49 protein-coding genes and 1 pseudogene (2 of these 50 running past the window's edge) are annotated in these 57671 nt (G+C 39.9%); 20 read left to right on the forward strand and 30 right to left on the reverse strand.

Annotated features, from left to right (window positions below; translation table 11 throughout):
- From L3V38_RS07270 to L3V38_RS07280, 3 genes are all read right to left on the reverse strand, one after another.
- Window positions 1-264: the 5' portion of a VOC family protein gene (locus L3V38_RS07270; protein WP_062568013.1), read on the reverse strand. 117 nt of this gene lie to the left of the window's left edge; 264 of the gene's 381 nt are visible here — the first part of the coding sequence; the start codon lies at window positions 262-264; the stop codon falls past the left edge of the window.
- A 331-nt stretch (window positions 265-595) separates the two neighbouring features.
- Window positions 596-1030, reverse strand: coding sequence for a GNAT family N-acetyltransferase (locus tag L3V38_RS07275; protein WP_237118919.1), 435 nt, complete (start codon window positions 1028-1030; stop codon window positions 596-598).
- Window positions 1031-1156: 126 nt separating this feature from the next.
- The gene (locus L3V38_RS07280; protein ID WP_237118920.1) at window positions 1157-3115 is read right to left on the reverse strand and encodes a methyl-accepting chemotaxis protein; all 1959 of its coding nucleotides are present in this window, start codon (window positions 3113-3115) and stop codon (window positions 1157-1159) included.
- A gap of 401 nt (window positions 3116-3516) precedes the next feature.
- Between L3V38_RS07280 and L3V38_RS07285 the strand changes: the two genes are divergently transcribed.
- Window positions 3517-3984 carry a YHS domain-containing (seleno)protein gene (locus tag L3V38_RS07285; RefSeq protein WP_130152197.1) on the forward strand — a complete coding sequence of 156 codons (468 nt, stop codon included), beginning with the start codon at window positions 3517-3519 and terminating at the stop codon, window positions 3982-3984.
- A gap of 7 nt (window positions 3985-3991) precedes the next feature.
- Here the strand turns inward: L3V38_RS07285 and L3V38_RS07290 are convergent, their stop codons facing one another.
- Entirely contained in the window at window positions 3992-4909 is a 918-nt protein-coding gene (locus tag L3V38_RS07290) for an AraC family transcriptional regulator (protein WP_237118921.1), read from the reverse strand.
- A gap of 81 nt (window positions 4910-4990) precedes the next feature.
- On the opposite strand from L3V38_RS07290, the gene grxC reads away from it, so the two are divergent.
- Complete coding sequence (grxC, locus tag L3V38_RS07295) at window positions 4991-5230, forward strand: glutaredoxin 3 (RefSeq protein ID WP_062568018.1); 240 nt, start codon at window positions 4991-4993, stop codon at window positions 5228-5230.
- A gap of 46 nt (window positions 5231-5276) precedes the next feature.
- On the opposite strand, the gene L3V38_RS07300 is transcribed toward grxC, so the two are convergent.
- Both L3V38_RS07300 and L3V38_RS07305 read right to left on the reverse strand, forming a co-directional pair.
- Complete coding sequence (locus L3V38_RS07300) at window positions 5277-5708, reverse strand: FMN-binding negative transcriptional regulator (RefSeq protein WP_237118922.1); 432 nt, start codon at window positions 5706-5708, stop codon at window positions 5277-5279.
- A gap of 179 nt (window positions 5709-5887) precedes the next feature.
- Complete coding sequence (locus L3V38_RS07305; protein WP_237118923.1) at window positions 5888-6160, reverse strand: FMN-binding negative transcriptional regulator; 273 nt, start codon at window positions 6158-6160, stop codon at window positions 5888-5890.
- Between the two features lie 315 nt (window positions 6161-6475).
- On the opposite strand from L3V38_RS07305, the gene L3V38_RS07310 reads away from it, so the two are divergent.
- The 6 genes from L3V38_RS07310 to fhuF all read left to right on the forward strand — a co-directional run bounded on the left by L3V38_RS07310 (window position 6476) and on the right by fhuF (window position 14949).
- Window positions 6476-8035 carry an aspartate aminotransferase family protein gene (locus tag L3V38_RS07310; RefSeq protein WP_237118924.1) on the forward strand — a complete coding sequence of 520 codons (1560 nt, stop codon included), beginning with the start codon at window positions 6476-6478 and terminating at the stop codon, window positions 8033-8035.
- Between the two features lie 10 nt (window positions 8036-8045).
- Entirely contained in the window at window positions 8046-9383 is a 1338-nt protein-coding gene (locus L3V38_RS07315; protein WP_237118925.1) for a SidA/IucD/PvdA family monooxygenase, read from the forward strand.
- On the forward strand, window positions 9380-9985 hold the full coding sequence (locus L3V38_RS07320; protein ID WP_237118926.1) for a GNAT family N-acetyltransferase: 606 nt from the start codon (window positions 9380-9382) through the stop codon (window positions 9983-9985). The genes L3V38_RS07315 and L3V38_RS07320 overlap by 4 nt, the downstream gene beginning before the upstream one ends.
- Before the next feature lie 2 nt (window positions 9986-9987).
- On the forward strand, window positions 9988-11850 hold the full coding sequence (locus tag L3V38_RS07325) for an IucA/IucC family siderophore biosynthesis protein (RefSeq protein ID WP_237118927.1): 1863 nt from the start codon (window positions 9988-9990) through the stop codon (window positions 11848-11850).
- A gap of 45 nt (window positions 11851-11895) precedes the next feature.
- Window positions 11896-14043, forward strand: coding sequence for a TonB-dependent siderophore receptor (locus L3V38_RS07330; RefSeq protein ID WP_237118928.1), 2148 nt, complete (start codon window positions 11896-11898; stop codon window positions 14041-14043).
- A gap of 123 nt (window positions 14044-14166) precedes the next feature.
- On the forward strand, window positions 14167-14949 hold the full coding sequence (fhuF, locus tag L3V38_RS07335) for a siderophore-iron reductase FhuF (RefSeq protein WP_237118929.1): 783 nt from the start codon (window positions 14167-14169) through the stop codon (window positions 14947-14949).
- 70 nt (window positions 14950-15019) lie between these two features.
- On the opposite strand, the gene asd is transcribed toward fhuF, so the two are convergent.
- The gene (gene asd / locus L3V38_RS07340) at window positions 15020-16156 is read right to left on the reverse strand and encodes an aspartate-semialdehyde dehydrogenase (protein WP_237118930.1); all 1137 of its coding nucleotides are present in this window, start codon (window positions 16154-16156) and stop codon (window positions 15020-15022) included.
- A gap of 328 nt (window positions 16157-16484) precedes the next feature.
- On the opposite strand from asd, the gene L3V38_RS07345 reads away from it, so the two are divergent.
- Window positions 16485-16892 (forward strand): hypothetical protein, encoded by a 408-nt coding sequence (locus tag L3V38_RS07345; protein WP_130152207.1) that lies wholly within the window; start codon window positions 16485-16487, stop codon window positions 16890-16892.
- 284 nt (window positions 16893-17176) lie between these two features.
- Here L3V38_RS07345 and L3V38_RS07350 read toward each other — a convergent pair whose 3' ends face one another.
- The 10 genes from L3V38_RS07350 to L3V38_RS07395 all read right to left on the reverse strand — a co-directional run bounded on the left by L3V38_RS07350 (window position 17177) and on the right by L3V38_RS07395 (window position 28979).
- The gene (locus L3V38_RS07350; RefSeq protein WP_062568028.1) at window positions 17177-19879 is read right to left on the reverse strand and encodes a TonB-dependent receptor; all 2703 of its coding nucleotides are present in this window, start codon (window positions 19877-19879) and stop codon (window positions 17177-17179) included.
- 96 nt (window positions 19880-19975) lie between these two features.
- Window positions 19976-21580: a hypothetical protein gene (locus tag L3V38_RS07355; protein WP_062568029.1), complete on the reverse strand. Its 1605-nt coding sequence runs from the start codon at window positions 21578-21580 to the stop codon at window positions 19976-19978.
- A 232-nt stretch (window positions 21581-21812) separates the two neighbouring features.
- Complete coding sequence (locus L3V38_RS07360; RefSeq protein ID WP_237118931.1) at window positions 21813-23120, reverse strand: tetratricopeptide repeat protein; 1308 nt, start codon at window positions 23118-23120, stop codon at window positions 21813-21815.
- Between the two features lie 17 nt (window positions 23121-23137).
- Window positions 23138-23743, reverse strand: coding sequence for an energy transducer TonB (locus L3V38_RS07365; RefSeq protein ID WP_062568031.1), 606 nt, complete (start codon window positions 23741-23743; stop codon window positions 23138-23140).
- A 12-nt stretch (window positions 23744-23755) separates the two neighbouring features.
- Entirely contained in the window at window positions 23756-24169 is a 414-nt protein-coding gene (locus L3V38_RS07370) for a biopolymer transporter ExbD (protein ID WP_036971869.1), read from the reverse strand.
- Between the two features lie 45 nt (window positions 24170-24214).
- Window positions 24215-24742, reverse strand: coding sequence for a MotA/TolQ/ExbB proton channel family protein (locus tag L3V38_RS07375; protein ID WP_054552070.1), 528 nt, complete (start codon window positions 24740-24742; stop codon window positions 24215-24217).
- Between the two features lie 3 nt (window positions 24743-24745).
- Complete coding sequence (locus tag L3V38_RS07380) at window positions 24746-26113, reverse strand: MotA/TolQ/ExbB proton channel family protein (protein WP_237118932.1); 1368 nt, start codon at window positions 26111-26113, stop codon at window positions 24746-24748.
- A gap of 10 nt (window positions 26114-26123) precedes the next feature.
- Window positions 26124-26876 carry a DUF3450 domain-containing protein gene (locus L3V38_RS07385; RefSeq protein ID WP_237118933.1) on the reverse strand — a complete coding sequence of 251 codons (753 nt, stop codon included), beginning with the start codon at window positions 26874-26876 and terminating at the stop codon, window positions 26124-26126.
- A gap of 372 nt (window positions 26877-27248) precedes the next feature.
- A complete protein-coding gene (locus L3V38_RS07390) occupies window positions 27249-28406 on the reverse strand; it encodes a lipase family protein (protein ID WP_237118934.1) in 1158 nt (385 codons plus the stop codon).
- Between the two features lie 30 nt (window positions 28407-28436).
- Window positions 28437-28979, reverse strand: coding sequence for a DUF6795 domain-containing protein (locus L3V38_RS07395; protein WP_130152213.1), 543 nt, complete (start codon window positions 28977-28979; stop codon window positions 28437-28439).
- Window positions 28980-29329: 350 nt separating this feature from the next.
- Between L3V38_RS07395 and L3V38_RS07400 the strand changes: the two genes are divergently transcribed.
- Window positions 29330-29689, forward strand: a complete 360-nt coding sequence (locus L3V38_RS07400) for a hypothetical protein (RefSeq protein ID WP_237118935.1) — start codon at window positions 29330-29332, stop codon at window positions 29687-29689.
- Window positions 29690-29699: 10 nt separating this feature from the next.
- On the opposite strand, the gene L3V38_RS07405 is transcribed toward L3V38_RS07400, so the two are convergent.
- From L3V38_RS07405 to L3V38_RS07420, 4 genes are all read right to left on the reverse strand, one after another.
- Window positions 29700-30320, reverse strand: coding sequence for a DsbA family protein (locus L3V38_RS07405; RefSeq protein ID WP_237118936.1), 621 nt, complete (start codon window positions 30318-30320; stop codon window positions 29700-29702).
- Window positions 30321-31400: a GGDEF domain-containing protein gene (locus tag L3V38_RS07410; protein ID WP_237118937.1), complete on the reverse strand. Its 1080-nt coding sequence runs from the start codon at window positions 31398-31400 to the stop codon at window positions 30321-30323.
- A 22-nt stretch (window positions 31401-31422) separates the two neighbouring features.
- The gene (locus L3V38_RS07415) at window positions 31423-33312 is read right to left on the reverse strand and encodes a methyl-accepting chemotaxis protein (protein WP_237118938.1); all 1890 of its coding nucleotides are present in this window, start codon (window positions 33310-33312) and stop codon (window positions 31423-31425) included.
- Window positions 33313-33657: 345 nt separating this feature from the next.
- A complete protein-coding gene (locus tag L3V38_RS07420; RefSeq protein WP_237118939.1) occupies window positions 33658-34929 on the reverse strand; it encodes a sugar MFS transporter in 1272 nt (423 codons plus the stop codon).
- Window positions 34930-35076: 147 nt separating this feature from the next.
- Between L3V38_RS07420 and L3V38_RS07425 the strand changes: the two genes are divergently transcribed.
- Both L3V38_RS07425 and L3V38_RS07430 read left to right on the forward strand, forming a co-directional pair.
- Window positions 35077-36294: an AGE family epimerase/isomerase gene (locus L3V38_RS07425; RefSeq protein WP_237119327.1), complete on the forward strand. Its 1218-nt coding sequence runs from the start codon at window positions 35077-35079 to the stop codon at window positions 36292-36294.
- A complete protein-coding gene (locus L3V38_RS07430) occupies window positions 36291-37244 on the forward strand; it encodes a carbohydrate kinase (protein ID WP_237118940.1) in 954 nt (317 codons plus the stop codon). The genes L3V38_RS07425 and L3V38_RS07430 overlap by 4 nt, the downstream gene beginning before the upstream one ends.
- 61 nt (window positions 37245-37305) lie before the next feature.
- On the opposite strand, the gene L3V38_RS07435 is transcribed toward L3V38_RS07430, so the two are convergent.
- A complete protein-coding gene (locus tag L3V38_RS07435) occupies window positions 37306-37905 on the reverse strand; it encodes a hypothetical protein (protein WP_237118941.1) in 600 nt (199 codons plus the stop codon).
- A 392-nt stretch (window positions 37906-38297) separates the two neighbouring features.
- On the reverse strand, window positions 38298-39983 hold the full coding sequence (locus L3V38_RS07440) for a M1 family metallopeptidase (RefSeq protein WP_237118942.1): 1686 nt from the start codon (window positions 39981-39983) through the stop codon (window positions 38298-38300).
- Window positions 39984-40188: 205 nt separating this feature from the next.
- Here L3V38_RS07440 and L3V38_RS07445 point away from each other — a divergent pair, with 205 nt between their 5' ends.
- The 3 genes and pseudogenes from L3V38_RS07445 to L3V38_RS07455 all read left to right on the forward strand — a co-directional run bounded on the left by L3V38_RS07445 (window position 40189) and on the right by L3V38_RS07455 (window position 42571).
- Entirely contained in the window at window positions 40189-41925 is a 1737-nt protein-coding gene (locus L3V38_RS07445; protein ID WP_237118943.1) for a hypothetical protein, read from the forward strand.
- Window positions 41926-42140: 215 nt separating this feature from the next.
- A complete protein-coding gene (locus L3V38_RS07450) occupies window positions 42141-42395 on the forward strand; it encodes a type II toxin-antitoxin system prevent-host-death family antitoxin (protein WP_237118944.1) in 255 nt (84 codons plus the stop codon).
- Window positions 42388-42571 (forward strand): annotated as a pseudogene (locus L3V38_RS07455) (type II toxin-antitoxin system YoeB family toxin). Before L3V38_RS07450 ends, L3V38_RS07455 begins: the two are co-directional and overlap by 8 nt.
- A gap of 30 nt (window positions 42572-42601) precedes the next feature.
- Here L3V38_RS07455 and L3V38_RS07460 read toward each other — a convergent pair.
- The 3 genes from L3V38_RS07460 to L3V38_RS07470 all read right to left on the reverse strand — a co-directional run bounded on the left by L3V38_RS07460 (window position 42602) and on the right by L3V38_RS07470 (window position 45525).
- Window positions 42602-43138 (reverse strand): RNA methyltransferase, encoded by a 537-nt coding sequence (locus tag L3V38_RS07460; protein WP_237118945.1) that lies wholly within the window; start codon window positions 43136-43138, stop codon window positions 42602-42604.
- Window positions 43138-43635, reverse strand: coding sequence for a YcgN family cysteine cluster protein (locus L3V38_RS07465; protein ID WP_237118946.1), 498 nt, complete (start codon window positions 43633-43635; stop codon window positions 43138-43140). Before L3V38_RS07465 ends, L3V38_RS07460 begins: the two co-directional genes overlap by 1 nt.
- Before the next feature lie 66 nt (window positions 43636-43701).
- Complete coding sequence (locus L3V38_RS07470) at window positions 43702-45525, reverse strand: DUF885 domain-containing protein (protein ID WP_237118947.1); 1824 nt, start codon at window positions 45523-45525, stop codon at window positions 43702-43704.
- A 147-nt stretch (window positions 45526-45672) separates the two neighbouring features.
- Between L3V38_RS07470 and L3V38_RS07475 the strand changes: the two genes are divergently transcribed.
- Window positions 45673-46941: an amidohydrolase family protein gene (locus tag L3V38_RS07475; RefSeq protein WP_062568049.1), complete on the forward strand. Its 1269-nt coding sequence runs from the start codon at window positions 45673-45675 to the stop codon at window positions 46939-46941.
- Window positions 46942-47137: 196 nt separating this feature from the next.
- Window positions 47138-49549: a TonB-dependent receptor gene (locus tag L3V38_RS07480; RefSeq protein ID WP_237119328.1), complete on the forward strand. Its 2412-nt coding sequence runs from the start codon at window positions 47138-47140 to the stop codon at window positions 49547-49549.
- A gap of 305 nt (window positions 49550-49854) precedes the next feature.
- On the opposite strand, the gene L3V38_RS07485 is transcribed toward L3V38_RS07480, so the two are convergent.
- Window positions 49855-52713, reverse strand: coding sequence for an ATP-binding protein (locus L3V38_RS07485; protein ID WP_237118948.1), 2859 nt, complete (start codon window positions 52711-52713; stop codon window positions 49855-49857).
- A 469-nt stretch (window positions 52714-53182) separates the two neighbouring features.
- Window positions 53183-54193 (reverse strand): alcohol dehydrogenase AdhP, encoded by a 1011-nt coding sequence (gene adhP, locus L3V38_RS07490; protein ID WP_237118949.1) that lies wholly within the window; start codon window positions 54191-54193, stop codon window positions 53183-53185.
- Between the two features lie 258 nt (window positions 54194-54451).
- On the opposite strand from adhP, the gene L3V38_RS07495 reads away from it, so the two are divergent.
- The gene (locus tag L3V38_RS07495; protein ID WP_062568054.1) at window positions 54452-55006 is read left to right on the forward strand and encodes a MarR family transcriptional regulator; all 555 of its coding nucleotides are present in this window, start codon (window positions 54452-54454) and stop codon (window positions 55004-55006) included.
- A gap of 267 nt (window positions 55007-55273) precedes the next feature.
- On the opposite strand, the gene L3V38_RS07500 is transcribed toward L3V38_RS07495, so the two are convergent.
- Window positions 55274-56299, reverse strand: coding sequence for a lytic murein transglycosylase (locus tag L3V38_RS07500; protein WP_130152228.1), 1026 nt, complete (start codon window positions 56297-56299; stop codon window positions 55274-55276).
- A complete protein-coding gene (locus L3V38_RS07505) occupies window positions 56292-56573 on the reverse strand; it encodes a YcgL domain-containing protein (RefSeq protein ID WP_062568056.1) in 282 nt (93 codons plus the stop codon). The genes L3V38_RS07500 and L3V38_RS07505 overlap by 8 nt, the downstream gene beginning before the upstream one ends.
- Window positions 56574-56728: 155 nt before the next feature.
- Here L3V38_RS07505 and minC point away from each other — a divergent pair, with 155 nt between their 5' ends.
- Window positions 56729-57433: a septum site-determining protein MinC gene (minC, locus tag L3V38_RS07510; RefSeq protein ID WP_062568057.1), complete on the forward strand. Its 705-nt coding sequence runs from the start codon at window positions 56729-56731 to the stop codon at window positions 57431-57433.
- Between the two features lie 5 nt (window positions 57434-57438).
- Window positions 57439-57671, forward strand: the 5' portion of a protein-coding gene (minD, locus tag L3V38_RS07515) for a septum site-determining protein MinD (RefSeq protein ID WP_062568058.1). The gene runs 577 nt beyond the window's last position; the window shows 233 of its 810 coding nt (coding positions 1-233); it begins with the start codon at window positions 57439-57441; the stop codon falls past the right edge of the window.

Consider the following 57671-nt stretch of genomic DNA (forward strand, 5'->3'; position numbering starts at 1 on the left):
AGCGGTTGGTGGCTGTTCAAAATTAATGCCCTTTTCAACAAGTCTCTCGTACAGCTTATCGAGCTGCTCATGTTCAAAATAAATTACCGCATAATTACTATAATCTTCAGTTTCTAATGACAGCGAAAATGTGGCATCACCATCTGGACATTGAAAGCGTGCGTAATGCGGGGTATCTACAATCTGAATCATTCCCAATGTTAAGTAAAAAGCCACCGCTTCATTCATATCCGTTACTGGTAAGGTTACCTGATTGAGGTTCATTCGCTATTCCAATGTAATGCAATATTCTTTTCATCAGCATATCGCGTAAACCAATTAAGCAAAAGATAAGCTGTAACAAATTATTGAGTTACGGGGTTAAAGTTAGCGAGTTACTGGGGGAAAGTTTGTAGAATGCACTTTAACACCGAACATGTGAACTTCTCGGCTAAAGCCGTTCCTACGGGTTCCCATCGTAGGCGTGAAACTTGTTTCGCGCGCTTGAAGGTCGTGCTTTTTAGCACATTAAAAGTAAAGTTAGCGAGCAACAAGGGAAAAGTTTGCAAGAGGTGTTTTTTCGCCGAATAACCGCGGTACACAACTAAAGCAATTCCTACCGGAGTATCATGTGCAATATTGGAAATGGTTTGCCCATATCATCTAAAGGCGAGCGTGAGGCGACTTTAAACCCCATATGCTGGTAAAAACCAACTGCAAGTGGGTTTTGCTCATTAACATCAACTTTGTTGGCAGCAAATTGATCAACCGCATAGTTAAGAAGCGCTTTACCAACCCCTTTACCTCTTGCTGCATCTAAAATGAACAACATTTCTATTTTGCATTCATGTACGCCAATGAAGCCCAAAATTGCCTTATGCTCATCCTTAATACACTTTAAAGTAACATGAGGAAAAGCTTGCTCAATGATGATCGGCTTAAAAAAGGCTATGTCATCTTCTGTTATAAAATCATGTGTTGCTCGGACTGAATTTTCCCATACATCAAGTAGCTCTGGGTAATCTTCAGCGTTAGCACTATCTATTTTCATTGTTTGCCATTTTATAGGAGCTATCCAGCCTTATGCTTCTCAGATGAAATAACAAAAGGATTCGTTAGTCGTTTTAGTTAATTACTCCATTAAAGCATGTGAAGGTCTTTGAAACAAATGAGTATTTTACACCTTAAACTTACCCACTAAATCAGTAAGTAAATGTGATAACTGATTCAGCCGCTCACCATTATCACGCGCATTTTGAGCAATCTCACTCACATCATCGGCCGCATTTTTAATTTCAATAACATTACGATTAATGTCTTCAGCTACATGTTGCTGCTCTTCTGCTGCCGTCGCTATTTGAGTATTTAAATCACTGATATTAACGATTGATGCGGTTATTTCGCTAAATTGATGTTGTGCTGAATGGGCTAACTCAACTGTTTTATTTGTGCGGTTTAAACTGGTTGTCATTTCTTTTGACACTTGGTCAGACATCTTCCGTAATGTGTCTAACTGGCTTGCTATTTCTTCCGTTGACTCTGAGGTTCTTTGTGACAGTGCGCGAACTTCATCAGCAACCACCGCAAAACCGCGACCATGTTCCCCTGCTCTGGCGGCTTCAATTGCAGCATTTAATGCAAGCAAATTAGTTTGTTCTGCGATGCCTCTAATCACGCTCAATATCGACATAATATTTTCACTTTCAGCGTCCAGCTGATTAATATCTTGAGTAGCTTTGGTTATGACCTCGGAGAGCGATACAACACTCTCTACCGTTTCTGAAATCACACTTTGACCAAGCTCTGAGGCATGCTGTGTTTGTGTTGCAAGCTCAGCAGCATTTGCACAGCTCGCCGAGACTTCATTAGCGGTAGCCGCCATTTCATTAATAGCCGTTGCAGCCATTTCTAAAGCTTGTTGCTGCTGTGAAGTAGAACCTGATAACTGCCCTGCTTGTGCTGATGTTTGCGCTGATGTGTCGCTTACATTATGCGCACATTCATTTATCTGTGTGACTAACTCTGAAATCAAATTCAAAAATAAATTAAAGCTATTGGCCAGCTTCCCAGTTTCATCACGCGTTTTAATAATTAACCGCTTGGTTAAATCTCCGCCGCCTTGTGATATTTCTGTCAACCCATCACTCACTTCGACAATAGGTGCAGAAATGAGTTTTGAAATATAGCTGGCTAACAAAATAAACACGGCGATTAAAATTGCACTAATGATCACAATGGTAATTGTCATCGTGTTTGCAGCTTTCATTACTTCAGACTTTTCAACTAAGCCAATAAATTTCCAGCCAAGTTTTTGAGAGGTATAAATATTCGCCACATAATCAGTGTTTTCGAGGTTAATTTCAAATTGACCGCTGCTGTTATTTGCTAGCTGTTTATATTTACCTTCATTAACCTCTGCTAATTGCTTAAAGCGATAATCTGCATGTTTAACATCCACCAGCACGTTACCACTGTCTTCAATGAGCATAAGATAACCGGTCTCACCTAATTTAATATTAGCTATAATATCTGTTAGACCTTGCAGAGATACATCCATGCCCTGAACACCAATAATCTGACTATTTTGTTTAATTGCTTTCACCGTTGATACAATCACCATATCATCAGCAGCCCAATAATAAGCATTCGTTCTTACTGTGCTTCCGTCAGCGGCTTTCGCTGCTTCGTACCATGGCCGTTTTCTAGGATCATAATTAGCGGTTACTTCGCCTTCTGGCCATTGAATATATCCACCTTGCTCATTCCCCATGTAAATATAAGCAAGGCCTGGATGCGTATCGCCAAAGTGATCAAATAATGTATAGGCAGCCTGCTCTGTATCACTGCCAGACATATGCGCAAGTTTAACTGCATTGGGTGATTGCATATGTGTTTTAACGTCTTGTTTAGCTTCTAAAATAGCGGGGTGTGAAGCTAGGTAGTCTACATTTTTTTCAATCTCTGAAAAAAACATATTAATACCGTTATCTACTTGCTTTGCTTCTCGTTCACTTAATTGGGCAAAACCATCTAATGCCTGTTGCCTTGTTTGTGTGATGACTAAAACGGCGATGATTATTAATGGTAAAACTATTGCGGATGCAAATGACAGCTTTAACTTCTTAGAAATATTCATGATTTAAATCCAATGTATGACTCACAAGAATATAGTGAGTATCTTTATATTCAGCAAGTTATTAGATTTAGATTTCAATAAAATGAAAAAGTACTGTGTGAATTATGTAGGGTGTCGTTGAACTTGAATATGACAGTTAGTTGACACTGAAATGAACTGTACTAAATTTACCTATAGTATTTAACATAATTATAACAATCATGTTAAGTGCCATCCAACCAATATTGGCAGCATTCGCAGGATGCTAATGTGCTGCCTATTCTACTTTAACTGTCAAAGCTTGCTTTCTCTTCAAATTGTAATCAGGACTTTCGGACATATTTTCAGTAATGCCAGATATATTTAGTTCGTTGATTATTCACTACTATGTTTCCTAAGTTAAACATAATTGGAGAATAACTATGAAACTTTACCACGCATTTAAAGGGATCGCTGCTGTCGCTCTTTTAGGTCTATCGTCTTTATCTTACGCTGGAAATGACACCGAAACAGATGAGAATGGGGTAATTTTAGCGGGTCATGATGTTATTGCTTATTTTAAGCAAAATAAACCTGTATTAGGGAATGCTAAATATACAGCGGTATACAATGATGCGATTTACCGTTTTCAGTCTGCTAAAAATAGAGATATGTTTAATTCAAACCCAGAGAAATACGCGCCTCAATACGGTGGTTTTTGTGCTTATGGCGTAACCTTTGGTAAAAAGTTTGATATTGATGGCAAAGCATTTGAAATCAAAGACGGAAAACTCTATGTAAATAAAAATATGGATGTTTATAAAGCATGGGCTGAAAACATTCCTAAACATATTAAAGAAGCAAATGATCATTGGCCAGACGTTGAAAATGTAAGTGCTGATGACCTTTAATTTATAGTTAGTGACCAACCATCGCACTTCTAACAGCACCTGGGGCTTCGCCTTGGTGCTGTTTAAACGCTTTTCTAAAAGCGGCTTCTGTCTCGTAACCACTTAATTGTGCAATTTCTGCAATACTAATATCACTACAGATCAGCAATTTACGGGCTTCTATTAAACGCCATTTAAGCAAATACTTCATTGGACTTAAGCCAACTAGTTTTGTGAACTTATCTGCAAAGTTAGAACGACTCATTGAAGCTTTACTGGCAAGTGACGCTAAATTCCACGCATATTCTGGTTGTTGATGAATTGCATTAAGTGCTTTACCTATACGATTATCAAACAACGCCACCAACATACCATTATTTAACTTACCAGTTTCAACTTGCTCTCTAAGTATTTCTATAAACACCAAATTAGCGAGTTGATCGACTATGGTATAGCAGCCTGTGCGCCTTTGCTGTAACTCCACAATCATCATATCAATTAGTTGCATTATTCTTGAATTACACGATGAACTTGTAGCGGGAATGTGTAAAAACTCAGGTAAAGCATCTAAAAGTGGATTAACTAGGGTGTGATTAAACTGAAAAAAACCACAAACCATATTCGCTGTTTCACCCGCCCCTTTTGCAGGCTGATTAACTAATTTTTTTGCTGGTTTAATCGGTGAGCTCGATATTATGTGTTGATGGTCTCTTGGGAAAACAACAAGATCTTTTTCATTCAATACGATAGTTTCATTCTCAAAATGCAGCCATGCTTGCCCTTTACCAATTAAATGAAATGGAATCCGGCGAGAGCCCGATGTATCAACAGCCCACGAGCCACAAAAATCACCATTAACGTATACTTCGGCCCTCAAGGACATTCGCTCAAGTAACACACTAAGCGGATCAGGATCATTTAAATAAATATTTGGACTTTCAGACATAATTTTAGCTACTTGCAACATAGAGAAAAAAATAACACAGCTTAAACTAGCCACATCGGTTAAATCACTTAGGACTAACTCATGGCTAAGATCAAAATGTACCACAAAGACTATTGCCCATACTGTCGAGCGGCAAAGCAACTGTTTAAAAAGTTAGGTTGGCAATACACAGCAATAGAAATCTCAGATAACGACCGACTTTTTCAGGAAATGGTTTCACTAAGTGGTCGTAGAACTGTCCCACAAATATTTATTAATGATGAACATATTGGTGGTTTTGATGATTTTCAGCACTATGTTAAACAGCTAAGCCATAGCTAAATTAGCTTTAGCAATAGGAGAAGATACACGCTACAGCAAGTAAAACTTAGCTATTGATATCTTTTCCTATACCTACCTCAGTTTTCAACATATATGATAATAAGCTTTGCGCATCAGGATGCTTATCTTTTTTTAACCCTGCTACAACACCTTGTTGATCAGCTACTGATTTATGCTGGCCTAACTTTTCTTTTGCCTGAATTGAGTCAAGTTTGATTTTAATACCAACAATCCCCCGTAGTAGCTTCGCTTGATAATCATCTGGCAGCAAATTAGTGTCGTTTAAAATACTCGGTTCGTATTGGCTAATTAACTCATCTAAGCAAGCTAAGGTATTGTCATCATCGAGGTATTCAACCTTGCCTTTTGTATGAACTGCGGCGTAGTTCCACGTCGATACAGCAGGCTTTTCTGCATACCAAGTGGGTGATATATTATACCCAAACCACCTCAAGATACAGAATTCAGCGTTTCTCATGGGCTTAATGTCAAGGCGTTACTTTGTAAGAATGGCACTCCCTTTTAAGAAGTAACAACGCAGAGAGTAAGTTCTTGAGAAACGCCCTAAGGGTTGGTTTAAAAGCGATTTATTCGGCGTTATTGACTTTAACAAGGGAAAAACCATTCTTTTCAGTCAATGCCTTGCCTAAATCACTTTTAATTCCAACTGAAACTCGGATCTTGAGGTGGTTTGGGTATACGCGGACCATTAAAAACCACTAATACACGCGTATCTTGCAAGCTTTTACCATGACGATTCGCCCGTGACACATGACCATATAAAGTACCAAACTCACCTTCTTCGGGTTTATACACCAATGGCAAATGTGTGGCTTCAAATTCACTGTCTATCATCAGCGCAAAGCTATAGTTTTTTATAAATTGTGAGACTCGCTCTGGTGTCATTTTCCACTTGTTGGGTATGTGCATGCTTTTCTCATGTTATTAAAAATTGCTCTGATTGTTTGAATCTATCATTGTAATTGATAAAGAATTTTCTACTAGTCTTTACCCGCTACCTACAGCACAAATAGTGTCATGCCCTTTAACCAATTCGGAAAACTAACAAATCAAGATACCGTTAAATTAGAGTAAAGTAACTAAATGATAATTGTTTGCATTAACATTTAATGCGTGATACCTTCCTAATTATCGGTACAGGGTGTTGCGGATTTTAATTAATTGGAGACGGAAAAAGCTTTTCTTGTCTCTTGGTTACTAAATCAATGTTAAAGGATATACACAATGGAAAATTTTAAACCGCCGCAATATCAATGGATTAATGATTCTAACTATCAAACTAAAACCAAACAAACTGATGCCCCACTTTTTGGTGTTTCGCCAATGCAGGATTACTCACAATTAATGCAATTGGGTATAAGCACTCTAAGCGAGCGTATTAAAAAAGTTAATTCCCCGACCAGCGGAGTGCAACCTGCACAGTTGCAAGAAGAATTTGCAGCCATTGATCTAAACACACCTTTAAGTGACATAAATCAAGTCCTCGAAGAGCTAGATCACCTTTATTTAAAACACGCGATTTACTTCCATCATCCAGATTACCTTGCTCACTTAAATTGCCCAGTAATGCTTACATCCCTGCTGGCAGAGTTGTTTAGCTCTTCGATAAACACCGCTGTTGAAACATGGGATCAAAGTGCAGGCGCAACACTTATAGAACAAAAAGTGATTGATTGGACATGCCAAAGAATCGGTTACGATGAGGGCGCAGACGGCGTGTTTACCACTGGCGGAACCCAGTCTAATTTAATGGCATTATTACTTGCACGTGAGTTGGCAGGCAAATTAGAACCACAAAGCCATACAAATATTACTTCTGGCTTAAGCAGTAATGCACATCGTTATCGCATTCTTTGTTCTGAATATAGCCATTTTAGTATTCAAAAAGCAGCCGCATTATTGGGTCTTGGTCATGATGCTGTTATCAGTGTTGCGTGTGATGAAAATCGCTGTATTGATACCCATAGCCTCGAAAACACATTAAATGAACTTCAAAGAGCAAATTTATTACCAATTGCGGTAATCGCCACGGCTGGTACAACAGATTTTGGCGCAATCGACCCGATAGCAAGCATTGCTCATTTATGTAAAAAGCATAACTGTTATTTACACGTCGATGCGGCTTATGGTGGCGCTTTGTTAGTATCACAACGCCATAACGAACGTTTGTTAGGCATTGATTTAGCTGACTCTGTCAGTATTGATTTTCACAAAACATTTTTCCAGCCAGTATGCTGCTCTGCCCTATTGGTCAAAGACAAGCGGTTATTGAGCTTTCTAACTTATCACGCCGATTACCTCAATCCAAAGGCTCAAGCACAAGCCGGCGTTCCTGATTTAATAAATAAAAGCTTACAAACAACGCGCCGATTCGATGCGTTAAAGCTCTGGTTAAGCTTAAGAACAGAAGGGCCTGATGCGATTGGTGCCATGTTCGATACCTTGCTTGAAAAAACACAACAGGTATACCAACGCTTAACACGTCATAGCCTGTTACAAGCTGCACAAGTTCCATCACTCACTACACTCGTATTTCGATTTAACGATAGCGCCTTAAGCCAAACTCAGCTTGATGAATGCAACCGCACTATTCGCAAGACCTTAGCTCAAAGTAGCCGTGCCATGATTGCAGCAACAAAAGTGAACAATATTCAGTATTTAAAATTCACTTTATTGAACCCTCACGCATCGATAGACAGCATAGACGACGTATTGAATGAAATTTGCAAAATTGGCGAACAATATGTGATCGACTGCAAAAGCAAACAACTGTGCACAGCTTAAGGAAAAGACAATGAAACCAGAAATTTATGATTTAATCGGAATAGGTGTAGGCCCGTTTAATTTAAGCTTAGCAGCGCTTTCTTCGCCCCTTTCAGACTTGAAGACGCTATTTGTTGACAGTCGCCCTAAATTTGATTGGCATCCTGGTATGTTATTAGACTCTGCGAGTCTGCAAACCCCTTTTATGTCAGATTTAGTGACGATGGCAGACCCGACAAGTCAGTTCAGTTACTTAAATTTTGCCAAGCAGACTGGTAAATTGTATTCGTTTTATATTCGCGAGAACTTCTTTTTACCGCGACAAGAATATAATCAGTATTGCCAGTGGGTGTGCCGCCAGTTAAATAATCTCAAGTTTAATTTTCACGTAGAAAACCTCGAATACGAGCAACAGCTCGACTGTTACCGAGTCTCTGGCAAAGATAAAGTGACTGGCAAGGTACAAGATTTTTATTGTAAACATTTAGTGCTTGGTACCGGTACTCAACCTTGGCTACCTGAATTTTGCCCAACCGATAAGCACATAACTCACTCTTCACAGTACCTTAATAACAAAACAATGTTACAAAGCAAGTCTGACATTACTATTGTTGGCAGTGGTCAGAGTGCAGCAGAGATTTTCCATGATTTACTGCTAGATATTGATAAATTTGGCTATCAATTACGCTGGTTGACGCGTTCACCGCGGTTCTTTCCCTTAGAGTACACCAAGCTTACTCTTGAAATGACATCGCCTGAGTATATTGATTATTTCCATAATTTACCAAGTGCGAAGCGACAACAACTTATCCACTCACAAAAGTCGCTTTATAAAGGAATTAATTCAGAGCTCATTAACGATATTTACGATTTGCTCTATCAAAAGAAACTGAATTGCGATTTCTTAGCCGAGCTTTTAACGAATACCTCATTAACGAACATTAAACAAGAAGGCCAAAAACTTGCCCTCTCATGCCTACATAACGAGCTAGAGCAAGATTTTAGCTTTAATACTAATGCACTTGTAATGGCGACAGGCTATCAATACCAGTTACCCACCTTCATTGAACCATTACGTCATAAATTAAACTTCGACGAGAACGACGAGCTACAAGTAAAACGTAACTATAACATTGATGAGCAGGGTCGCATTTTTGCACAAAACCTAGGCCTTAACAGCCATGGATTAACCGTGCCAGATCTCGGAATGGTGTGTTATCGCAATGCCATCATTTTAAAACAAGTATTAGGTAAAGCGCCTTACAGCATTGAAGAACGCATCGCTTTCCAACAATTTGGCATTCCTAAAACAGAGAGCTTTACGCCCTCACGTAGTAAAACAGCTTCAATGTCACAGGAGGCTATGTGAGCAGTTGTAACCACGCAGAGGTCAGTAAAAGCTTCGCTAGCCAGTGCCAAGCAATAATAAACACTGACGCCTTTGTTATTGATGACTTTCGTTTTTACATTTACCAAGCACAGAAGCACTTTTCCTTATTAAATAGCTGGCTTGCTCAAGATTATGCCCACTTTTGGGGAATGCAAAATATGAATGCGGAGCAACGCCAAAGTGAACTTGCTCCCGCATCTCATAAACTAGCACTTATAGCTTACCAAGATGCGACTCCTGCTTTTTTTATTGAATTGTATGACCCGCAATTTGACGAAATCGGTAAACATTTTGAAAACCAGTCTGGTGATTGTGGGATGCACCTTTTACTTGCCCCCGTAATCACTCCGCAAAGTGGTTTTAGTCGGCGTGCTATTACAGCAACAGCAAAACTCATCTTATCTAAATTAGGTTTTACTCGATTAGTTGTTGAGCCTGACATTAACAATCAAAAAATACATAAGCTAAATAAAAAAATAGGCATTCAGAGCAGTCATATCGTTCGCCTTACAAACAAAGATGCATGGCTAGGTTTTGCTGATCTAGCAAGCTTTGAAGCAGCTACAACACAAGGAGACTAATTATGGAAATCATTAAAAATTCATTCCCTCAACATTTGTCTGAATCTTTATGGCAAGGTGCTAATCAACATTTAGTCGCCAAAATACTCTCTGAGTTTAGTCATGAAAAACTAATAAAACCTATTGCAGCAAAAGAAGATAGAAAACAAACAGTGCAGCAATTTCAGTTATTATTAGAAAGCAACCAAGGGCTTTTAAGTTATGACTTTAGTGCTCGTCACTATCAACTAGATCACCTACATATTCACCCAGAATCAATCGTCTGCAAACTAGATGGCATTAACCAAGATTTAGATGCCGTAACGCTCATTATTGCCCTAAAAGATCGTTTAGGTATTACCGATAGCCTCTTACCAACTTATTTAGAGGAAATCACCAGCACTTTATACAGTAAAGCATTTAAATTACTTCACCAAAATAAACCCGTTTCAGAGCTGGTACATTGCGATTATCAACAAATTGAAGCGGCCATGACCGAAGGCCACCCAGTATTTGTTGCTAACAATGGTCGTATTGGCTTTGATATGGATGACTGCCACGCGCTTACACCTGAAAGTGGTCAAGCAATGAAATTAGTCTGGTTAGCTGTTGCGCGGGTAAACACAAGCCTAGCAATGATAGAAGAGCTTAATTACGAGCGTTTTATTGAAAGCGAATTAGGCAACCAGCAAATTGCAGCATTTAATAACATAATTGCTGAGCATGGTAAAAAAGCTGAAGACTATTACTTTATGCCGGTGCATCCTTGGCAGTGGCGCGAAAAAATTAGCCGAATTTTTGCTGCTGATCTTGCTCGTAAGCAACTTGTTTATCTTGGCCACAGTGAAGATGACTATCAGGTACAACAGTCGATTCGCACATTCTTCAACTTAAATAACAACAAGCGTTGCTATGTGAAAACCGCGTTGTCTATATTGAACATGGGCTTTATGCGCGGTTTATCTCCTTATTATATGAGCCGAACGCCCGAAATAAACACTTTTGTTGCTGAGCTTGTGAACAGCGACCCATACTTTGCTAAAAAACGCTTTGTCGTTTTAAGAGAAACCGTCGCAATTGGTTATCACCATAAATATTACGAGCAAGCTTTAGAAAAAGACACGCCTTATAAAAAAATGCTCAGCGCACTTTGGCGAGAAAGCCCTTTCAGTTTAACGTTTCAAGGAGAACCGTTAGTTAAAGAAAACCAACAGCTTTTGACATTAGCTGCCTTGCTACATCAAGACAGCCAACAAAAGAGCTTGCTTGTTGAACTCATTAATACCTCTCAACTCACAGCAACTGAGTGGGTAAGCAAATTGCTGGATCTTTATTTACAACCTCTATTACATGCGTTCTTTGCGTATGATTTAGTGTTTATGCCCCATGGTGAAAACCTCATCCTTGTTTTAGAAGAACACCAACCAGTTACTATTTTAATGAAAGATATTGGCGAAGAAGTCGCGATTCTAAACGGCAATTCCCCTTTACCTGGTCATGTCGCTGACTTAGCGGTGAGCCTAGAAGAGGACATGAAGTTAAACTATATACTGCTAGATATTTTCGACTGTATCTTCCGCTTTATCGCACCTCAGCTTGATGCGCAAAATTGTTTAACTGAACATGATTTTTGGCAATTAGTCGCTGATAAAGTTTATCAGTATCAGCATGAAAACCCGCAATTCTCCGAAAAATACGCACGTTACAACTTATTTAAGGCTCGCTTTACGCGTACCTGCTTAAACCGCATTCAATTGAATAATAATCAGCAGATGATTGACCTTGAAGATAGAGAGAAAAATCTCCGTTTTGCTGGGGATATCAAAAACCCACTGCATGATTTTGCCACTCGTCATGACTTTCAACATGACACAACAATGGCCTAAGCATAGGCCTCACTATTTATAGACGTAATAGGACTACGGATAAAAATGAAAAAGACTAACTACTTTAAACTCACGCCTGTCGCACTTTCTTGTTTAGCGATATTTAGCCACTCTTTACAGGCTGAGCAAAAAAAGCATCACGATATTGAAGTACTCACAGTCGTTGGTGAACAAAGCAATGCTCAAGGCTATAAAGTTGAGCAAATGAGTACCGCAACGGGTTTAGAATTATCATTTCTAGAAACACCACAATCAACCACAGTCGTGACTGAGCAAGCGATAAAAGATCAACAACTAAACTCAGTTATTGAAGTGATGAACAGCGTAACAGGGATTAATACCCGCCCTTCTGACAACGACCGCTACTCAATCAGTGCCCGCGGTATTGGCGTAAGCAGCATTTTATATGACGGCGTGGCAACAACCTACGATACACGCTTTAACTATGGTGACAACTTAATGGATAGCGCAATTTATCAGCGGGTAGAAGTTGTTCGCGGTGCAACAGGTTTGATGCTCGGGGCGGGTAGCCCATCGGCTGCGATTAATTTAGTTCGTAAGCGTCCGACAGAAGCGTTTCAAGCAAGCGTAAGCCTAAGTACAGGTTCATGGCAACAGTTACGCGGTATTGTTGATTTATCGGGAGGCTTAAATCAAGACGCAAGTGTTCGAGGTCGAGTCGTCGTAGCGTATCAAGATCGTGAAAGCTATCAGCACCGTTACGAGCAGCAACGACAAACCCTTTACGGTATTATCGAAGCAGATATAGGTCGTAATACATTGCTGACGTTAGGTGCTGACTATCAAGACACCAAACCTGAAGGCTCTATGTCTGGCGGATTACCGTTATTCGACAACCAAGGCAATAGAACTAACTACAGCCACCATACGTCAACAGCCCCACGCTGGGCGTCATCCAAAACCAAAGCATTGAATAGCTTTGCCACGATTGAACATAACTTTAGTGATGACTGGCAACTCAAAGCAAGTTACATCTATGGTGATAACGATTTAGAATATGATGTGTTATGGGCTACAGGTCACCCAGATCCAATAACCAACGAAGGGATGATACCTGGCTCATTGGCATTTATTGATGGTAATCGAACCCAACATACATTCGACTTAAAATTAACGGGCCGCTTTACCCTCTTTGACCGCTCACAACAAATTCTAATTGGTGCAAATCAACAGAAGCAAGAGTTTGCCAATCCATATTATGGCTCTTTAGATGAGGCTCCACCTTTAGGTGACTTTAGAGATGAAGATTTTACATATCCGACCCCTACATGGAGCGATGAAGTTCTGTATGGCTCATGGGGAGAAACAAAACAACAAGCAATATACCTTGCCTCTGATATTGAGTTAACCGACGCACTTTCAATGGTAATAGGTGGGCGTATTGATAATTGGGAAACTGACCAAGACAATTTTGGCACCGTTCATGATTACGAAGTTGATAATGAATTTACCAGCTATGTCGGCGCCACCTATGCTATTGGGAAAAATGTATCACTGTATGCCAACTACACAGATATTTTTACACCACAAAGTAGAGTGCAAGCTGATGGCAGTTACCTCGATCCTGTTAAAGGAAAAAACTATGAAGCAGGTATAAAAGCCAGCTTATTTGAAGAAGCGTTAGACACCTCACTTTCGGTGTTTGAGATCCGTCAAGATAATGTTGGTGAAGCAACGGGAGAAACCTTACCAGGAACAACAGTTCCTATATACCGCGGTATTGATGGCACTAAAACACAAGGATTCGAATTTGAAGCCAATGGTTCAATCAATGAACAATGGAACGTCTATTTTGGTTATAGTCAATTTGAAACAGAAGACCCTGATGGTGAAAAAGTAACGACCACCAGCCCAAAACATCAAGTAAAGCTCTTCACTACCTATGAATTGGATAACTGGGTAAATGGCTTACAACTGGGTGCTGGTGTTAATTGGCAAAGTGAGATCCGCAGAGATGTCACTAAGCCAGATAGAAGCTCAGTGGAGGTTAGCCAGCAAAGTTATGGGCTTGTTCGATTAATGGCAAGATACAATGTAAACGATCAACTAACATTGCGCGCTAATTTAGACAACGCATTAGATAAACGTTATTACAGCCAATTAGGCTTTTATAACCAGTTTCAATATGGCGCACCACGAAACTTTAGCATCACTGCTCAATATAGTTTCTAAGTAACTCGACATTATTGCGAATTGCTATTATGCCGCCTCTGTATGAGGCGGCATAATATACACTTTAAAGACGCAATTTTATGAAGAAACTTCCACCCCAGCACAATGAAAGTACAAACATACATGGCGTTACACGATACCACTGAGCTAAACTCTTTACTGGAGCGACAAGCTCCATTTTATAGTCAGCATTTTAAAATTATTGAGCCACATCAACCTCTCCCCGAAAACTGCCAACCATTATCACAACGATTAAATAAACCACATTATACCAAAGCGCTTATGACTTTTTCTAAGAGCTATCAACAACAGCAAGAAGCAATCGATCTTAGCGCTTTACATTCTATGTGGAGCCAATGGTTTTTCGGCTTTTTACTTCCGCCACTATTAGAATACGCATTAAAAAGCCAGACGAGTGTATTACATGCTGCAATGAACCTTAAAAACTGGCATTGGACTTATCATCAAACGGGGCGAGTAGAATGTTTCTATTTAGTGCTTAGAGAAGATCAAATTCAAAGACCGACTGAGTTAGCTATCACATTGCTAGAGCGGTTACTTGCTAAGCTGATAAACCCTATTGTGAAACAACTAAGTACCCTGTCGCCGGTGTCAGAAAAGTTATTTTATAGTCATGTAGCGTACTGTTTTTATTGGTATTTATCAGAAATGCCGTTAGCTCAGGAATTTAAACTAAATTTACTAAACCAGTTATTTAGTAAAGACACATTATTACTCGCTAAAGGCGCTACTTTGCCACACCCCTTATGGCGTAAAATTAGACTTAAAAATAGTGACTACCCGCGTATTATGTGTTGTTTACGGCATAAATTACCTAACACACAAATGTGTACTATTTGCCCATTGCACAAAAATAAACACAAGGTCTGTAAAACTGCGATATGAAGGCTCTGTAAAAGAGCCTCTATAGAATAGATTGTTTGAGCAAAGCTTTATTGCTCAAACATAGCCTTGTTTAGCCATCAACAATTATGCGTAACATACGACGAAGAGGTTCGGCAGCGCCCCATAAAAGTTGGTCACCCACTGTAAATGCACTGATGTATTCTGGGCCCATGGCCAATTTACGAATACGGCCTACCGGAATAGACAAGGTGCCCGTTACTTTTACAGGGGTTAGGTCTGTAGCCGTAATGTCGCGGTCGTTTGGAATAACTTTGACCCATTCATTGTGAGAAGCCAGAATCTCTTCCACTTTCTCCACGCTGATATCTTTGCGTAGCTTAATCGTCATTGCTTGAGAGTGGCAACGCATAGCACCAATGCGAACACATAAACCATCAACAGGGATAGGTTGCTGGCTACTACCTAAAATCTTGTTTGCTTCAACTTGTGCTTTCCACTCTTCTTTACTCTGACCGCTTGGCATTGGTACATCAATCCAAGGGATAAGACTACCTGCTAAAGGCACACCAAATTGGTCTTGTGGTAAATCACTTGAGGCGATTTTTTCAGTGACTAATTTATCAATTTCAAGAATTGCCGCGCTAGGATCAGCCAGTTTGTCAGCAACCGTTTCGTGAATTGCACCCATTTGTGCGATTAACTCTTTCATATTGCGGGCACCAGCACCAGAAGCCGCTTGATACGTCATTGGGCTAACCCATTCAATCAAGTCTTGCTCAAATAAACCACCTAGCGCTAACAACATTAACGATACAGTACAGTTGCCGCCAACATAGGTTTTAACCCCCTGCTCTAAGCCTTGATCTATAACGTCTTTATTGACTGGATCAAGAACAATAATGCTATCGTCACTCATACGCAGTGCAGATGCAGCGTCAATCCAGTAACCTTGCCAACCTGATTCGCGTAACTGCGGGTAAACGGCTTTGGTATAATCACCGCCTTGGCAAGTCACAATAATATCCATCTTCGCAAGCTCAGCAATATCATTCGCATCTAAAAGCGGCTTAGCAGGACCCGCAATATCAGGGCCTAATTGACCGGTTTGTGAGGTGGTGAAAAAAGTCGTGTCGATCTTAGAAAAATCATTTTCTTGCTGCATACGCTCTAATAACACAGAGCCAACCATGCCCCGCCAACCGACTAATCCTACTTTTTTCATTGTTTGTTCCACTGTTTGATTCATTCAAATTACCTAAACTGTTAAAAATTAAAGTCCATTGCGTGAGAATTTAATTTTTACAGAGGTAATCTAGCATTGCGGCCCAAGCAAAACTAGTGCTAGTCATAGAATATAAAATTTTTTCATCTTGGCTTAGTAATCTCATCTCAAATACCCAATTTGTTGCTCATACTTTTTCCAGCTCTAGCGAACTCTATTCACTTATGATGTAAAAACTGAGCTGATTTCTTAATGCAATTAATACAAATGCCATAAACAAGATTCATAATCATTTCGCACTTTGTAGTAGGAAGTACTGTGTATTTTTTATTTTTAAAAAGGAATCAAATAAATGAAAAAGCTATACTTTTCTGGTCTAATTGCGGCTTTGCTATCTTGTGGAGTTTCTGCAAACACTAACGAAATTGATGTGGAGGCAAATACATCTTTCACACGCTCTACAACCAGTGTCGAGCAAGTGGCGGGTTCTGCAACAAGCCTATCTACTGCAACTTACCTAAACCCAGTAGTTAGAGTAAATAACAGTTATAGAAACTTTTTCGTAGGCTCATTATCTGGCAACCAGTTTTGCAAAGAGCAAGGTCATAAAGAGGAAGTAACAGGAAGTAGCGTAAAATGTGGCGAAGATGAATCTTCTTATGCAGAATACGACTGGTATGATAGCGCATGGGTTTCAAAAAGCACGGGGAGCAAAAACCAGTGTTACCCACTCTATGCAAGCATAAAATGTGGTAATTAGAATTTAGAAAAGAACCCAGTGCTTTCTGGGTTCTTATCCTGTAATTGTATTTGTAATCTAGCCACTATTTTTTACCTGCCTTTTAAATCCTAAGCTTATTAAAAACGTCTCAATAATAGAATCACTGACCGAAAAATGATTTTACAAAAGTGATGTAGCTAACTTTGCTAGTTAGCTTAAATAGTTGCAACATAAATCCCTCTACAAAAATAAAAAAGCCCTGCTATTGCAGGGCTAAATTAATGTTAGGATTTATTATTATATCCTTCCTTGGCTAGAGTAAGTTAAAACTCGTAAGAATAACTGATACTTAGCTCTGTGCCTTCATCACGAGAACGCACAATAATATCTGACTGAGTCACTTCTTTATCCTCATTGAGTAAGTTTTGCACTTTGAATTTAACTTTAGAATTAAAATCAGGATACCAAGTATAAACTAAATCCAATGAATTAAAGGGTTGCTCATAAGCATCATCACGTCCTGCAACGCCTGCAGCAAGTATGCGCTCACCAAATACGTTGTACACTAGCGAAGCACTATGAATACCATCAGGCGAATCATAGTTAAGCTGCATATTAACAACGTATTGTGAGTGACCTGTCATACGCTTTTTAGGATTCGTTAAGTTGCCAGCAAATGCAGGATCTATCGTCGCTTCTGAGTCACTCAATGTGATATTACCGCTGGTAAATAGACCTTCAGTTACCATTGTAAGATCTTGTAACCACTCAGCTTCTACACCGTATACTTCTGCTGTTTCGCCGTTTACAAAGCTAGCCGAGTAGTCATCATCACCAACTCTTAATACAGTTTCGATTGGTGCTTGGATATCTTTATAGAATGCAGCCACACTAAATGAATTACCCGCCTCACCGTAATATTCATAACGTAAGTCATAGTTCTTAATTGGGCTGCTTTTAAGTCCTACACGCCCAAAAGTACGAATATCAGTGAGTGGGTCAAAGTAAGTGACAGGTACAACTTCACGAAAATCAGGACGTACGACCGTTTCACCATAACCTGCACGAATTTGATAATTTTCACCACCGAGGTAAGTTAATGACAGTGCAGGATACCAATCATCTTCAATAATAGTACCATCTTCAATATTCTCTGGAGACCAAATATTTTGCAGATCGTCACCATCAAAGATTAAACTTGACGTACCAACCGATGTTTGCCGGAACTGCTCATAACGAACACCACCACTTATACGTAACCACTGTTCATAAATAACATCAAATGAGGCGTAGCCTGCATCTATTTTTTGTGCAGCGATATAATCATCGGCATCAGGTGCTGTAGGTTCATTAAAGTCAACTAAGACGCCATTATTATCAATAAATTCATCAGATAAGTAGCCACTGTTTGCAAGCGGATCATTTGTACCGTCGTTAATCGATATAGGCGAACCTGAGCTGTTATTAATGGTAAAGCTTGACGTGTTATAAACACGGGCTCTATCTGAGAAGTCATAACCAAGCTTAAATTCAATATCCAGAGCATCAAAACTAAGTGGCAAGTTAAAGTTGCCACCATATGACGTCACATGCTCTTCCATGTCTGTATAAGACATGATTACACGGTTGTCATCACCTGTAATTGTCGAACCTGCGTAGTTTCCTTCACTATCGTATTGATCTCTGAATTTGTAGTCCGCATTAGTTGGGATATCTGTTGTTGCTTCAGAACGAGTGTATTGCCAATCAAAGCCAATCCCCCAGTAATCAAGAAAAGTATGTTGACCTAAAAATTGGCTAACATTTAACTCTCTTTGTTCAAGATTAAACTCATGATTACGGTTTGCAATGCCATTCCCTGCAATACTAAATGTAGAGCTGCCTGCAGGGCTTTGAGAAATTGACACTTCAGTTTCATCTTCGTTATCGACAATGTATAAATGCTGTGCTGAAATACTGTGCGTTTTATACGAATAACCAATACTACCTGTTAAGTTATAGCGCTCATTTTCAGTAGTAACTGTAGAGTCTTTTAATGTATTGTAACAAGACGAAGCCACATCATCAGCGGTTTTCAATGTCGTTGAACAGTTTTCTAAATCTTCTTGGTCTTGTGTAATAACAGATGAGAACTGTGTTCTAGAATCCCATTCATTGGCATACGCACCCGAGAGTAAAAAACCAATTTTTCCACCGAAATAAGACTCCTCAAAGCTATTACCTAAATGTGCTTTAACACCATATTCAGGATCAATAGAGTCTTTTTCTAACGCATAATTTCGTGGCAACGATTTTAGTAATTGATTGTTAATTGCTGTCGCTTGCTCGGCACGAGTTCCTTGCTCACTATCAACTAATAGATCTCTGTTAACAATATTGCTGACACTGAAGTTACCATGGTATCGCACAATAGCGTCTTTTAACGCCTGTGGTATGCCACTATCTGAACCTGAATAGGTATACCCATCATCTGCTGAAGTGTTATACCCTACTCCAAGCTCAACGCCCGCAGTAAATTCTGTTGGAATAGATTTAGTACGAATATCTATGTTACCACCACCAAATGCAGCAGGCATATCTGGTGAGTAGGCCTTCTGTACAGCCATACTTTCAATAATACTCGCAGGGAATATATCTAATGGTAGTACGTTACGAGTTAAATCAGGGCTTGGGACATATGCACCGTTTAAACGAGCACTGGAATAACGCTCACCTAAACCACGCACATAAATAAATTTACCATCTACGAGTGTTAGGCCAGTAACACGACGAAGTGCTGATGCGGCATCACTATCGCCCGTTCTTGAAAGTTGTTCAGCACCGAGAATATCCGCAACAAAAGCTTGATTTTTTCGTTCTTCAACGACCGCAGCAGCACTACCTTGAAGGCGTGTGCCCACAGCAACAACTTCTTCAATTTCGTTATTTTCGAGTTGTTCTTCAGCTGCACTTACATAACTAGTGTGGACAAACAATCCCAGGCCAATTGCGAGTGAAAGTTTACTCAGCCTATGTTGTTTTGACATGATTTACATCCTAATCAATTTGATAAAAAACAGGCGCCAGTTGCTTTGAAATAAGCATTATGGCGCCTACATTTCATAACTCTAAATGAGCAGGTATTAGTCTTGAGCAGCAGCTGCTAGTGCAGTTTCTACCCATTTGTACCAGCTTGAGCTAGTATCTTGATCAGATACTGCACCGATGTAATCAACCGTTTCGAAAAAGCTATCGTTAAGCATAGATAAGTCATTCGCAGAGATAGTTACATCTGTAGAGGCTGTATTAGTCGCAAACTCATTATCAGCAAATACTGCAACATCATCAGTTAAAATTTCATTGCTAGCGCTGTTTTCAAACCATGATGCTTTTGTTTGACCTGCTAAAGGGCCGCCTGCAAATGTGTCTGTATCTGCGAAGTTTGATGAACACGCCATAACTGAACTATTAAATGCAATTTTATCAGCTTGCTTTTCACCATCAGAAGAAAATTCGATACAGCTTGAATCCACTGCATTTTTCTTAAATATCAATGCATTGTAGATATTAGCATTAAATTCATCATCAAATTTAAAGGCTTGTGAAGGGTCATCATCACGTACTGATTTTCCATCAGTCGTAATAACCGTGATGTTCGCTAGCGTAGGGTTACTTGGTGCTACTTCAGCAGAAGACTCACCTTTAACACCATCTGACTCAAACCCATTGTTACCCATGTTTGCAACTGTGCCATCAGCAAGCGTTACAGTGCCATGTTTGATAAAGAGGAATTGACCCTTACCTTGCCAACCTGCATCAAAGTCAAATGAATCATCTTGTGTATCAGTCACAACAATATGTTTAATTGTCGCAGCACCACCGAAGAACTCGATACCATCATCAAAGCCCTGGTGAATATGTAAATAATCAAACGCAGAACCTGAACCTACCGCGTTAAGAGTTAGTGAGTTAAGGTCGTCACCTTCACCACCTACTTTAGGGCCTGAACCTGCGTACCAAATTTTAGCCCACTTGATGCTACCACTTGAATCTGCGTTATCATTACCACCAAAATAACTTGTTATACCCTCAGAAGGTACATTACAGGTGCTTGCAGCGCGCTCTGCATCAGTACATTGGTCAGTAATACCATTACCGTTGATAATGATACCGCCCCAATCAGCGTAACGCGGGCCATTGCCTGTGCTATCGAAACGATCAAACGCATTGGCAGATGTGAAAGTAATAGGTTTAGATTCAGTACCGTTCGCTTGAATTTTAGCGCCACGGGCGATTCGGATTATTGCTTCTCCAGACTGAAAAGCAAGTGTGGCACCTGGCTCTACTGTTAAAGTAGGTCCATTTTGAGGCACTTCAAAACCACTTGTTGTGTCGCCATCTTGACCAATTAATAAAGCATCAGCAAATAAATGAACACCGCCATCAGGGATTTCTTGGAATGTGATATTACTTGTAATTTCTATTGATTTACTTGCGAAAGAATCATTGTAAGTACAATCTTTACCATCGAAAACACCTTGAACAGTACCAGCATCTGACTCATAGCTAGCACATTCAAAATCATCGTTTGAACCATTATCAGTATTGTTGTTTGAGTTATTAGTACTATTATCAGTATTAGTGCTGTTGTCATTTACCGTTGGTGTGATTTCGATATCGCCGCCACACGCTGTCAGTGTTACTGCAGAAGCAAGCAGGCTGACCTTAAATAAGTCAGATAGTTTCATTATTGTACTCCGTTGAATTTCGATTATTGTTAAGCTTTAAAAAACTAAGACTTAAGATACTGACAGTTTGTTACAGGCGAGTTACATTTTCATAAACATAAAATGACAATGTAATTGACTTTAAAATTAGAGGGTTAAGTAAAATTGAGGAACCGAAAAAAGCCGCCCGAAGGCAGCTTTGGTGTTGCGATTATAAATGAGTTCTTTTGTACGCTTACCTGTTGAATTCGATTTAGAGTAAAGCGGTACGTAGTGTTTCGGCGTGCACTTTTTCACGCTTCACATACTTGATCCATTGCTCAGCTAAACGCTGTGATTTTTTGTGTTTTTCCGCTTGCTCAAACGCTAAAATCGAGGCATCAAAGTTTTGTAAGTTATATTGCGCCATACCTAGAGCTACATACACATTGGATTCAAACTCTAAGCCGCCTTTATCAAGTGCTTTACGCGCTGCATCCGCTGCTTCTTCGTATTTTTCAAGGTTAATGCTCACCTCTGCGATACGTTGTTCGTACTGACCGTGCGTTACTAAATCAGCAGCCTTAGCAAAATAAGTAAGCGACTTTTCAGCCTCTTTTGCTTGTACCATAGCCTCGGCTACGAATGCGTAGTTTTTTGCTGACTGCTCGGCAATACCATCTTGCATCGCTTTGCTCATTACACTCGCCGCTTTATAAGCAAGGCCATTGTATAAATACACTTGCGATAATTGGCGTAAATCAGATTTAGATGTTAAAAAGCCTTGCTGATATGCCGCTTCTAAAACCGCTAACTGCTCTTTTTCTGCGCCTGTTTCACCGTACATACCACCTAATTGAACCCAATACTCTGGCTTGTTGTAAAGCTTCACTAAACGCTCAAGTACCTCGACCACTTTGTCAGATTGATTAAGTGAGTAGTACATAGCACGTTGTAAAATTAGCCAGTTTTCTTTTGGCATTTCACCTTTGCTGTCAGCTTCTGCGATAGCAAGATTAATGTTTTCAATGCCTTTTTGGTAATCTTTAAGCTGATAATACGCTTGAGATTTCAATACGTAATAAGCATCTGTTTTAGGTTTGTCGTTAATCACATCCCACTGCGCTAAATATTTGATTACCTTTTCGTAATCGCTATTAGCCATCGCAAGTTGCGCTAAGCTAAAGGTGGTGCTTAGACGTAATGTTTCTGGAATTGCATCTTCGTTTACTACTTTTTCAAACGAGGCAATTGCTTTATCTAAGTCGTTTTCGTTGTAGTAAATAAAACCGTAGAAATTATGCATCATGGCAATTTCATACGAGTTCATGCTAGAAGAGCGCTCTTGAATACTATCAAGGGCTGCTAATCCTGCTTGTGCATCACCATCATCTGCCAACTTTTGTGCACGCGCTAATTGGCTATACACTTTTTCGCGCAGTGCAGGTACGCGTTTAGTTTTTTGCTCCTCAGCGTAAGCTGTTGCCAGTGTGGCACCTGGTAACATGCTAACAATGCTTGGTAATACTAGGCTGCTAGTGAAAGCAGCCGCGCAAATCACGGCAACTTTTAAAGGTTTCATAATCGCATTCCTCTTTTCTAACCGTTAATTTGGAAAGAAATTTTGTTCTGTACGCCCGCTACTTCAACAGCTTCACCGTTAACAACGCGCGGTTTATATTTAAATTTAAGTGCTGCATCCATCGCAGCGCGGTCAAACAGTGACTCAGGTTCAGCTTTCACTACTTTCGGGTCACGTACTGTGCCTTGTTTAGTTACTGTAAACTCAACAATCACATAACCTTCGATACCACGCGATAAAGCTCGGCGCGGATAAACAGGCGCTACTTTTACAATCGGTAGGTATTCACCGTCGCTTGATTCAAGGGCTAAGCCACCGGCTAAGTTAACGTCGGCTTCAACACTGGCACCAAAGTCAAAGTTCGCATTGCTCGCGTTAGGATCACTGTTTTGCATTTGCGGTGATTCCATTGGCGGAGGTGGCTCTTTTGGCGTTGGTGGCTTTTGCGGTTTACGTTCTTTCTTTTGCACTGTCTCTTCTTTTTTCAGACGAACAAAATCAAGTACGTTTCCTTTTACGGGCTCAGACATGGCCCCTTCACCACCGGTGATCAGTGCCTGCATGCCTAAAAACAGCATGACAGTCACGATACCCGCGATGATTAATGCAACTATATAACGCATCGCTCACATTCCTTATGATGCTTCTTGCGCAGCAATCGACACATCAAATGCGCCTGCAGCTCGCGATGCATCCATTACTTTAATAAGTACATCGGTTGTGGCTTTCTTATCTGCTTGAATAACCACGCTACCTTGTGGGTTTTCAGCTTTTAAGCGCTCGATATTTGCTTGAACTGCACGAACATCTACTTGGCGTTTGTTGATCCAAATTTCACCTTTGTCAGAAATAGCAACTAAGATGTTGGCACGCTCTTTTTTAACTGCTGTTGCCGCTTCAGGACGGTTTACATCAATACCGGCTTCTTTTACAAAAGATGCTGTTACGATAAAGAAGATAAGCATGATGAAAACAACGTCTAGCATTGGCGTCATGTTGATTTCTTCTGCGTCGTCTTCTTGAAATAAGTTACCTAGTGGCGCTCTCATTGTTAGTCTCCTAGTGGGTGATGCTCACATCACCCTAAAATTCGTTTAGTGGTCTAAGACCATGTTGTCTTCAAGTAATTGCACTTCGCGTTTTGCACGACGTTGTAAAAACGTTGAGGCGAATACCCCTGAAAGTGCACCCACCATGCCGGCCATTGTTGGGATAGTGGCTTTAGACACCCCTGATGCCATCGAACGTGCACTGCCTGTGCCTGTGATTGCCATTACATCAAATACTTCGATCATGCCGGTTACGGTACCTAACAGACCTAAAAGTGGACATAACGCAACCATTACGTTGATAAGCGCAAGGTTATTATTTAGTTGCATGCCAGCGCGTGAAATCATCGCTTGGCGAATTTGCTCTGCGTTCCAGCTGTTACGCTCTGCTCTATTGCTCCAAGTACTTTTTACGTCTTTCTTGTAGCGTTTAAAGCCACCAAAGAAGTACATAAAACGCTCAAGTATCAATAACCACATCGCGAAGATGAGCACCCCGATGACCAAGAGAACTTGGCCACCTGTGTCGAGGAAATCACGTAGAGCATTGATTGCATCAATCAATAGCACCATGATTTATGCTCCTTTCTCGCTTCGCTCTGCGATGATACCTGCGCTTTGCTCTTGTAAAATCAACAGCATGTTTTTAGAGCGCGTGTTAAGAAGTGTGTATAAGAATACTGTAGGGATAGCCACAACCAGACCAAGTACCGTTGTTACAAGTGCCTGAGAAATACCACCCGCCATTAGTTTAGGGTCACCTGTACCGAACAAAGTAATTGCTTGGAAGGTGTTAATCATACCGGTTACTGTACCTAGTAGACCCAGTAGCGGTGCTACCACAGAGATAATCTTGATTAGCGTCAGGTTACGAGTAATTTTTGGCATTTCACGAATGATTGCTTCGCTTAATTTAAGTTCAAGCGTGTCATACGCTACATCTGGGTACTGATCTTTCACTTTCATTACGCGACCAAGTGGGTTGTCATCACGTGCCACTGTGTCTTTAAGCTGACGACGAATTTTTCTACCCATAATCATCAGAGATACAAAACGCTCAAGTGCGATTAGTAAAGCGATTAAACCAACACCTAAGATGATGTAACCAACCGTACCACCTTGGTGAACTTGCTCTTCAGTATCTGGTGCTTGTACTAAAAGACCTAAGATTGAACCACCTGTAGGGTCAAGCGCGAACGGTACAACACCTGAATTTGCTTGTTGTAAGTCAGTCGCAGTTGCTGTGTAGCGACTGCTAGGCTGACGTGTAAGCTGGCTAATTGTATTTGTAGCCGGTGTGTACTCTAGGTATTTACCATCAGCGATTAAGTTAAATGCACCAACACGCACCACTTCTTTTTGTGCTTTGCTGCCACCTTCAACGATAACATCTGTTGTAAAGCGAGATACTTTACCTTGTTCAGTCATTTCGCGTTGTAATTCAAACCATACTTTTTCGATATCATCGATAGAAGCAAGCTTTGAAGTTGAACCCATTTTTTGTGCTAGCTCATCCATGAAGTTACTACGACCAGGAAGCTCTGCAGAAACAACTGACGTCATGAATTTGTTGCTTGAATCGCCCGCTACTTGTTGTAACACACCGAATAGCTCTTTAAGTGAGCCCATGCGGTTTGAAAGTGTTTCGGTTAAGTTAGCTAGCTTTACTTCGTTCTCTTCAAACTGAGTTTCTAAACGTTCAGACTCGTTAAGCATTGCAGTACGTTTTGCTTGTGTATCTTTAAGCATTTGTACTTGTTCGTTTTGACGCGCCATGAACGCTTGCTCACGTTGTTTATTCTCAACGCTTTGCTGAGCTTTACCTTGCTCTAATGTTTTTAGTAATGAATCTAAATCCATTGGCTCAGCCGCTAGACTGCTACCAGCAAAACCAACGCCAGCTGCAAACACGGCCATTTTTGTCATTTTCGTTAATAATTTCATCTCAAACCTCTTATTCAGCAGCGTGGACTGGCAGTGTTAACATATCTGGGGCAAGTTGCTTACGTGCAATGCGTAAACCTTTATTGATTTGGCTGATTGCAGAATCTGGCAATTCAACAAACGATTTTGTTTGTGTGTCCCAGCTACCTGCTTTTTTGCCGTCGCGTGTTAAATAAATAAGTTCTAAACGACCGATGCGTAAGAAATCTACTTCGCGTTCTTGGCCATCTACATTAAGTAATGATGTATACGCTTCAATAGTGCGACCGTAATCTACTTCAACTTGGTAAGCTTCAAGTAAGCGGCGGAATTTTTCACTTGAAGTGATGTCTGCGCGGTCCATCATTTCTTTTAATGAAGCAATACGCTTGCTACGTTCTTCAGTTAAGAAAGGCACGTCTAGTGCAACAAATTGCTCAAGACCTGTGATCATGCGCATCATTAACGGCGTGATTTGACGCTCAATAACTGATACCTGATCCATTGACTCGTTTAACGCGTCCATTTCTGCAATTTGATTGTTTAATTGCTTAGTTAGCTGCGCGTTATAAACAGTTAAGCCATCAATTTCTTTATTAAGGGCTTTGAATTGTTGTAAACGACCTTGCATTGAATCTGCAATCTTGTCGATTTTAGTTTGTGATTGCGCGGCAGAGTTGTTTATTTCGCTGCTTTTATCAATTACTTTATCTAGATCGTTTGCATGTACTGCTGCCGATGCCGCTACAATACCTGCTAAAATCAGTGGTTTAACGCCTTTCATCGCATACACCTTTACTCGTTAAGTTAGCTTAATTTGCTAGTGGGTTTGTTTTAATGTGCGAAAGGATAACGATGAAAAATGACAAGCATGTTGCGCAAAAAATACAAAAATATGACAGCTGTAACAATTCGTTTATATTAGGCTAAAAAGGAAGTGATACTGGTATGAAGTTTAAGGGTTATTTTGTTTAGACTATGGGATTATTATTTGGGGTTACAGTTAAGAAAAGTGATAACAAATTCCGCTTGGGTTGAAGTTAGTTTAATCAACTATAGAGCGCGACCAACAGATATTTTTCACAAAGTTATGTCTTTTGATAATAGAAGTTGTTTTAAATATGCCAGCACTAGTAACTGCTGGCATATGATAAGTTTATACAAGTAGAGGAGCTGTATGACTAGCCATTTCTATTGAAAATTTAGCTAATTGAGAAAGTTTCATAAGCATCTTCTTAAAAATCAAGCGAATACCACGGTAACTAAAATCTATGAACTTTCCTGCGGGCAGGCCACAGAATACATACATATGACCCACTATCCCTTTTACTTCAGCTGCATAGGCCTGAGTTGTTTCTATCTCATTTGCTAAATAGGTCGCAATAGCATCATAAATAGTGAGTAAGCCCGTTACACTTGCTTGTATCGAATGTAATACACCTTTTTTATTTAAAAAGTCGAGCAGCGCGGCGCCTATCTTTTTGGCCCAGCGAACAGAAAAGTGAGCTTGATGACGTTTTTCAAAATCAAGGCGAATAGCTTCTTGGTGACGTAACTCAAACCCTTTTTGAATATCAGCATAGCTTTTGTATTTTGATGCCGTATTTAAATATCCAGGGGTCGGGTTAGTCATACTATGTGCACCAGGAGAGATATTCTGTGCCGAATTTAAAATATATTCGTCTGTGGTGTGTACAAAAGGCCAAACAGGCACCATAGGTACGGGATCACCTGCGTGAACACAGCGATATACGCCTTGTAACGCTTTCTCAGTATGACTTGCAAAACTTAAAAAACCAACTCTAGGTGCACCAAAAGTATACAGTTTCACAGGTACTTTAAAGCGTTGTTTTAGCCAATTAGCGGCTAAATTCGCCAACGCTCCACCTAAGCTGTGGCCAACAACATGGACTGGTGCCGTAGGGTTTTGCGAAAAGTATTGCTCCAGTTGTGATTTAAGTGAATTAAAAGTTTGATTAAATCCCGCATGTACACTCTGATTATTAGGTCCTGTTGCGACACCGCAATGTAAATCAGTAAGACAATCGCGCATTTTTGCTGTACCACGAAGTGCTAGTACATAATGATCTTTAAACGCCCCTGTTCTTCCTTTAGCAATACAGCCAAATGGAGTTTGGTGCCGAAAAATTCGTTCTAAAATAGAGCCACTGATACCTGTAATATTGTTGTTATCAAAATTAAATAAAGGGCTTAGATAGGGGTAGCTAGCAGAAGTTTTTAATCCGCCCTGCTCAAGAGTTGCATAGGCAATGTTGGCAAAATGTGCTGCTTGTGTTGGTTGTAATGAAATCATATTTATCTTCCGTAATAAAATGTTGAATTTCTAGTTTAAATTATTAGCTTCATCAATAATTTGCTGTGGGTCAATTATAGTGAAGTCTTTATCCCACCTACAAATTGATGAACCTGTAAGCAATAAGTTTGGTTGCTCTGGATTATCAAACTTAAAAAAGACTTCTTTATTATTAATATCTCCGTTTAATTCCTTTAATTTTTGCGAGTATTCATGCATAGGGTGTATGCTGTATAGGGTTGCCGCCCATAATAAATATTCCTGCCTCTTATAAAAAAATTTAATCTGTTGGGCAGTTCTCATATCGACGAAAGGAATACCTGGTTGATCAGAACGTATTATCCATTCAGGAAAATTAAAGTTTCCATGAGCGTCTGTGTAAGTCGCATCTTTTCTTGCTTTTCCGTCACAAAAATATAAACCACGCTCAATTTTTACGTTGGCCAAAGGTTCACCATTATTTGTTAAGCGGCCTGTAACCTCTGGACACAAATGCACTTTATATGTGCCAAACTTATCTAAAAGAGGCTGAATTATTGTGCTAAAGGATTGGAGTTTATCGATGAGTGACATTTGAACCTCTTAATTTATAAATGGAATTACGAGGTATTGCGTAAAAAAGTGTTGTACGCAGAATATCCACATTCCATGTCAATATTGTCAGCATTTTATAGTCTAGGTGAAAATATGCAATCAATTTTAGAGTGATGTAATAAATTATGTTGCACTAAAATTACACAGAATGAAATTAGTAAGCTTGTACTAGGCTAAATATGTTGAGACAGACAAAGGTGCAGGGCTAGGCTAACTTGGAGGTTATACAATAATGTAATGTAATTTTTTGGTTTTACCTTTTGAAGGAACATTATTTTGTGGTGTAGTATAGTTACAGGCAAGTTAATATATGAGGTTGTTGAAAAGCAATGGAACCTCTTAAGGTGTGGTTTTTAACTCTATTTCTTACATCAGCTGGCCTTTTCTTTTTTATAATATTACCAATGCTAATAGCTATAAAAGATAAGAAAACTCAGCTAATAGAGGATACTCTTGATGATGGTAATCGTTTTTACTCATTAAATATCATAACTGCTGGTAGCGGCGCATTGCACTATGGTTCTATCTTTCTATTCGACAGGTATGCAAAACGCTATAAAGTAATGGAGAAAAAAGAAAATGTTCCCAAAAACTTGCAGATTTGGTTTAAGCTTTATTATGTTTTATTTATAACATTTAGCTCAATGTTTTTATTGGCATGCCTTATGGCATATTTTTATTTAAATTGACTGTTATTCTTTAATTTGGTGGCACTGACACAAATTGCATAACCTGCTGGTAAGTGCTTTGCCAGTCTTGATAATTAACAGGCACAGCATAGTAACTTCCTTTATTTTCAATAACTAAAGACGGAAAACCTTGGACAGGCAAGCTCCTAACCTCGTTTATTTCATTCATTAGTAAAGAATTGATTTTTTCACTTTGAATTTCTGTAATAAAGGTGTTTTTTGCTAAACCAATTTGCTCGGCTAGATTGGCAAGCGTGCTTATGTCAGATGGGTTTTGTGCATTTAGGTAGTAGGCTTTTTGAATTGCATAGAGCATCTCAAGCTCTTTGTTGTATTGCCTTGCAACAAGCACAGCACGGCATGCAGGGTAAGTTGAGCGGCGTGGTTGAGTATTCAACCAAAAGTTATGATTAAAATTAGTGCCAAGCTGCTGTTCTATACGTTGCCATGTTTGCTGTAAAAATTGCTGCATATCTTCAGGCATTGGTTCATCAGAATCAGGTGCAAGACCACCCACTTTATATTCAATAGCGAGTTTATCCCCTAGGGCTTCTTTCAGTTTTAACCAGCTTTCTCTATAACCCCAGCACCAACTGCACATTGGGTCATATACATAAATCAGCTTTGCCATTTAGCTCACCTCATGGAAATCAGACACCACCACATTACGCCCTTTTGCTTTGGCTTTATACAAATTATCATCAGCTTGCTTTATCGCTTTACTAAATTGGCTACCCTGTTCAAGGTTTGCAATACCAATACTGCAAGTAATAGAAATAGACTGGCCAACATCATAAGCTATTTGCTTATTTGATACGTATTCACGTAGTTTTTCAGCAACACCATGGGCTGTTTTCAAACTTGCTTTTGGTAATAGAATCATAAATTCTTCACCGCCATAGCGTGCTTTTATATCTGTGCCACGTAGTTTATCGTGAAGCATGGAGGTAAAGGCAATTAAAACCTGGTCGCCAAAGTCATGGCCATAGGTGTCATTGAGCACTTTAAAGTTGTCTAGGTCGATTAATAACACAGACATAGGTAAATAACTGTTCGCTTCTGTATCAAGCCTTGGCTGAATGTGTTCATAAATATAACGCCGATTGGCAAGGCCAGTTAGGGGATCGGTTAATGCATCTCGCTTCTCTATCAATGTAATATCTGCAATTTTTTGATGGCTCTTTTTTCTAAAGTATTCACTTATCGCAGAAAATAAAATAACCAGCGAAAATGAGGCCAAAAAACGAGAAACTTCAACATCGCCATACTGCACTTGCCCAAAGTTGGGGCCAAATAGCATTAATAAAGTACTGATATACATCACAGCCATTAATGCACTGCCAAACATCAACCCCAATGTGACATAAGAAACCACAGGGTAAAACATAACCCAATAAAGAGCTGTATTCTCTTTTCCTCCAGTGTAGATAAGAGAAATACACAAAAGTAAAACGATCGACATAATAATACAGGCAATTGTCATTAGGTTGCCTGTTTTAAAGTAATACAACAAACAAAGCACGATTGTTATATCACTAACAATTAACATCACAGTTAGTGGCATTTCATAAATATGGAAATTAGAAATGACTAACGATGTAATCAATACAAGTGCAAAAAATGCCATTGTAAACAAGGTAAAGGCACGGCGTTGTTTATCCGCCGTGTCAACGGTTTTTGTGGTTACGGCTGTAAGCCAATTTTGGTCCAATACAGTATAATTCCGTTGTTAATTAAACTTTAAAGGTTAACACGAGCTTTTCTAGCTCATAAAACTGTGCTTTGAGTTTAGTGCACTCATTCAAGGTGTTATTTAAGTTGTTTTGACCTTGGTTAGACAACTCACTAATTGAGTGAATATCACTATCGAGGCTCTGTATAACATGATTTTGTTCCGTCGTAGCGTTAGCAACACTATGATTTACTTCATCTATTGACTCTATAGCATGGGTGACTTCAGACATTTTTTCGCCCGCAACATTGGCTTGTGCCACACTTTTTTCACTGTCTTTTATACTCGCAGTCATTACTTCTACTGCCGAGGCAGAACCCTGCTGAAGCTGCGAAATCATCTCTTCAATTTCTTGCGTCGATTGTTGTGTACGATGTGCTAACTGACGCACTTCATCTGCCACAACAGCAAAGCCTCGCCCTGCTTCACCAGCCCTGGCAGCTTCAATCGCAGCATTTAGTGCCAGTAAATTAGTTTGCTCACTCACCCCTTTAATCACTTCAAGGATCTGACCAATGCTTACGGTATGTGCATCTAGGCTGTTGATTGTTTTTTGTGCTTGTTCCATATTGCGTGACAGTGCATTAATTGCAGCAAGGTTATCTGCCAGTGCAGCCTGACTTTGAAGCGATTGGTTATTAGCATTTGTAGCAAGTGTTGATGCATGACTTGCACTGTTGGATATTTCCACTGCACTTGAAGTAAGCTCGTTAATTGCAGTTGCCACGTTATCAGTACGTTTAGTTTGATCTGCGTACATAGCTAATGTGCCTTGGGTTTGATTAACCAAGCTCTCTACCAGGCGCTCTAACTCTACTGTGGTGTTTTTAACTTGCTCGATAGAGCCATGAATTTTTTCAATAAAAGCATTAAAGTAGTGACTTAGTTCACCAAACTCATCATTGTTTTCAACCTCAAGGCGGCGGGTCAAGTCCCCTTCACCTTGAGCAATGTCTTTAATGGCATCGTTTAAACGCTGCATTGGTCGCATTAAATAACGAAGTAAAAACTGCATCATTAGCACAATGGCGGCGATACCGATTAACATATAAATGGCCGCCATGTTTCTAAATGAGGCCACCGATGAGTAAGCAATTTCTTCGTTGATCACCACACCTAAATACCAGTCAACGTTTTGAATTCCTTTTATTTTAGTGAACGACACGAGTTTTTCTAAACCACCAACTTGCACTTCAACAAACTCAGATTGTAAAGACAGGCTTTTACCAAACAAATCGCGCATGTTCTTATCATTAAACTTTGTGTCTGGGTGGCTTAATATGCGCCCTTCACTGTCGAGTAAAAAGCCATAACCAAACCCTAAAAAGTCAATTTCGTTAACGATCTTTGTAATGGTTTTCATATCGATATCGGCACCTGCAACCCCACTAAAAACACCATTGGCTTGCATAGGCGCAACAGCAGAAATAGTTAGCTCGTTAGTGGTTACATCAATATAAGGTGCAGTAAATGCGGTGTTTGTTTTGTTTTCAACAAGCTTGTACCACGGGCGGGTCGTGGCATCGTAATCAGGTGGTAATACAACTGATTGGTCATTCAAAACAAAGGTACCATCGGTAATACCAATGTAGGTGTTTTTAAAATCGCCTGCTTTATCCGCTGTGTTTAGCTGTGTCAGTGTTAGGCTTTTACTGTCTCCTAACTGATAGGTTTCGGCAACAGATGAAACAATAGCCAGCTTCGCGTTTAGCCAATTTGCTATATTTTGCGATACCGATTGAGAAATCTCTTGAAGAACGAGCGAAAGCTGCTCCTGCGTTTGGCTACGCATAGAGATGAAATTGTTAATGGTAAATAAACCGAGCACTATCACTAAAACCAGTGATGCTGCCACAGTTACCTTGGTGGTAAATTTAAGAGTGCTTTGCATGACAAACCTATTTGTTATTTTTTTCGTTGTTAGCTGTTTATTTTTAACAAATTAAAACCTCTTTGTCTTATAAATTTAGGCTAAAACAGTAAAAACGTCCCAATTTAAAGTAAACGCTTTCTATATAAATCAATTACTTTGTTAACGGCAGGCAGCTTTGCTTCTAAAGTTAATAAATGAACTATGTTCAAATTAACAATTGGAACGTTCCTACAGCCAACGCAATATTTGCACCTTGAATACGTATTCATTAAACAGTTATATCATGTAAATTTACTTGTCCAGTGTTCATTAGGCATAAAAAACCCCGCAACATTGTGCGGGGTTTTCCATCATTAAAAGTGACTATGCAATTCGCTTTTTCCAGCTATCCGCTAAGCGAACCACGTTTAGTCCATACCAAGCAATAAATGCGTAGCACACTACAGGAACGAAGAAGCTCTGTTGAATACTCACAGTGTCGGCAACAACACCCTGTACTAATGGTACAAGTGCACCACCAACGATGGCTAAACATAACCAACCCGAGCCTTTACTCGTCAGTGAACCCAAGCTTTCGATTGCAACTGAGAAGATTGTTGGGAACATAATTGAGTTAAATAAACCAATTGCCAGTACAGAGTAAAGTGCCACATCACCTTCTGTGAAAATAGTCACGAGCAATAATACAATTACCATCATTGCATTAAAAAATAATGCTTTTGAAGGTGCCACTTTTTGTAGTGCCGCAGAGCCAATAAAACGACCTACCATTGCACCGCCCCAGTAGTAAGCAATCAAGCTTGCTGCTGCATGTTCTTCAAGGCCTGCAATGTGTGCTTCACCAAAATAATTTACTAAGAAGCTACCAATTGATACCTCAGCACCCACATAACAAAAAATCCCCACAACACCCATTATTAAATGTGGCGCTTCTTTAAGGCTGTGACTTTTGGCTTTGCAGTCTTGCTCTTCTGAATGTTCAGAAATTACTGGTAATTTAAAAAATGCAAATACCACTGCAATCGTTAAAAGTGCTGCAGCTAACATCAGATAAGGGACTTTAACAGACTCAGCTGTTGCAGCATTCGCAGCTAACGTGCCTGCTGTACCGAAGAATAAAATCCCCCCTACATAAGGGCCAACAGTGGTACCTAGTGAGTTAAGTGCTTGTGCTAAGTTTAAACGTGATGATGCGGTTTTTTCTGGACCCAGCGCAACAACATAAGGGTTAGCTGATACTTGTAATACCGTAATACCCGAGGCTAAAACAAATAATGCACCTAAAAATAACCAGTATTTATGCACAACGACTGCTGGGTAAAATAACATACAGCCAATTGATGCCACCACAAGGCCTGTTAGTACGCCATTTTTATAACCAAGCTTTTTCACCAACATACCCGCAGGTAATGACACAATAAAATAAGCACCAAAAAAGCAAAACTGAACCAGCATCGCTTCTGTATAAGTTAAGTCGAACACCCCTTTTAGGCGTGGGATCAACACATCATTAAGAACTGTGATAAAGCCCCATAAAAAGAACAAGGTTGTCATTGCCGTCAGTGGTAGCAGATAGTTTTTATTTTGCTGCGAGCCATCGGCGACAAACGATTGGTTTGTATTAATTTCACTCACGTGGTTTTCACTCCGTTAACAAGTTGCGTTCGATTCTACACATTGATGTAAAAATAGCACAAGGATTTAATAGGAACGTTCCAATTATTTAATTTCCTGCTATGATTGTATTATCTTAAATATTCAGCTGGAGAAGATGTGCAAACCATCAACTTCAAATCGGTGCCTTTTTTACAGCAGCACATAAAAGATACGCTTGCTTTTTATCACCCTCATTGTGTTGATCAGGCTTCAAATGGGGCCGGTGGCTTTTACCAACATTTTAAAAATGATGGTGAAGTTTACGACAAACAAACTCGCCATTTAGTATCTAGTACGCGTTTTGTGTTCAACTATGCAATGGCTTATATCGAGTTTAAAAACCCTGACTACCTGACACTGACACTGACAAAACATGGTCTAGATCATCTTGAAAATGTTCATAAACAACTCTCGGGTGGCTACGCATGGCTGTTAGAGCAAGACGAAGCCGGTTGCGTCACTATTTTAGATGATACAAACCACTGTTATGGACTTGCATTTGTGTTACTCGCGAATGCGGTTGCTCTTAAGGCAGGAGTAACTGAATGTGAGCAAACAATATCGCGAGTTTGGGATTTACTCGAAAAACATTACTTTGAACAACATCACAACGCGTATTTAGACGAGCGAACAGGTGACTTGAGTCAAGCAGATAGCTACCGTGGTCAAAACGCCAATATGCATTTATGCGAAGCTTTACTCATGTGTTTTGAAGCAACAAATAACGACCGCTATTTAGCACGAGCCAAGCTACTTGCAGAAACCTTTACAGTTAAACTAGCTGAACATAGCCGACAATTTATTTGGGAGCATTATTCTCACGTCTGGCAACTCGATCTTGATTATAACAAGAATGATCCTAAACACTTATTTAGGCCGTGGGGATTTCAGCCTGGTCATCAAACTGAATGGGCTAAACTGTTACTGATTTTAAATCGCCACATTGATGAGCCTTGGCTCGTTGAACGTGCTAAAAGTTTGTTTGATAAAACACTTACTGTTGCATGGGATAATCAGTATGGTGGTATATTTTATGGTTTTTCACCAGATAAACAAATTTGTGATAGCGATAAATATTTTTGGGTGCAAGCCGAGTCGTTAGCCGCAGCAGCCCTACTCGCTGATGCCACAAATGATGAAACCTATTGGCAATGGTACGAAAAGATTTGGCAGTACAGCTGGCAACATATGGTCGACCATAAATACGGTGCTTGGTATCGAATTTTATCTGTCGATAACCAACCTTATAGCGATGAAAAATCCCCCGCAGGTAAAACTGACTATCATACTATGGGTGCCTGTTACGAAGTTTTAAGAACGATTAGATTGAGGAATGCAAAATGAGTTTAGTGTGTTTTGGCGAAGCATTAATTGACTTTCTATCCGATGGCAAACAGCCTGAGTCATTTACCAAATACGCCGGTGGTGCCCCTGCAAACGTGTCGGTGGCTGCTGCTAAACTCGGTTTAAAAACAAGCTTTTGTGGTATGTTAGGCGATGACATGTTCGGCCATTTTATAAAAGATGAATTGACTCAACATGGCGTAAATACCCACTATTGCCAATTTACCGATGCAGCGAAAACAGCCCTTGCATTTGTTTCATTAGATGAGAGCGGTGAACGTTCGTTTAGCTTCTACAGACCCCCTGCCGCAGACTTGCTCTATCGCGTTGATGACTTTGAACATAGCATGTTTTCTGAGCACGCAATCATGCATGTATGCAGCAATAGCTTAACGGAACATAACATCTATCAAACAACTATTTATGGCCTAACACAGGCCAAAAAAGCCGGTGCTGTTTGTAGTTTTGATATGAACCTACGTGAAAATTTATGGCCAAGTATGCGTCACACACTTGATCGTATTTGGCATGTCATATCGCTATCAGATATTGTGAAACTTTCACATGAAGAGCTGGAATTTTTAAATAACCGTAGTCACAAAGACCAACCATTCGAGCACACTATCAAAACCATTTTAAAAGCTGGGGTTAGCTGTTTGTTGGTTACCAATGGTGGCGAGGCTATTCGGTATTACCATGCTGATTTTACAGGTGAAGTCACTCCACCAGCCACCAAAGTTGTTGATACTACAGCCGCCGGCGATGCATTTATTGGTGGTATGCTGGCTAAAATTGGCCAGTATTGCCCCAATAAACAGAGTTTTAAAGAATATTGCCAAACGCAAAGTAATATCGAAGAGACGATTGCTTACGCAGCTAAAGCAGGTGCTTTTGCAGTCAGTCGCTATGGCGCATTTGCGTCATTGCCAAGTGCTCAAGATTTAATTTAACCTAGTATAATGCACGGTATTAATGACTTAATACCGTGTTCAAAACATAACCTTTAGCTAATTATTTAACACCTATTTCTACTGTCATTGTACTTTCTTCAGTTTGGCCAACATAATAAAAAACATAATCTTGCCATGCAGCATCAGAACGCAATTGCTCTGCAATCAGAATCGCTTGTTCAATTGATTCTGAGTTTTGCTCTGCCGTCAAATCTAAGTGGCAAAGTGTTTCTCTACACTCTACATTTATAAGGTCTAATTTGGCTAGTTGCTCATTTGAAGAGAAAAGGTCGTTCAATTTAAATGTCATTTCATCAGCCCATTCATAGTTCACCTCTTGCTCGTCAAAAGGGACTTTCTCAACGTTATTAGGGCTTTTATCTATAACAATATCACTGCTGGTAATGACTGATTGCTCTCTTTTTTCAGTGCTATTGCTATCCAACGGCGTTGTCGTTTTCATATTAGTTGATTCTAACTTGCCATCATTATTTATGTTTGTAAGTTTTTTACTTTTAGCAGCTACATCTTTATGTTCAACTAAAACTGAGTTTTCATCTTTTTTATTTTCCTTTAACTTAGTGACTTCATCTGTTTGCCCAATAAAATAGATACATGTGAGTACTATCACCAGAAATACAATGACTAATTTAATTTTCATATCTCTCCCAGCCAACTCAAAATAAAGTTTTCACAATATATGATGTATTGATGTAAATTTTGTATGTTATTACTTTTATAATGAGTAATCTAAAAAGTCTTATTTAATACACTAGCACCAATTAAAAAAGATAGTTACAAAATTATACGATAAAAGATCTTAGTGTAACCTTTTCAGTAGGATGAACTTTTATTAAGAAAGCTTTTCTTAATGGTATTTATAAACATCATATTGTATTGAAACTTAGTTTCTACAATCTACCTACGGAACACTAATTACAGGAGTTGCTTATCATTTCAGCCTAAAAATTTAAGCATTGGTATTTATTTTAGGACTTAAAAAACAAATACCGTAAAGAAAAAGGGTATTAATTTAATACCCTTTTAAATTAGCTAATCGTCGTTTTTACATTTATCAATAATAGGTAGGTAACGCAGTACTTTCATGTTTGGGTCAATCACGACATGATCAGCTTCTTTTAATGTGATGCGCAGCTCTCCTTTATCCATTTGGTATATTTTCTCTATACCATTTATCGAAATAGGAACTGGCATGGGGAAACGTTCAGCTGCAATTTGTGGATGTTGCCAGCTCAATATTAACGTATCGCCGTTATATGTCTCTTTTAATACAGGTAATTCAGCCTGCTTAAGATACATATTAAAAAACCATTGATAGTCTTTTTCGGTTAAACGATTAATTATGGCAATAAACTCGTCGGTGTTACGATAACGAGGAGCAATTGGGTATGTTAACGACACTGTGTTATTCACACCATAAAGAAGCTCTCGTGTTGCTTGCCAAAATACGTCTTCACCCACAAGCCAGCGAAGAGTGTGTAATGTCCAACCACCTTTGCCATATATATCGGAGTTAAACGCTTGGTCAGATGTAATTTGTCCATCAAGTACAACAGGTTCACAGTTTTTCAGCCCAAGGTAAGCTGAGTACATGCTGTGGTTATACGCTGCGTCACCAAATTTATATAAGCTGTAACTGGGTTGCATGTAAAAACCAAACCCCTCATGCAGCCATGCATCATTGAGCTTTTCATGGGTCATTAAGTTGCCAAACCATTCATGAGCCAGCTCATGTTGCAGTAACCAATCATAACCATTAGGATCACGTTTGTATTTTTTACCATACGCGTTGACTGTTTGATGTTCCATGCCTAAGTGAGGCGTCTCAACAAAACCTAACTTTTCACCGCCCCACGGGTATGGACCAAGCATCTTTTCAAAAAACGTAACCTGCTGGCGTAAATCATTTTCGATAAGCTCACGTGCTTTTTGCTCATTTTTTGTCAGAGACCAGAATTCGATAGGTACAGTCGCGCCATTCACACTGGTGTAATCCGTTTGAATACGCGTGTAAGGGCCAATATTAAGTGCAATGTTATAGTCACTGGCTGGCACCGATAACAACCAATCAAACTGTTGTTTATTACCCTCTACTGGCCTCACTTCTTGTAATACGCCATTAGTCACCGCACTCAGCCCTTGCGGTACTGTTAAACGAATTCGCATACTGTCTGCTTTGTCTGCAAAATGGTCTTTACATGGCCAGAATAAGTCGCAGCCTTCTCCTTGCACAGCGGTTGCTATCCAAGGTTCACCTTGCTCTGTTTTTGAAAATACGAACCCGCCATCCCAAGGGGCATTTTTAGCTATATGAGGAAACCCTTGATAGGCTACAGCAACACTAACCACACTGTCTTTTGCTTGTTGCTCACCTAAATCAACACGAATTACACCACCATCTCGCTCATATTTAAGAGCCTCGCCTTTTGAGCTCACCTCATTAATTGTAAAGCGGCTATCCAATTTTAATTCTACAAATTGAGTGGCTGCTAGCAGTTTAAAGTCTGTTGTAGCAATACCTTTAATACGTTTGTTATCAGGAAATACCTCAAGTGCCAAATCGTAGTGTTTAACATCACTTTTAAGTGCAATCGCCGATAAAGCTTGCCCTGTATCACCAATAACAGGATCTAATGCAATAGGTTTTGAACTACACGCGGCTAGCACAGCCGATGCTACGACAGTAGTGGCTACTTTAAAAAATTGATTTACTTGCAAAATACTTTTTCCTTATCGTTATTTTTATCGATTTAAAATGGCATGAGCAATTATTTATTACTAAGATTTGCGATGAAATTCAGACCTATATTAAAAACAGATAGAGGTGATGCTCTGGATATGTAGAGTATCTAAACCTAGGACTTTTAAAGATAATCGTGGTATGTTTTTCAGCGTATCTAATTATTAAAAAGGAATTTATGCTATGAATAGCAAACTTCTTGCAGGAGGCGCAGTCGCTATTGTTGCTGGCGCGTTCCTCTATTCACAAAGTAATACAAGCGTTAATGTAGAGTTGTCGCAACTTCAGCACGTCCCTGCCGACACGCCAATTTTTTACGGTCAATTAAAACCATTTCCGTATGCTAAATACTTTGAGCTTATGCCGAGTGCAATGAAAGGCGGCAACGATTTAACGCCCGTTGTTGCTCAGCTAAGAACGAGTGGCGATCCAAATGCCCTCTTTATTGCAGCGCTTTTAGAAAAGTACCAAACATCGTTAACGTCATATGACACGTTCAAGTCTACATGGGGGTTCAGCGATGAATCTATGGGGTTATTTTACAGCCAAGGATTAATGCCGATATTTCGTATTAGAGTGGGTGAGCAAACCGCACTCTTAAATAGCATTAAAGACTCTGCTGATGAAGCGGGTATTGCCTACTCTGATGAATCTTCACAAGGTGTCACTTACACACAATTTGCACTTACTTTAGATGGTATCGATGATATTCATCTGATTGCATCTGCAACAGATAATTGGGTAACTCTTACTTTGAGTAGTCCCTTAACAAACGAGCAAGACTTACGAATTGCTTTAGGGGTTGAAAAGCCTGTTAAATCATTAGCAGATACCGATAAACTGGCAACGCTTATCAATACTTTTTCATTGGATGGAAATTCTGTAGGCTATGTTGATCATCAACGGATTGCTAACGCCCTTACTGGTAAAGAAAACTCTCGCTTACATCAAATGCTAAAAGAGTTACTTAATAAAGCACAGCAAGACAATGCATTAGCGGCTATTTCAACCCCTGAATGCCAAGATGACATCGCCACCATTGCGGCTAAATGGCCTGCAACTGTGTCAGGGACTACAAAAACACGTATCACTACTGATTACGCCAACTTTGATGTAAAAGCTGTTCTACAAAGTACAGATCAAGACTTACTAAATACTCTACAAGCAATACGTGGCTTCGTGCCAAAACACACTACACAACTTGACGGTCAAGTTTTAAGTGTTGCCTATGGTATTGACGTAGCAAAAGTACTGCCTCTAGCCAATACACTCACGGGTGCAATTAAGTCAGCTGAATTTAACTGTGGCCCAATTGTCGCACTACAGAATGAAATGCAAGATGTGAGCACTGCAGGGCTTGCCATGATGTCAGGCTTTGCAAATGGCGTACAAGGCATGAGTGTGAGCGTTCAAGATGCTGCATTTACTATTGATGACTACCAAGGGCCACAAATTGATAAGCTTGATGCTATCGTTACCCTATCAGCTACCGATGCCCATGGTTTGTATTCGATTGCGCAAGGTTTTGTACCACCACTTGCCAATATAAAACTGCCTGCCAATGGTGATGCGGTGCTGATCAACGAATACATTCCCTCACCAGTGCCACTTAACTTAGACATTAAAATGGCGCTAAAGGGCAATCATATCGTGATTTTCACTGGTGATAAGTCAGCACAGATTGCCGATACTCTAGAGTCGCAAAGTGCCACTAAAAATGGCTTTGTGAACATGGCATTTGACGTTCAAAAAATTCTTTTACCTTTGCTAGATAGCGTTGCAGCAACCGGTCAATTAAGTGATGAGGAAATGGCTGAACTTGATTCACTACGTCATCAACCTGTTAGTGTTTATTTTTCCACCGACATCACTGATAACGGTATTAACATGGAAAGTAATGTACAAATCACAAAAGAGTGATTAATTTAATTAAATACACAAAGAGCGCAATTTAGCGCTCTTTTTACACTCTCTTTCAGTACTATAAACCCCACTTCATTTAAAAGTGTATTCATGCAGCTCGCTAATGATGGTAAATCAGTTGTTTCTTGATCAATACTTCATGTTTAACTCACTGTATATGTAGATAACTAAAGACTATACTTGTTCCATTAAATGTACATGTTGAGGTTATTATGAGAATCGTATCTTTTACTGAGGCTAAAAATGATCTCAAAGCTGTTTTGGATGGTGTAGTTAATGATGCTGATACAACAGTTATTACCCGTCGTGATTCTGAAGATGCCGTGGTTATGTCTTTGGATTACTACAATAGCCTTATGGAAACAGTTCACTTATTACGTTCACCTAAAAACGCTGAATATCTAATCCGTTCGATTGCACAGTACCGTGCTGGTAAAACAACAGCACGAGAGTTAATTGATGAATGATAGTCAACGATTACTGTCGTGGACTGATGACGCATGGGATGACTACCTGTATTGGCAATACTCAAGACAAGAAAACACTCAAGCGGATCAACAAACTCATTGATGATACTAACAGACTTGTTTACATAGTCGATGATCAAGCGATAACGATAATTTCGTGTCGTTACCACTATTAAATCTGGCGCTAACAAAGCTATTATGAGTGATTACTCAGTGTCGGCTTTCTCAGATTGATTTGGTTGCCATTTAAGTGAGTTGTTAGTGTCTCGACTATTGCAAATGGTGTCGTTAGAGCTTTCGATGCCACCGAGTTTGGCAAGTCGGTCGTACAGCACAACATTGCAGGTTGCAGCTAGGTTCATACAGCCTATGGTTGGCACATACACTACTTCATCACACCACTTCAGCACGTCTTTACTAACCGAGCCATCTTCAGGGCCAAACACATAAAATGCGTTTTCAGGGTGCTTAAATTCAGGCAGTGGCGTTGCACCTTCAACCAGCTCAATCACCACCGTTGTGGCACCTTCAGGCTTGGCTTGTTCTAGGCTTTCAACTTGGGTTAGTGGAATATGCTCAAGCACATTTTTGGTATCGGTATGGTACTTATTAGCGCGTAAATATCGGCTACCAGTAAAAAACACTTGCTTGGCATTATAACACCCAGCGGCGCGTAGCACCCCACCCACATTCGTTGGGCTTTTTGGGTTTAACAGGCCGATGCTTGCTTTAAGGGCGCTCATTAATCAATGTCTCTGGTTGGCCACTCGGCGACGTAAAGGTCAAAGTCATCTAGGTCGACATCACAGTCTTTCACTGTTTTGTCACGCACAGAAATACCCAGTTGATGCATCATATCTTTACTGCCACCGTTCAGTAATGGGTGCCAAGAAGCAAGGCCACGACCTTCGTAAAGACGGCGGTAGCTACAGCTTTGCGGCATAAAAAAGATATCTTTTAGGTTTTCTTTAGTGAGTTTTACACACGAAGGCACTAAGATTTGACGGTTCGCATATTCGCTACAACCACAGGTGTCGTTGTCTAGGTACTGGCAAACGATATTAGTGAAAATAAGTTCTTCACCCTCACGAAGTTGATCCGTTGCGGTAAATTCATCTTCGTCTTCACTGTCAATAAATGTATTTAAACAACATTTACCACAGCCGTCACAAATGGCTTCCCATTCGGGTTGTGACATTTGCTCAAGCGAGCGCTTAAGCCAAAATTGTTCTTCTAACATGGTATTACTCAAAGCCCCTAAACAGCGCGCATTCTAGCGTAAAGCCAGCATACGCGCAAAGTTTAGCTATTTTTGCTCGTTAACCCAACGTTTAATTTTCTCTTCAAGAATTGGCATTGGTAATGCGCCATCAATCAGCACTTGCGTATGGAAAGCTTTAATGTCGAACTTATCGCCTAGCTCTTTACTCGCGTAGTCACGTAGTTCTTGGATTTTGAACTGACCTAACTTGTACGAGAGCGCTTGGCCAGGCCATGCAATATAACGCTCAACTTCGGCGATAATGTCACTTTCGGCCATTGATGAGTTAGCCAACATGTAATCAATACCTTGTTGACGTGTCCAACCTTTCGCATGAAAACCAGTATCAAGCACTAAGCGCATTGCACGTAATTGCTCATCTGATAAACGGCCGTACCACATGTAAGGGTCGGTAAATAAGCCAAGCTCTTTACCTAAACTTTCTGCATACAATGCCCAACCTTCTGCAAATACCGTGTAGCCACCAAATTTACGAAACAGCGGTAGTCCTTCAATTTCTTGTTGCAAGGCAATTTGAAAGTGGTGACCCGGTGCGGCTTCGTGAATAGACAGGGTTTCAAGTAAAAACTTAGGCTGTGCTTTCAGGTTAAAGGTATTGATATAGAAAATACCTGGGCGTGAGCCATCTGGCGCTGGCGACTGGTAAGATGCACCCGCAGCAGATTCAGCGCGGAAGTCTTCAACTGCTTTTACAACGTATGGCGCTTTTGGCGCAATATCGAACATTTGCGGCAGCTTAGCGTCGATTTTTTCTTTTACTGCTTCGTACGCAGCAATTAACTCTTCTGGCGTATCGTAGTAAAACTCATCTGAGGTTCTTAAGTGTTCAAAAAACGCTTTTAAATCGCCTTCGAAACCGACAGTCTCTTTGACTTTTTTCATTTCAGATAAAATGCGCGATACTTCGCTTAAGCCAATTTCATGAATTTCATCGGCATTTAGGCTCAGCGTTGTATGCTGTTTAATTTGATACTCATACCATGCTTTGCCATTTGGCAGCTCACTGTAACCAATGCTTTCACGGGCATTTGGTATGTATTCGTTGGCTAAAAAGTCAGCCATTTTTTGATACGCAGGCACTAAACGCTCGCTTATCATCGCCGTGTATTCGCTTGTTAGCTGTGCTTTTTGTTCGTCGCTAAATGACTCAGGTAACTGAGCAATTGGCCCCCAGAATAATGACTCTTCTGGTTTTTCTACGATATGAGTTTGAAATTGCGGTAATAGTTTTTCAGCAAGCGGTTTAGGAAGAACCACTTTGTCTTTCATGCCTTGGCGCATTGATTGCTCAACACTCTCTAGCCAAGCGATAAAGCCATCGGCACGCTTTTCAAATACTTGATAATCTTCAACCGTGTTAAAAGGCTGTGCGCTTTGCCCAGAACCTAAAGCTGCAAAGGTATTATGCGCACCGCCCATTTGATTAATTGGCATTAAGTAACTTGGAAACTGAGCGCCTTCAATCGCAAGGTCTAAATCGCGCGCTAGAATTTCGTAGCTCAATAATGACTGACCTGTTAATTGCGCTTTGTCGATATTTGCTAGTTTGTTTTTGTATTCTTTAACAAAGTTAAGCTGCTGGTCACGGTTTGCTTTATTGATAGGTGCAATAAATTGGTCGTTATATTCGCTGCGACCGATATAAGTGCCGCCGATAGGGTTAAACTGTAAACCATCTTCAAAGTAATCGGCTAATAGTGTGTCGAGTTGTGCTGCGGGTGCTTCTGCTTGCGTCGTAGTTTGTGCGTTTTCAGTCGTCGGCTTTTCATTTTTAGAAGCAGGTTCGTTACAACCAACTAATGCAAATAGAACTGCCGAACTGATTATTGCTAATTTTATATTTTTCATTCTTTCCTTGCCCTGATAGTGATTACAGATAAATTATGCGGCTTTAGCTTGCTAATAAGCAAGTATCCCTGCAATTTATCGCAGTTTATTTACACTATGCAAAGTGGTTGCTAGAGTTGCGATTCGACTATCTAACTTTGAATAAAAATGAAAAAGACTCTGTTATCAATAAGCCTTGGCTTAACGGGCTTTATATCAATGAATATAAATGCTGCAACCTATATATCTGCAAAAGAAATGGTTGATGTTCATTCAGGAAAACTGATTAAATCACCACTTATTAGTATAGAAAACGGTCAAATAACAAGTGTAGATAGTAATAAAGAACCACGGCTAAAAGAGGGTGATAAACATATACAGTTGCCAGAACTAACCTTAGTGCCTGGTTTAATGGATATGCATGTGCATTTAACGAGCGATCCAACTGTGCCGCGCAGCGAGCGAATTGGTCAGTCTATTCCACGTAAAGCGATTAAAGCGGCGCACTTTGCTGAAAAAACCTTATACGCAGGATTCACTTCTCTGCGTAACTTAGGTGCAGAAGGCTACAGTGTGATTGCTGTACGTGATGGTATTAATGCAGGCGACATTGTTGGCCCGCGTATTTGGGCTGCAGGCCCCTCACTCGGCGTGACGGGCGGTCACTGCGACAACAACCGTTTACCACCAGAAATGAAATACACCGCCGAAGGCGTTGCTGATGGCCCGTGGGCTGTGCGCGCTAAGGTACGCGAAAACATTAAATATGGTGCCAATGCGATTAAGTTTTGCGCAACAGGTGGGGTTTTCTCAAAAGGCACTAAGGTAGGTATTCAGCAGTATTCACAAGATGAAATGAACGCCATTGTGAACGAAGCACACCTACGCGGCCTTACCGCTGCGGCACATGCACATGGTACGAGTGGTATAAAAGCCGCAATCATTGCTGGTGTAGACAGTGTAGAACACGTTAGTTTTGTTGATGACGAGGCCATTAAACTTGCTAAAAAACATGGTACTTGGTTCTCAATGGATATTTATAACACTGAATACACACTTGCCTTCGGTGAACAAAACGGGGTTGCAGAAGAAAACCTCAACAAAGAGCGCCAAGTATCTAAAAAACAGCGTGATAGTTTCAGCCGTGCCGTTAAAGCGGGTGTGAATATGGTATTTGGTACCGATGCCGCAATTTACCCACATGGCGATAACGCTAAACAGTTTTCGCGTATGGTTGAGTTTGGTATGACGCCACTGCAAGCATTACAATCAGCGACAATTAATAGCGCTAAACTGCTAAAAGTGGATGATCAACTTGGTCAAATCAAAAGCGGCTTCTTAGCCGACATCATTGCGGTTAAAGGCAACCCGCTTGAAAACATTGCCGTACTGGAAGATGTAAAATTTGTAATGAAAGACGGCAAAGTCTATAAATAAATTGTTTTACTGGCTTCTTATTTAGAAGCCAGCTCTCCCCTTTTTTAACCATTCACCGCTCACAAGTTAAATAAGCTTTAACAGAACATCTCTTTTTTGTATTAAAACGAAAAAAATACCTAATTTAGATAAATAAAACTTGAAATGAAAATAGCTCGCATTATCATTGCCGAAAATTTTCGACAAATTCCCCATAATAATGACACATAAATACTCAATTTTAGCCCTTGCCTGCTTAAGCGCATTCAATGCAAACGCCAACGATTTAGACTCAGTTGAACGAATTACCGTTTACGACAAACAAAATCGTGTGGTACTTGAATCTGGCCTTGCCACTAAATCAAATATGACCTTAATGGAAACGCCAGCCCCAGTTGTGGTTGTTGATCAAGAGCTTATCAACTCGCAAGGCGCTACAAATCTACAAGACTTAGTGCGTAACATCAGTGGTGTAACCCAAGCGGGTAACAACTACGGTATTGGCGATAACTTAGTGATCCGCGGTTTAGGGGCTAACTATACCTACGATGGTATGTACGGCGGTGCAGGCCTAGGTAACACATTTAACCCAACACGCTCAATGACCAATGTTGAATCTGTAGAAGTACTTAAAGGCCCTGCAACGGGCTTATATGGTATGGGTAGCGCAGGTGGTGTTATCAACCTTATTGAAAAAAAGCCACAATTTACTGAAAAACACACCGTTAATGCCGAGCTTGGCCAATGGGATAGCTATTCATTAGGCTTTGATAGCACAGCAGCATTAACCGACAACCTTGCTTATCGCGTTAACGCAAAAACCGCTCGCAGCGAGGGCTACCGCGACTTAAAAGACGACCGTGACGAAATTTATGGTGCGTTAAAATACGTATTAAGCGACAAACAAGACATCATGATTTCTGCCGCTTATATCAAAGATGCCATTGCCGTTGATTCAATTGGCCACCCTATTCGTATTTTTAACAGCGACTCAGTAAATGGTAAAACCGCAGGTGAAGTAACCGCTGCCGATTTAATTAACGATGCAACGGCAAAAGGCCTGCAACTAACCGATCAGCAACGCCAGCAATTAGCAGACTCATTGGCAGCAAATGATGGCTTAACACCTTATACCTTTGGCCATAACGGTATTATTTCGCCAATGGCAAATGATAACGAAGGCGAAGAGCTGCGCTTTAAGTTAACCCATAACTACTTCATTACTGATAATTTATTTTTAAACCAGCAACTACAATACCGTAATTACGAATCGAGCTTTGCCCGCCAAACGGGTGCTTATAACTATGTTTATTGGAACCGCAGAGGCGTGATCAATGCCGACCCGCGCGCTCCATTAGTGGTTGATGACGTACTTTACCCATTTGCCGCTCGTCGCCAAGAATACCGCCAAGTAGAAGCTGACGAAAAATCATGGCAATACTTTGCTGATCTTCGTTATGACTTTAGCTTTGCCGGAATTGATAACGAGCTACTGGTAAACGCCAACTACGAAGACCGCGATATTCGTTTTAAACAATACTCAATTTACGATGCTGATCAGGTCATTAAAAACAAAGATGGTGAGGTTATTTACCAAGGTCAATTACCTTACATTTTTGATATTCGTAACCCGAACTGGGGCGAAGGCAGCTTTTACGATTACGACCCGCTAAAAACCAGCAATTACAACAAAAAAGTTCAAGCTTGGGGTGTGGGTATTCAACATGTTGCCTATATTCACGACACTTTCACAACCCGTGTAGGCGTTGCGTTTAACCGTATTAAACAAAGCTACGAACACTTTGGTGTTGATGCGCGCTACCGTGCAAGTGCCGCCGAGCCAACACCAGAAGCAGATACATCAGACAGCGGTATGACCTACAACCTAGGTGCAACCTACAAACTTAGCGATGATATCTCGTTCTTTGTAAACCACTCTAAAGGCCGTACAGCCTACAGCGTGCTTGGTAGTGTGTCTGGTAACGAAGCAGACCGCGATGACGCCGAGTCAGTCAGTAACGACATTGGTATGCGTGTAAAAGCGTTTGACGATCAACTACTCGCATCACTTGTGGTGTTTGATAGTGCCCGTACAAACCTTGAGTATGCCAACCCAGATTACGAAGCCGGTGTATCTGATGCCTCAGTACCAAAAAGCTTTTACGATGGTGAAGAGCAAACCAAAGGTGTTGAGCTTGATTTAAATGCCGATTTAAACGAGCAGTGGAAACTTAACATCAATGCGGTCTATCAAGACGCGCGCGATAAGAAAAACCCTAACTCATCATCTTTCGATACTCGCCAAAAAGGTGTGCCTTACGTAACTGCAAGTAGTTGGTTAAGCTATGACGCTAAATGGTTTGATTTAGCCCAGCCACTTACAATTAGCGCAGGCGTTCAATATGTTGATGACCGCAGTACAAACTCAACCTCGTTTGGTATTCCTGATGGCTACGTACCAAGCTACACGGTTTACGACGCAGCAATTCAATACCAAACAGATGATTGGAAACTACAGTTAAACTTAAATAACTTGTTTAACAAAACCTATTATTCAAAAGCAATGTTCTTAGGCGGTATGCCAGGTGAAGAGCGTAATGCTAAATTAACCTTTAGCTACACACTTTAATTGTGAATTGATAGCAAAAAGCGCGGCTTAGATAAGTCGCGCTTTTTTGTTTTATTTAGTAAGAGCGAGTTTGAGTAGTGGCTTGTTTTTCGTCAAAAATGAGTTGACCACAACAGGCCAACCAGCTGTTGTGTTCCAAAAGCGGAAGTTGGCTCTAGGATATTTATCGCCTGCTAATTAACTCTAGCCGACTTAACTATAAACCTAAAACAAATTTGCCCTTATTAGCAGGCAAAAATCAGTCGCTACATGTTAACTACGAAGGAGCAACATCAACTTTATTTTTATCTTGTTTAATAAGCTCTTTAGCCATTTTCCACATACGGTAATTGATTATTTTCATTTAGCCATGCATTTGAAAATATTGAAGAGGATTCATTTATTTCTTTTTCATTCCCTTCTAGATAAAGCGTGATAAATCCAAAAGATTTCGTTTGATCTAGCTCCTTTGTAAGCCTCTCTAAATCAAAGTTTATTTTTGGGGTGCTACCTATAGCCATTAGAACCCATGTTTCATCACTCCATTCACATTCTAACCTATTCCAAAAAGTTCTTGGAACATAACCAGGGGATACTACTTCTTCCACATCAGATTTTTTAATTAATATTCGTCTCCCGCATATTGGTAATGCTGCCACCGCATTTTTTTTCATCCAATAAATTTCTTGAAATTCAAAAAATGTTCTAATAAAAGATGAACGGCTAGACTTTGATTCGGTAACTTTATCTACAAAAAGATAGGAATCACAATTTTTTATAAACTCCTGCGATGCAAGTGAACCTGTATTTTTCCCTAAATTTACCGCATCAACATAAATTGTATTAATGTTATTTTTCAAGAGAAGTTCATAGTCTAAAGGAACCAACTTATTGTCATTAATGAGTAGCTTACTTACATCAATGTTCTGGTAGTCATTTTTCTTTTTTAGGCAAGGTACTGAAAAATTAGCTAATTCATTTACTAAATCTTTATCTAACTTAATAGGGCCAAGGTTTTTAATAAATGAAATTATGCTCTTAACCAAATAGCTAGAAATATCTTTTGATAATTCATCTTTAAACGGTAGAGAGCGACTAACAAGACTAGAACGCTCCAAATTAATAGGTAGGCGACCATCTTGATCAAACACATTTATTGAAGGAGGGTTTATATCAATTACCCCCATCCTTTCTGAGATATTAAAATCATTCAAATACATTACGTCAGTAATAATTATGCCATTACAAATCAAAGTAGTATGACTATGACTATGTCTATTTTTACTTTTGTTAATGGCATCATATGTCCATAAGATATCATCGTAACCATCAGCTAATGTCCGGTTCCATGGAGTACCATCAATATTTGAATCAGAATCAGGTACAACCCTAGATTGTTCCAAGTCCACTTCTTTTACATCACTTATTATTTTTCTTTTAACTTTAATAGATGAAAGAGTGAACCAATCCCATAAACCTTCATCGTTAGCTAAAATCTTTCTCACCCTATCATTTATATTTATTGTTATTTTTGTTCCTATATGAAAATCAGTATTAGATACAATAATATTATCGCAGCCTTTTCTGCATTTGAATCTAAGAGCTTGGCTTTCACCTTGACTTACATGCCGTGTTTCAACTTCAAGCTCTTCACCTAGCAGATATGCCGCCAATAAGCCGATACCAAACCTTCCGGTTCGATATACATTAGAATGACCATCAGTTTCATGTTCTTTCTTCCACCTGTCACTATTTCTAAATGAGGCTCCTATGTTTAGAAAATAATTCTCGATAACATCAAGAGTCATTCCAATACCAAAGTCTTCAATAACAACTTTACTAGCCCCCTCAATGTCATGAAGAGTTATACAAACATCGAAGTTTGAATCGATATTATACGGACGGCCATTTTTAACTAGAGTATCCTTAAGTTCTGAACAAGCATCTATTGAGTTTTGTACTAATTCCCTGATGCCAATTTCTGGCTTATCGCCATAGAGGGGAGCTATTAATAACTCCATCATTTCTGAATCTGCTGTCTTAAAACTTAGAACTTTAGGGATATAATTAGGCTTTTTTATTCTTATAAATTCATCAAATGAATCTAAAGATGAGCGAACCCTTCTAATGCTTATACCTAAATGTTTAAGATGTTCTGATTTCCCATATACTTCCCCTAAAACTGACCATGAAAGGTCTAGTTCGGATTGAATTCCAGCAAAAAGTTTCTTCAGTTCTTCATAAATAATTGCACTTTCTGGTTCAGCATCTACGTATATGGCTTCAGGATCGTCGTGCTCTTGATGCATATCAACAATTGAATTGTGCTTTTTCCACTCCCCAATTGAAGTTGGACTTACTAAAGTTTTTAAGCTTAACAATTGATTTGGTGCTCGTTCTGCATGGATTTGGATATAATCCGAAATTCGTAGAATCAGCATTATAAATGGGACGTGAGTATTAAGATGAACTCGCCTCGTATTTTTCTCTATCATATCGACGGCTTGGCGCAAACCTAAATGATGGCTTCTGGCAATAAACCCGCAAAGATCAAGAAAGCCTTTCTGAGGTTCAACGGGTAAATCAATAGAATCCCCATTAATACCAGGGACGCCATAAAACGCAATTTCGTGAGCCATTCTAGCATGGTGCCTACGAATGAACTCTCCAATTAGTAACTTATCCCTATCTGTCCAATCAATCTTATTTGAAGGGATATTTCGAACAGGAACCTCATCACCAAAAATAGAATACAACTTCTTTGCATCAAACCTTTTAGCTTCAGCAAAATAATCACTCCAGACATCACTCCAGCTTTTCTCCTTGCCCGTATAACGTGAAGTAACAGTAGGAAATTTATCATTAATTAAAGCGTCGAAAGCATCCACAGTCATGTGCATTGCACAGTCGTGTAATAAAATAGATACGACCATTGCTGCTGCATCTTTAGGAGTAAGATTAGGCCAACTTTCATCTGAAATAATACTATCAGCTGTTAATAAAACTTCGTTTAAGTGGGTAAAACCATGATCTGTATATTCGGGGAAAAAAATGGGTTTATTGTCATTAATCCAGGGGGTCAACTTGGCAATACAAGAGTAAACAAAAGCTTTTATTATTGGGTCTTTTTCAAGAAGAGTCTTGGTTCTACTGGGCAAATGTAACAATTCATTTTCCTTTTGCATTATTAAGTTTATTATTTAAAGACAAATAATTTAAATTATTAGGCTGCTGAGGTTAGCATCAATAGTACCAAACAGATTAGTCATCAGAAATTCGTAAAAAACTATTCTTTATCGAGACTAGAAATGACGATTCAATTAATTTCAAATTAAATAATTTCACAAACTTAAGCATTAGCAAACTAAAATGCAACTACAATTATACCTTGTTAAAGCTTATCTTTTTGATGAAATCGATGTCTTCTTAAAAAAGAGGAAAATAATTTGAGCTTTTGAAGTGTCTCCCTTTAATATGAGAGCCGCCATTCATCTAAAAGCTAACAAAGATCCTCTTAAAGCAGCCCTTAGCTCGTCTGCGTTAAACCATTTTGGGGCAATTAACGACTTACAGATCCTTTTTTTTACAAATATGAAAAACTGCCAGATTCAATTGAACCACTCAACCAAACCTGACAGCGTTAACTGACTTAGCTTAAAGCGTCATCACAATACGGCCTGTGATGTCACCTTTTAGCATGTCGTCAAAAATATCGTTAATATCTTCGAGGCGCTTTTCTTCAATAATTGCTTTAACTTTACCTTTGGCTGCAAAGTCGAGGCATTCTTGTAAGTCTTTACGCGTGCCAACGATTGAGCCCACAACAGACACACCATTTAATACGGTGTCAAAAATTGGCAATGGCATATCTTCAGGTGGTAAACCTACAAGCACACATTTACCGCCACGACGTACACTTTTGTAAGCTTGCTCAAACCCTGGTTTTGATACGGCTGTACACACAACACCATGCGCACCACCCACTTGCTCAAAAATGGTTTCTGATGGTACTTGCTTCATAAAATCAATAGTGATGTCTGCACCAAGCTCTTTAGCAAGGTTGAGTTTGCTTTCACCAGTATCAACGGCAATTACGTTAAAGCCCATTGCTTTTGCGTACTGCACCGCTAAGTGGCCAAGGCCACCCACACCGACTATGGCAACCCAATCACCTGCTTTTGCACCCGTTACTTTTAATGCCTTGTACGTCGTAACACCGGCACAAAATAATGGCGCAGCTTCTGCAAAGCCTAACCCGTCTGGTACTTTTACGACAAAGTCACCATGTGCAACACAATACTCAGCGTAACCACCGTCTATTGAATAACCTGTATTGTGCTGCTCAAGACACAAGGTTTCTTTACCTTCTAAGCAGTAGTCACAATGCCCGCATGCACTATACAGCCAAGGGATCCCTACTCTATCGCCCACAGATAAGTGCTTTATATTAGCCCCTACCTTTTCGATTGTACCGACCCCTTCGTGGCCAGGTACTAATGGCATTTTAGGTTTTACAGGCCAATCTCCGTGGCATGCATGTAAATCAGTGTGGCACACACCGCACGCCGCTATTTTAACTAACACGTCGTTTATTCCTACCTCAGGGCATGGAATATCTTCAATAGTTAGCTTACCTTTGTATTCTTTATTTACTGCAGCTTTCATAACGTTCCTCCGTGGTATTATTTTGATTGAGCACTTTGAGCCTATACGATAACGCAAACTATTGTCACCAATATTGATACAGATCAAGTTGTTTATTTTTCGTACAGGATATGGTTTTCTGCTTAACTCTTAGTAAAATCAACTGACTAGCTCGAAATTTAGACTTTAGTCGCGTAACATCGAATAGTGGCTATTTCTTTTAGTTATACCAACACCGTGCTAGCATTAAATTTCTGAAGTTTTTGAATACTAAAAATTATGAGCCTATCTGAAAAAAATCTAGCTTTTGTAATGCACTGTGGCGAAATGGGTAGCCGTTGGGGCTTTAACCGCACCATTGGTCAAATGTGTGGTTTGCTCACCATTACTAAAGAGCCGATGACCGCCAATGAAATTGCCGACACTCTAAGTATTTCACGTGGTAACGTGAGTATGGGCATTAAAGAACTTCAGTCTTGGCGTTTAATTAAGGTGCATCATATCCCTGGCGACCGTAAAGAATACTACGGCCCTGCGGGCAGTATTTGGGACATGGCCAACCGCGTATTCGAAGAGCGTAAAAAACGTGAGATAGACCCAACTCTTAGCTTACTTCGTGATAATATTTTAGAAGAAGCACACAACGATGATGAGCGCTTTGCTCAGCAGCAAATGCAAGAAATTCACGACCTACTTGAAACCGTTACAAAATGGTCAGCAGAGCTACAACGTTTAAGCCCTGAACAACTCCAAAGCCTAATGAAACTAGGATCGGGCATTGGCAAGGTACTTGATTTTAAAGATAAGATTTTGAAGAAGCCCGGAAAAGAGTAAGTTAGCGAGTTGCCAGGGGAAAGTTTGTAGGAGGCGTTTTAACGCCGAACATGTAGCAGCGATTTTATATCGCGTCCCAGAGCCTAAATCCTAGCGCCTAATTTTTTCTATCGTAGGCGTGAAACTTGTTTCGCGCGTTTGCTTGAAGGCAGTGCTTTAGCACGCAGTAAGTACGGATATGTGTCGCCGTAAGTGACAACCTCATACCCAAAACACTCTATTCAATTAACCACCAAGCTTTGATTAAACTTGGTGGTTAAAAATCAATTACTTAACCGCTGGATAACCGATACGATCTGATAAGTAACCAACACTGGTCGCAAAGTAATACGAACGATTCCAGTGCATCAGTGCTTTATAATTGTCATAGGCTAGGTACATACGGCCATTTACGTCATCTGGCATCACCATTGCGGCGGTAATATCAACTTGCGGTAAGTCGCTACCATCCATTTTACGAACACCGATTGCTTGCCAATCAGCAAGGCTGCGCTCAGAGTCTTTCCAATACTCTAACCATTGGCTGCGCGTTTTAGTGCCACGTTTAAGAATGTTTGCGTTATCAAAGCCTTCAGGTAATTTAACTTGACGACCCCAAGTTAAATCATCGTTCCAACCTGCTTGCTTTAAGTAATTTGCGATTGAAGCAAATGCGTCTTCTTCTGTGGTCCAAATATCTTTGCGGCCATCACCGTTGTAATCAACAGCGTAGGCGTTAAATGAAGTTGGCATAAACTGCGTTTGACCCATTGCCCCTGCCCAAGAACCTTTGAACTTATCAAGGGTAATGTGACCCTCTTTTAAGATATCAAGCGCTGCCCAAAGTTGGTTTTTGTACATGGTTTCGCGGCGACCATCAAAAGCAAGTGTGACTAATGATGCTATCACACTATGACCACCTTGGATTTTACCAAAGTTACTTTCAAGGCCCCAAAGTGCAACAATAAAGCGTGCTTGAACGCCGTATTCTTTGGCTACTTTTTCAAGAACCTCTTGGTTTTCTTTGTATAGTTTACGCGCGCGGTCAATTTTCCATTGCGGCACACGTTTTGGTAAATAGGTTTCGAGGGTTTCTTTTACTTCAGGCTGATTTTTGTCAGCTGAAATGACCTTCTTTTTAAATTTAGCCGTTGCGAATGCTTGCTCGATTAAGGCTTGATCATAGCCCTTTTCTGTCGCTTCATTTTTTAATGCAGCAACGTATACGTCGAAGTCAGCTTGTGTTTTTTCCTCTGCCAATACAGATGTGCTTAATGAAGCACTTAGTAGAACTACGGCAAGTTTTTTAATCACTCTCAACTCCCTTGTCTTTTTTAAATTGGGTTAACAGGTTTTCTTCTGGCGGTGGTAATTGCAAGTAGAAACCTTGGTCAATTAACGCTTGCTTAACCGTTTCTAAGTCTGCCAATCCTAACTTTTCACGACTAGCAAGATTAATTATCATCACATACTGTGGTTGACCAAATGTGTCCATTAAAGGTTCAGGAACACGCGTAAAATCATCTCTTTTTTCTACAAAAAGGTAGGTATCCGCTTTTTTCTTACTTTTATACACCGCAGTTAGCATTATGACCCTATAATATCTTGCTTAACGAGGGCGCACACTATAACATGACTCTTATAAGAAGATTAAAAATTTCGGTTAGATTTTTACTGTATACGCCTTGTTCAGCCTGCGTTTATTTAAAAAAGAGCTAACCAAGACAATTCAATTGAGCATGTATGTCGGAACAAATTTTTGAACTAAAAGGGAACCTTTTTACTTTATCTGTGTTGCATCTATTTTCAGCAGATACCTCTCTTTTAAGTAAGCAGTTAGATGAAAAAATAGCCCAAGCACCTAAGTTTTTTGCAGGCGCGCCCATTGTAATTAACTTAAGTGATGTACAAGGTGACTCGTTTGATTTTTCTTTCTTAAAATCAATGCTTACCAGTCTATCGTTTAACCCTGTTGGTGTGTGTAATGGCAGCCAAGAGCAAAACGAAAACGCCAAAGCGGCAGGCTTATCAGTCCTAAATTATTCACAGGACGTTAAGGGGGCAACCGCTAAACAACAAACAAATACATCTATCGTTGAGAAAACCGTTCACCTACCTGCACAAGTGATTCACGGCACAGTTCGCTCTGGACAGCAGGTCTATGCAAAAGATCGTGACCTTATTGTTATTGGTGCGGTTAGTCATGGCGCAGAGGTGATCAGCGACGGTAATGTTCATATTTATGGCACATTGCGCGGACGTGCAATTGCAGGTGCTAAAGGCTACAACGAAGCACAAATATTTTGCCAAAAATTAGAAGCAGAACTTGTTTCAATTAATGGTAGTTATTGGATCAGCGATTCCCTACAAGGTGAACACTGGGGCAACGCAGTACAAATCCAACAAAAAAATGATTCATTAGAAATTTCAGCTTTGGTTAAAGGATAAATCTCATGGCAAAAGTAATTGTCGTTACTTCTGGTAAAGGTGGTGTTGGTAAAACCACATCGAGTGCTGCAATTGGCACAGGTTTAGCGCTTAAGGGCTTTAAAACCGTTATTATCGACTTTGATATTGGTCTACGTAATCTTGACCTTATTATGGGTTGTGAGCGCCGTGTTGTTTATGACTTTGTAAACGTAATCAATGGTGAAGCTAACTTAAATCAAGCCCTTATTAAAGATAA

The sequence above is a fragment of the Pseudoalteromonas sp. L1 genome (assembly GCF_021728095.1).
In the GTDB taxonomy this organism is placed as follows: domain Bacteria; phylum Pseudomonadota; class Gammaproteobacteria; order Enterobacterales; family Alteromonadaceae; genus Pseudoalteromonas.

Coding starts and splice junctions, on each gene's coding strand:
- L3V38_RS07275 (WP_237118919.1), bottom strand. CDS start 1,030: ATGAAAATAGATAGTGCTAACGCTGAAGATTACCCAGAGCTACTTGAT.
- L3V38_RS07280 (WP_237118920.1), bottom strand. CDS start 3,115: ATGAATATTTCTAAGAAGTTAAAGCTGTCATTTGCATCCGCAATAGTT.
- L3V38_RS07285 (WP_130152197.1), top strand. CDS start 3,517: ATGAAACTTTACCACGCATTTAAAGGGATCGCTGCTGTCGCTCTTTTA.
- L3V38_RS07290 (WP_237118921.1), bottom strand. CDS start 4,909: ATGTCTGAAAGTCCAAATATTTATTTAAATGATCCTGATCCGCTTAGT.
- grxC (WP_062568018.1), top strand. CDS start 4,991: ATGGCTAAGATCAAAATGTACCACAAAGACTATTGCCCATACTGTCGA.
- L3V38_RS07300 (WP_237118922.1), bottom strand. CDS start 5,708: ATGAGAAACGCTGAATTCTGTATCTTGAGGTGGTTTGGGTATAATATA.
- L3V38_RS07305 (WP_237118923.1), bottom strand. CDS start 6,160: ATGCACATACCCAACAAGTGGAAAATGACACCAGAGCGAGTCTCACAA.
- L3V38_RS07310 (WP_237118924.1), top strand. CDS start 6,476: ATGGAAAATTTTAAACCGCCGCAATATCAATGGATTAATGATTCTAAC.
- L3V38_RS07315 (WP_237118925.1), top strand. CDS start 8,046: ATGAAACCAGAAATTTATGATTTAATCGGAATAGGTGTAGGCCCGTTT.
- L3V38_RS07325 (WP_237118927.1), top strand. CDS start 9,988: ATGGAAATCATTAAAAATTCATTCCCTCAACATTTGTCTGAATCTTTA.
- L3V38_RS07330 (WP_237118928.1), top strand. CDS start 11,896: ATGAAAAAGACTAACTACTTTAAACTCACGCCTGTCGCACTTTCTTGT.
- fhuF (WP_237118929.1), top strand. CDS start 14,167: ATGGCGTTACACGATACCACTGAGCTAAACTCTTTACTGGAGCGACAA.
- asd (WP_237118930.1), bottom strand. CDS start 16,156: ATGAATCAAACAGTGGAACAAACAATGAAAAAAGTAGGATTAGTCGGT.
- L3V38_RS07345 (WP_130152207.1), top strand. CDS start 16,485: ATGAAAAAGCTATACTTTTCTGGTCTAATTGCGGCTTTGCTATCTTGT.
- L3V38_RS07350 (WP_062568028.1), bottom strand. CDS start 19,879: ATGTCAAAACAACATAGGCTGAGTAAACTTTCACTCGCAATTGGCCTG.
- L3V38_RS07355 (WP_062568029.1), bottom strand. CDS start 21,580: ATGAAACTATCTGACTTATTTAAGGTCAGCCTGCTTGCTTCTGCAGTA.
- L3V38_RS07360 (WP_237118931.1), bottom strand. CDS start 23,120: ATGAAACCTTTAAAAGTTGCCGTGATTTGCGCGGCTGCTTTCACTAGC.
- L3V38_RS07365 (WP_062568031.1), bottom strand. CDS start 23,743: ATGCGTTATATAGTTGCATTAATCATCGCGGGTATCGTGACTGTCATG.
- L3V38_RS07370 (WP_036971869.1), bottom strand. CDS start 24,169: ATGAGAGCGCCACTAGGTAACTTATTTCAAGAAGACGACGCAGAAGAA.
- L3V38_RS07375 (WP_054552070.1), bottom strand. CDS start 24,742: ATGGTGCTATTGATTGATGCAATCAATGCTCTACGTGATTTCCTCGAC.
- L3V38_RS07380 (WP_237118932.1), bottom strand. CDS start 26,113: ATGAAATTATTAACGAAAATGACAAAAATGGCCGTGTTTGCAGCTGGC.
- L3V38_RS07385 (WP_237118933.1), bottom strand. CDS start 26,876: ATGAAAGGCGTTAAACCACTGATTTTAGCAGGTATTGTAGCGGCATCG.
- L3V38_RS07390 (WP_237118934.1), bottom strand. CDS start 28,406: ATGATTTCATTACAACCAACACAAGCAGCACATTTTGCCAACATTGCC.
- L3V38_RS07395 (WP_130152213.1), bottom strand. CDS start 28,979: ATGTCACTCATCGATAAACTCCAATCCTTTAGCACAATAATTCAGCCT.
- L3V38_RS07400 (WP_237118935.1), top strand. CDS start 29,330: ATGGAACCTCTTAAGGTGTGGTTTTTAACTCTATTTCTTACATCAGCT.
- L3V38_RS07405 (WP_237118936.1), bottom strand. CDS start 30,320: ATGGCAAAGCTGATTTATGTATATGACCCAATGTGCAGTTGGTGCTGG.
- L3V38_RS07415 (WP_237118938.1), bottom strand. CDS start 33,312: ATGCAAAGCACTCTTAAATTTACCACCAAGGTAACTGTGGCAGCATCA.
- L3V38_RS07430 (WP_237118940.1), top strand. CDS start 36,291: ATGAGTTTAGTGTGTTTTGGCGAAGCATTAATTGACTTTCTATCCGAT.
- L3V38_RS07435 (WP_237118941.1), bottom strand. CDS start 37,905: ATGAAAATTAAATTAGTCATTGTATTTCTGGTGATAGTACTCACATGT.
- L3V38_RS07445 (WP_237118943.1), top strand. CDS start 40,189: ATGAATAGCAAACTTCTTGCAGGAGGCGCAGTCGCTATTGTTGCTGGC.
- L3V38_RS07450 (WP_237118944.1), top strand. CDS start 42,141: ATGAGAATCGTATCTTTTACTGAGGCTAAAAATGATCTCAAAGCTGTT.
- L3V38_RS07460 (WP_237118945.1), bottom strand. CDS start 43,138: ATGAGCGCCCTTAAAGCAAGCATCGGCCTGTTAAACCCAAAAAGCCCA.
- L3V38_RS07465 (WP_237118946.1), bottom strand. CDS start 43,635: ATGTTAGAAGAACAATTTTGGCTTAAGCGCTCGCTTGAGCAAATGTCA.
- L3V38_RS07470 (WP_237118947.1), bottom strand. CDS start 45,525: ATGAAAAATATAAAATTAGCAATAATCAGTTCGGCAGTTCTATTTGCA.
- L3V38_RS07475 (WP_062568049.1), top strand. CDS start 45,673: ATGAAAAAGACTCTGTTATCAATAAGCCTTGGCTTAACGGGCTTTATA.
- L3V38_RS07485 (WP_237118948.1), bottom strand. CDS start 52,713: ATGCAAAAGGAAAATGAATTGTTACATTTGCCCAGTAGAACCAAGACT.
- adhP (WP_237118949.1), bottom strand. CDS start 54,193: ATGAAAGCTGCAGTAAATAAAGAATACAAAGGTAAGCTAACTATTGAA.
- L3V38_RS07495 (WP_062568054.1), top strand. CDS start 54,452: ATGAGCCTATCTGAAAAAAATCTAGCTTTTGTAATGCACTGTGGCGAA.
- L3V38_RS07505 (WP_062568056.1), bottom strand. CDS start 56,573: ATGCTAACTGCGGTGTATAAAAGTAAGAAAAAAGCGGATACCTACCTT.
- minC (WP_062568057.1), top strand. CDS start 56,729: ATGTCGGAACAAATTTTTGAACTAAAAGGGAACCTTTTTACTTTATCT.